This window comes from Mesorhizobium sp. ANAO-SY3R2, assembly GCF_042466635.1.
In the GTDB taxonomy this organism is placed as follows: domain Bacteria; phylum Pseudomonadota; class Alphaproteobacteria; order Rhizobiales; family Rhizobiaceae; genus Aminobacter.
Genome location: NZ_CP159955.1, coordinates 3,328,287 through 3,384,487, shown reverse-complemented (window position 1 = coordinate 3,384,487; position 56,201 = coordinate 3,328,287). Strand labels below are relative to the sequence as shown.

The window sequence follows — 56,201 nt, the reverse complement described above, 5'->3', positions numbered from 1 at the left end:
TCGCGCCTGTCGTCGTGGGGCTTATCCTCGGGCCGATGGCTGAACAGCAACTGCGCCGTGCGCTGGCCATCAGTCAGGGCGATCCAATGATCCTCGTTCACTCGCCGATTGCGATCGTCCTGCTGTTGCTTGCAGCGACGGCCGTGCTGCTGCCGCTTTATCTGCGGGCTCGCGGCAGGGGCAAGGTGCTGGCCCAGTTGGCCGCTGCCGAGGACTGAGGTCTTCGGTCAGGAAACGAAAAAGCCGAAGCCCGGGAACCCGCGCTTCGGCTTTTTCTTTTGCCCCGCCTGTAACCAGGAAATCCAGGAGACAGAGCGGCGAATCCGCTGGGGGTCACCGCTCCGGAGCGCATCCCTGCTGCGCCGCATCTCCGCAAGGAGACGCAGTGGACGCCGCAGCATGTTGGATCTGCAGCCCTTGTCCTTGAGGACGCGGGCCTGATCCCGTGGGCGCTCTCTGCCCCTGACGTCGAAAACTCAGTAGCGGCGGATCCGGTCGAAGTGCCGGGGGTCGATGCCCAGCATGACCAGATCCTGATTGTCTGGACGATGACCGCGCTCGACCGCCGCTGCTGCAGCCACGGCGCTGCCGAAGGTACGGACCAGTTCGCCGATGCGTGCGAGGGGCTTGCGGGCGTTCATCTTCATCATCCTTGTTGCGTCGCATCATTTGTTTGTGCGATGCAGCAAATATAGGTGTCTCCGACAAATCCGGTAGGGGTGCTCACGCATGTTTGCCATGCATCTGCTGCAAAGGTCTGTAAAATGTCGACCGGTGGACGCGGACGGCGCCGACACTTGAAAGCCACGCCGTCTTCGGCTATATGAGCGTCAAATTCTTGGTCGGTATGACGAAGAGTGGGTCCACCCGGTCCCGCTCTTTTTTGTTACCTACCGGCGGTTTGGAGAACCAATGACCGAAAACGCAGCCGAACAGACAGGCGACGACCGCATCATCCGCGAGACCGGCATCGACGCCCGAGTCGCCTTGATCGTGGAGCCGGTCATTCGCGCGATCGGCTTCCGTCTCGTCCGCGTCAGGCTTTCGGGTCAGAATGGCCTGACGCTGCAGATCATGGCTGAGCGCGAAGACGGCACCATGACCGTCGAGGATTGCGAAGAGGTGAGCCGCGCGGTTTCGCCCGCCCTCGATGTCGAGGATCCGATCGAAAAGGCGTATCATCTGGAAGTGTCGTCGCCCGGCATCGATCGGCCGCTGGTCCGCAAGTCGGATTTCGCCAACTGGATCGGCCATCTGGTGAAGATGGAAACCTCGGTCATGGTTGCCGACCGCAAGCGCTTCCGTGGCAAGATTGCCGAAGCGGACGACGAAGGCATCCTGATCCAGCGCGACCAGGCTGCCTATGGTGAAGAGCCGACGGTGCGCGTACCCTTCGAGACGATCTCCGACGCCCGGCTGATCCTGACCGACGACCTGATCCGCGATGCCTTGAGCAAGGACAACAGGGCCCGCAAGGACGCCAAGAAGCATCGCGGCGAGACCGACGATGCGAGCGAAGACGAAGAAACCGAAACGGAAGACTGACAGAGCCGTGTGGCTGGACCCGGTCCGGCTCGAAGCTCGGGGAGAAAGACAATGGTTGTAAGCGCCAATAGGCTCGAACTGCTGCAGATCGCCGACGCGGTCGCCCGCGAGAAGTCGATCGACAAGCAGATCGTGATCGCCGCCATGGCCGACGCGATCCAGAAGGCGGCGCGCTCGCGCTATGGCCAGGAAACCAACATCCGCGCCGACATCAACCCCAACACGGGCGAGATGAAGCTGCAGCGCCTGATGGAAGTGGTCGACAAGGTCGAGGACTATGCCACGCAGATTGCGCTGACCTCGGCGCGCGAGCGCAATCCCGACGCCCAGCTCGGTGATTACATCGCCGAACAGCTGCCGCCGATGGATTTCGGCCGCATTGCCGCGCAGTCGGCCAAGCAGGTCATCGTCCAGAAGGTGCGCGAGGCTGAGCGCGATCGCCAGTTCGACGAATACAAGGATCGCATCGGCGAGATCGTCAACGGCACCGTTAAGCGCGTCGAATACGGCAACGTGATCGTCGATCTCGGCCGTGGCGAGGCGATCATCCGCCGTGACGAGCTGATCCCCCGCGAAAACTACAAGTATGGCGACCGCGTCCGCGCCTATGTCTACGACGTGCGCCGCGAGCAGCGCGGCCCGCAGATCTTCCTGTCGCGCACCCATCCGCAGTTCATGGCGAAGCTGTTCACCATGGAAGTGCCCGAGATTTACGACGGCATCATCGAGATCAAGTCGGTGGCCCGCGATCCGGGTTCGCGCGCCAAGATCGCCGTCATCTCGCGTGACAGCTCGATCGATCCGGTCGGCGCCTGCGTCGGTATGCGCGGTTCGCGCGTCCAGGCCGTCGTCGCCGAGCTTCAGGGCGAAAAGATCGACATCATTCCGTGGTCGCCTTCGGCCGCCTCCTTCATCGTCAATGCGCTGCAGCCTGCCGAGGTTGCCAAGGTCGTGCTCGACGAGGACGCAGAGCGTATCGAAGTCGTGGTGCCGGACGACCAGCTGTCGCTGGCCATCGGCCGCCGCGGCCAGAACGTTCGCCTGGCCTCGCAGTTGACCGGCTGGGACATCGACATCCTGACCGAGGCTGAAGAATCCGAGCGCCGTCAGAAGGAATTCGTCGAGCGTTCGACGCTGTTCATGGAAGCGCTCGACGTCGACGAGATGGTCGGCCAGGTGCTGGCTTCCGAAGGCTTCACCAGCGTCGAGGAAGTCGCTTACGTCGATTCCGACGAGATTTCCTCGATCGATGGCTTCGACGAAGACACCGCCTCGGAAATCCAGGCCCGTGCCCGCGAATATCTCGACAAGATCGAGGCCGAGCACGACGACAAGCGCAAGGCGCTCGGCGTCCAGGACGAACTTCGCGAAATCCCCGGCATCACCACCGCGATGCTGGTGGCGCTCGGCGAGGATGGCGTCAAGACGGTCGAGGACTTCGCCGGCTACGCTGCCGACGACCTCGTCGGCTGGAAAGAGCGCAAGGACGGCGAGACGAAGTTCTTCCCCGGCGTGCTTGCTGATTACGGCGTGTCGCGCGCCGACGCCGAACAGATGGTTGTTGCTGCCCGCCGCATGGCCGGCTGGATCTCCGAGGACGAAGTGTCCGAGGAAGAGCCTGCCGACGTCGCCGGTGAGTGACGTGAGGCGGGCCGGAGATAACTTTGGACGAAATGAACGATCGCACCTGCATCGTCACGCGCCAGAGCGGCGAAACGGATAATCTGATCCGTTTCGTCGTCGGCCCGGATTCGACTGTTTTTCCGGACCTCAAGAGAAAACTGCCCGGCCGCGGTTGTTGGGTGACCGCCGACCGCCTACATGTCGACAAGGCTGCGGCCAAGGGCATGTTTGCGCGGGCGTTCAAGGCCCAGGTCGTCGTGCCGCCCGATTTGGGTGCTATGGTCGACACCTTGCTCGCCAAATCGGCGCTCGGTTCGCTCGGACTGGCCCGCAAGGCCGGTCTGGTTGCGCTCGGTGCCGCCAAGGTCGACTCCTCGGTGCGCGCCGGAAAGGCGCTACTTGTGCTTCATGCCTATGAGGGCGCCGAGGACGGCGTCCGCAAGATCACGCAGGCCCGCAAGGCGACCGTCCATCTGGGCGGGCCTGCAACGCCCGCCTATAAACTTTTTTCCGAAGCGGAATTGGGTTTGGCATTAGGGGCAACAAATGTGATACATGCTGCCGTTCTCGCGGGAGACGCGGGCAAGGCGGTCGTAAAGCGCATGGTTGCGCTTGACCGATATCGGGGCGGATCCCCGGATGATCTGGCAATGATTGCGGCGATTGCCGACGACGATGATGCCGCAGAGGATATGGAATGAGCGACACCAAATCGGGCGATGACAAGACGTTGAGCGTCACTCCGAAGAAGACCTTGACGCTGAAGCGCCCGGGCGCGGAGCAGGGTACCGTGCGCCAGAACTTCTCGCACGGCCGCACAAAGGCGGTCGTCGTCGAGACGAAGAAGCGCAAGTTCCACATGCCCGGTGATAAGCATGAGCCAGTTCATACCCCGGCTCCCGCTGCCGCTCCGGCGCCTGCAGCTCCGGCAGCGGTTGCTCCGGCGCCTGTAGCTCCGGCAGCGGTTGCTCCGGCGCCTGCGCCTGCTCCGGTCCAGGCCGCAACCCCCGTGGTCGCGCCCAAGCCGCAGCCCGCAGCACCAGTGGTGTCCAGGCCTGTCGCGGCAGCTCCCGCTCCTGTCGTTCGCGACACGCCGCGGCCCGCGCCTCAGCCGAGCCGCTCCGGCATGGTGCTGAACACGCTGTCGCGTGGTGAGATGGATGCGCGCCGCCGCGCGCTCGAAGGTTCCGTCGCGCGTGAACAGGAAGATCGCGCACGCGCCGCCGAAGACGCCCGCCGCCGCGCCGAGGAAGATGAGCGCCGCCGCAAGGAGCGCGAAGAATCGGCACGCCGCCAGGCCGAGGAAGAAGCCAGGCTGAAGACCGAGGCCGAATCCCGCCGCCGCGCCGAGGAAGAGGCACGCCGTCGCGCGCCTTCCGCCGCCGAAGCCAATGCGCCTGACGATGAAGTCGAAGCGAAGCCGAAAAGCCGCAGCGCCGGCGCCCCAGCTGCTACGCCGGTGCGCCGCATTGCGACCCCGGAAATCGCTCGTCCGGCCAAGACCAAGACCGAAGACGATCGCCGTCGTGGCAAGCTGACGCTCAACACGGCCCTGTCCTCCGTGGATGGCGACGCGCGCTCGCGTTCGCTGTCGGCGATGCGTCGCCGCCAGGAGAAGTTCAAGCGTGCGATGCACCAGGAGACGCGCGAAAAGATCATTCGCGAGGTCGTCCTGCCCGAGACCATCACCATCCAGGAACTCGCTCAGCGTATGTCCGAGCGCGCCGTGGATGTCGTGAAGTTCTTCATGAAACAGGGCCAGATGATGAAGCCCGGCGACGTCATCGACGCCGATACGGCTGAACTGGTCGCCGGCGAATTCGGCCACACGGTCCGCCGCGTTGCCGAGTCCGACATCGAGGAAGGCCTGTTCGACATCGCCGACCGCAGCGAGGACCTGGTGTCCCGCCCGCCGGTCGTGACCATCATGGGCCACGTCGACCACGGCAAGACCTCGCTGCTCGACGCCATCCGCAGCGCCAACGTCGTGTCGGGCGAGGCCGGTGGCATCACCCAGCACATCGGCGCCTACCAGGTCGAGAAGAACGGTCAGAAGATCACCTTCATCGACACGCCTGGCCACGCCGCCTTCACGGCAATGCGTGCTCGTGGCGCCCAGGCGACCGATATCGCCATCCTGGTGGTTGCGGCCGACGACAGCGTCATGCCGCAGACGATCGAGTCGATCAGCCATGCGAAGGCGGCCGGCGTGCCGATCATCGTGGCGATCAACAAGATCGACAAGCCGACGGCTGACCCGCAGAAGGTCCGCACCGAACTGCTGCGCCACGAAGTCTTCGTGGAATCCATGGGCGGTGAAGTGCTCGACGTCGAAGTTTCGGCCAAGAATGGCACGAACCTCGACAAGCTGCTCGAAGCCATCCTGCTGCAGGCCGAAGTGCTCGACCTCAAGTCCAACCCTGACCGTACCGCCGAAGGCGTGGTCATCGAGGCCAAGCTCGACAAGGGCCGCGGTCCGGTTGCCACCGTTCTGGTGCAGACCGGTACGCTGATGCCGGGCGACATTTTCGTCGCAGGCAGCCAGTGGGGCCGCGTCCGTGCGCTGGTCAATGATCGTGGCGAGCACCTCGAAGAGGCACCGCCGTCGATGCCGGTGGAAATCCTCGGCCTTCAGGGCACCCCTCAGGCTGGCGACCGTTTCGCGGTCGTCAACAACGAGGCCCGTGCCCGCGAGATCACCGAGTACCGCCAGCGTCTGGCGCGCGACAAGGCCGTCGCAAGGCACGCCACGCAGCGCGGCTCGCTCGAGCAGATGATGTCGCAGCTGCAGTCGTCGGGTCTCAAGGAGTTCCCGCTGATCATCAAGGGCGACGTGCAGGGTTCGGTCGAAGCGATCGTTACCGCGCTCGACAAGCTCGGCACCGACGAGGTGCGTGCGCGCATCGTTCATGCCGGCGCTGGCGCCATCACGGAAAGCGACGTCACGCTCGCCGAAACCTCGGGTGCGGCGATCATCGGCTTCAACGTCCGTGCCAACGCGCAGGCACGTCACGCAGCCGAGCAGTCCGGGATCGAAATCCGCTACTACAACATCATCTACAGCCTCGTGGATGACGTTAAGGATGCGATGTCGGGCCTGCTGTCGCCGGAACGCCGCGAGACCTTCATCGGCAACGCCGAGATCCTCGAGGTGTTCAACATCACCAAGACCGGCAAGGTCGCGGGTTGCCGCGTCACCGAAGGCAAGGTCGAGCGTGGTGCGGGCGTCCGCCTCATCCGCGACAACGTCGTCATCCACGAAGGTACGCTCAAGACGCTCAAGCGCTTCAAGGACGAAGTCTCCGAAGTGCCGGTCGGCCAGGAGTGCGGTATGGCCTTCCAGAACTACGAAGACATCCGCCAGGGCGACATCATCGAGTGCTTCCGCGTCGAGATGGTGACCCGGAGGCTGTAAGCTTCCTTCGCCGTCAAACCGTTTGGACGGTGGCCGTTCGGCCGCCGTCCGTTATCGTGCGGCAGGACGTGCGGTTCCATTCCGCCCCCTGCGACATATGGATTTCAGGACCATGTCCCGTTTTACGAGTTCAGGCCCCTCCCAGCGCCAGTTGCGCGTCGGCGAGCAGGTGCGTCATGCGCTGTCCGAAATGCTCCAGCGCGGCGAGATTCTCGATCCGCTGATCGAGACGACCGTGATCTCGATCTCCGAGGTGCGCATGTCGCCGGATCTCAAGATTGCGACGGCTTTTGTTTCGCCACTTGGCGCGCCGGATGCCGCCGCGGTGGCTGCCGCCCTCAACAAGCACGCCAAGTTCATCCGTGGCCGCGTTTCCTTTGCCTTGCGGCAGATGAAATACATGCCGGAATTCCGTTTCCGGCTGGACACCAGTTACGACAATTTCGCCAAGATCAACGATCTGCTGCGCTCGCCCGAAGTGGCGCGCGACCTGGGCGGCGAAGAAGACAAGGAAGACTGACATGTCGCGTCGCGGCAAGAAGAAAGGCCGGCCCGTCTCCGGCTGGCTGGTGCTGGACAAACCAGTGGGCATGGGCTCGACCGAGGCCGTGTCCAAGGTGAAGTGGCTGTTCAACGCCGAGAAGGCCGGCCATGCCGGCACCCTCGATCCGCTCGCCTCCGGCATGCTGCCGATCGCGCTCGGCGAAGCCACCAAGACTGTGCCCTATGTCATGGACGGCGCCAAGGTCTATCGTTTCACCGTCGCCTGGGGCGAGGAGCGCTCGACCGACGACCTCGAGGGCCCGGTAACACAGACCTCCGACAAGCGCCCCTCGGAAGACGAGATCCGCGCCATCATGCCGAAATACACTGGCGTGATCATGCAGACGCCGCCGCAGTTCTCGGCAATCAAGATCGCCGGCGAGCGCGCCTATGACCTTGCCCGCGGGGGCGAGACGGTCGACATTCCGGCGCGCGAGGTCGAGATCGGCAGCCTCGAGATCATCGAGAACAGCGCCGACCGGACCGTCTTCGAGATCGAATGCGGCAAGGGCACCTATGTCCGCTCGCTGGCTCGCGACATGGGCCGCGATCTCGGCTGCTACGGCCACATCGCCGAGCTTCGCCGCACCGAGGTGGAGCCCTTTACCGCCGAAGATTTCGTCACCATCGCCGAGCTTGAAGCGGCGCGCGCCGCCGGACAGCCAGATGGCGAAGAGGGCAGGTGGGATTTCACCGGGATCGACGAGTTCGTGGTCGACACCTCCGCCGCGCTAGACTGCATGCCGCACGTCATCGTCACCGACGAGGCCGCCACCAAGATCAGGCTCGGCAATCCGGTCATCGTGCGTGGCCGCGACGCGCCGGTGGAGGCCGAAGAGGCCTGCGCCACCGTGCGCGGCAAACTGGTCGCCATCGGTGCCATCGAGCAGGGCATGTTCAAGCCAAAGCGCGTCTTTACCGCTTGAGGCATGATCCCGAAAAGCGGCGCCGCTTTTCGGGAAAGACCATGCCTCGACGAAAAGTTGAGGCCCCGTTCCGACGCAATCGGAATGGGGCTCCAAGGCTTGTCTGCCGTCGCCGTTTCCGGTTGGATCGGGGCAACTGATTCCGCGAGCGAGACGCCATGGCTTCCCACAAGAGCGAAAAGCGCGCACGTCGACATGCCAGGCGCACACCGGTGGGTGCTTCGCCTGGAACATTGATTGCCGATCCGGCCGCGAAGCGGTCGGCGCTCAACCTGACGCTCATCTCGCCCGACGCCTGCGAGTTCGTCGACAATCCCAGCCTCGAAGACGTCGCCGCCGCCTGTAAGCGCTGGCCGTTGATCTGGCTCGACTGCGTCGGGCTCGCCAATATCGAGCTGATCGCGGAGATCGGCAGGATCTTCGGGCTGCATACGCTGGCCTTGGAGGACGTGGTCAACACCGGCCAGCGGCCGAAGGCCGAGTTTTTCGATGAGCATGCCTTCTTCGTGCTGAGCATGATCGATGACGCCAGGACAGGCCGCTACGAGCAGATTTCCTTCTTCTTTGGCAAGAATTTCGTCGTCACCTTTCAAGAACGTGAGGGCGACCCATTCGAGCCGGTGCGCCAGCGCATCCGCACCTCCAATCCCAGCCGCCTGCGCACCAGCAATGCCGACTATCTCGCCTATGCGCTGATCGATGCGGTGGTAGACAGCTATTTTCCGATCGTCGATGCGACCGGCGACAAGGTCGACGCTATCGAGGACGAGTTGCTGGCCGCGCCGCAGAAGCACCATGTCAGCCAGCTTCACGCCCTTCGTCGGGCAACCAACCTGCTCAAGCGCACCATCTGGCCGCTGCGCGATGCGCTGTCTACGCTCATCCGCTCGGACGCCGATTTCATCTCCGCCGACACCAAGGTCTATCTCAACGATACGCTCGACCACGCGATCCGGCTGACCGAGAATGTCGAGGCGCAGCGCGAAACGATGATCGGCCTGATCGAGATGCACCTGTCGCTGACGCAGGCGCGCACCAACGAGATCATCGGCGTGCTGACCATCATCTCGGCGATCTTCATCCCGCTGACCTTCCTGGCCGGCATCTGGGGCATGAATTTCGAAAACATGCCCGAACTGAAGTCCGCCTATGGCTACCCCCTCGCGCTGGGTTTCATGGCTTTCGTGGCGATCGGGCTAGTGGCTGTCTTCCGCCGGCGCGGCTGGCTCTGAAGCCGGTTCGGCGCTAGCGTGCGAAATAGCTGGCATTTGCCGCCAAATTCCACTATATGCGCCGCAACATTGCGCCTTTTGACGCCTTGTTCACTGGCCCCAGCTGGACGACATCCCGGCCGAGGGCGTCCCGTTTCCTCCAGATCGAAAGGAAAAACACGATGTCGATCACTGCCGAGCGCAAGGCGGAACTGATGACCCAGTTCGCAACCGTCAAGGGCGACACCGGTTCGCCCGAAGTCCAGGTTGCCATCCTTTCCGAGCGCATCAAGAACCTGACCGAGCACTTCAAGGACCACAAGAAGGACAACCACTCCCGTCGTGGCCTTCTGGCGCTCGTTTCCCAGCGTCGTAGCCTGCTTGACTATCTCAAGCGCAAGGACGACGCACGTTATCAGACGCTGATCGACAAGCTCGGTCTGCGCCGCTGATGAATTGACCGGCGGGTTCTCCTCGAGGGGAACCCGCCGGTTGCTTATTCGGGCCGCGATTTCTGGCGGTCCATCGGCCCGATCCCGCCACAGGGGCGCGGTCTTGCCGAAAAAGGTTCCGGAGCGCCACAGCGACGCGCCCGAACCGCCCATGGACGGTCATGGGGCAGGATTGCAGGACGTTCGGTAGGCCGCCTTCGCGGCCCTTATGCTCACCGAGCTTCTTGTTGTCTTGCCCGTGGCTGGCCAAACCGAAGCCAGGCGCATGATCCCTACGGAAGACCAAGTGGTTTTCCGGGACCGCGCGCCAAACAAGCCAGGGAATTGGCCCGCCGCAGACCGGCGTTGCGAATTCCCGCCACGAAGGACAGAACATGTTCAATCACCACAAAGTTGAAATCGAATGGGGCGGCCGTCCGCTCATCCTCGAGACCGGCAAGATCGCGCGTCAGGCTGACGCTGCCGTCCTCGCCACCTATGGCGAGACCGTCGTTCTCGCCACGGTCGTCTCGGCCAAGGAACCGAAGCCGGGCTTCGATTTCTTCCCGCTGACCGTCAACTACCAGGAAAAGACCTACGCGGCCGGCAAGATCCCCGGCGGCTACTTCAAGCGTGAAGGCCGTCCGAGCGAGAAGGAGACGCTGGTCTCGCGCCTGATCGACCGTCCGATCCGTCCGCTCTTCGCCGACGGCTACAAGAACGACACCCAGATCGTCGTCACCGTCGTCCAGCACGACCTCGAGAACGATCCTGATATCCTGTCGATCGTCGCCACCTCGGCTGCGCTGACGCTTTCGGGCGTGCCGTTCATGGGCCCGATCGGCGGCGCCCGCGTCGGCTACATCAACGGCGAATTCGTGCTCAACCCGCACATCGACGAGATGCCGGAATCCAAGCTCGACCTCGTCGTCGCCGGCACCGATGCCGCCGTTCTGATGGTCGAGTCGGAAGCTCAGGAACTGCCCGAGGACGTCATGCTCGGCGCCGTCATGTTCGGCCACAAGGGCTTCCAGCCGGTCATCGACGCGATCATCAAGCTCGCCGAAGTGGCTGCCAAGGACCCGCGCGACTTCACCGCGCCTGACAATTCCGATCTCGAAGCCGAGATGCTGAAGATCGTCGAAGGCGAGCTGCGCGACGCCTACAAGATCACCGACAAGCAGGCCCGTTACGCTGCGGTCGATGCGGTCAAGGCCAAGGTCAAGGCTGCCTTCGCTGCCGAGGGCGAGGAAGCTCCGAAGTGGTCGGCCGACAAGGTCGCCACCGTGTTCAAGGAACTCCAGGCCAAGATCGTGCGCTGGAACATCCTCGACACCGGTTCGCGCATCGACGGTCGCGACCTCTCGACGGTTCGCCAGATCGTTTCCGAAGTAGGCGTCCTGCCGCGCACCCACGGTTCGTCGCTGTTCACCCGCGGCGAGACCCAGGCGCTGGTCGTTGCCACCCTCGGCACCGGCGAAGACGAGCAGTATGTCGACGCGCTGACCGGCATGTACAAGGAGAAGTTCCTCCTTCACTACAACTTCCCGCCCTACTCGGTCGGCGAGACCGGCCGCATGGGTTCGCCCGGCCGTCGTGAAATCGGCCACGGCAAGCTTGCCTGGCGCGCCGTTCGCCCGATGCTGCCGGCCGCCGAGCAGTTCCCCTACACGCTGCGCGTCGTCTCGGAGATCACCGAGTCCAACGGCTCGTCGTCGATGGCCACCGTCTGCGGCACCTCGCTGGCGCTGATGGATGCGGGCGTTCCGCTGCAGAAGCCGGTCGCCGGCATCGCCATGGGCCTGATCAAGGAAGGCGAGCGCTTTGCCGTTCTCTCCGACATCCTGGGCGACGAGGATCACCTCGGCGACATGGACTTCAAGGTGGCCGGCACGACCAATGGCATCACCGCGCTGCAGATGGACATCAAGATCGACGGCATCACCGAAGAGATCATGAACATCGCGCTCGGCCAGGCCAAGGACGGCCGCCTGCACATCCTCGGCGAGATGGCCAAGGCTCTGTCCGAGGGTCGCAAGGAGCTCGGCGAGTTCGCGCCGCGCATCGAGGTCATGCAGATCCCGACCGACAAGATCCGCGAAGTCATCGGCTCCGGCGGCAAGGTCATCCGCGAGATCGTCGAGAAGACCGGCGCCAAGATCAACATCGAGGACGACGGCACGGTCAAGATCGCTTCGTCGAACGCCAAGGAAATCGAGGCGGCCAAGAAGTGGATCCACACCATCGTGGCCGAGCCGGAAGTCGGCGAGATCTACGAAGGCACGGTCGTCAAGACTGCTGACTTCGGCGCTTTCGTCAACTTCTTCGGCCCGCGCGACGGCCTCGTCCACATCTCGCAGCTTGCCAACGATCGCGTTGCCAAGACCTCTGATGTGGTCAAGGAAGGCGACAAGGTCTGGGTCAAGCTGATGGGCTTCGACGAGCGCGGCAAGGTCCGCCTGTCGATGAAGGTCGTCGACCAGGAGACCGGCAAGGAAATCGTCAAGGAAAAGAAGTCCGAAGGCGAAGAAACCGTCGCCTGATAGCCCTTCCTTGGGAATTGAAGCGGGCGCGCCGAAAGGTCGCGCCCGTTTTCTTTTTCGCTTCCGGAGATGCGCTACAAGTTGAGGCGAATCTCTCCGGACGGCAGCTCGATCCTGCGTGAAATGTCGAGCGCGGCCAAAAAAGCCTCGTCGTGGCTGACGACGATCAGTGCTCCGTCATAGGCGCGCAGGCCCGCCTCGATTGCTTCGATCGCTTCCAGATCCAGGTGATTGGTCGGCTCGTCGAGAACCAGCAGGGGTGGCGGCGTGCTGCCGCCGAGCGCGCAGGCGATCCCGGCGCGCAGCAATTCCCCACCGCTCAGTTCCGCGGTCAGCTGTAGAGCCGCATCGGCCCTGAACTTGAAGCGGGCCAGCGCCGCGCGGCATGCGTTCTCGTCGTCCAGCGGGTTGATCCGCCGAAAATTGTCCCGGATCGATGCCGTTGCATCGAGCAGGCTCACGCGCTGATCGAGGAGCGCAAATCCGGTCGAGACTTGCACGAATCCGGAGGACGGGTGCAGGCGGCCGGCGAGAAGCTCGATCAGCGTCGTCTTGCCCGAGCCGTTCGGCCCAGTGACTGCGATGCGTTCCGGGCCGGTTACGCTGAACGACAGGCGGGTGAACACGGGATGGTCCGGCCCATAGCCGGCGCTGACGCCATCCAGCTTTAGTACCGACTTGCTGGAGGATAGTCCCGTCGAGGGCACTGTCACTGACATGGGTTGCAGCACCTCGATGCGCTCGTGCGCGGCGGCAACCGCTTCAAGCGCTTTCGAGTGCCGGTCGCTGGCCAGACGGGTCTGCGCGCCGCCACTGTTTTCGCTTCGCGATTTCAGTCCGCCAAGGACGATGCGCGGGGCGCCGCCCTTCAGGGCTTGTCGGCGGCTGTTGCCGTCCTTGCGTGCCTTGCGCTCCTGCGCGACTTGCGTCGCACGGGCCACTTCGGACGCCTGCTTCTGCGCGTAGTCGAGATCATGCTGAACTGAGGCCAGCTCTAATGCCTTGCGCTCGCGATAGGCGCTCCAGTTGCCGCCGTAGCGGGTGGCGCCAAGAGAGGTGAGTTCGACGATGTTGTCCATGCGTTCGAGAAGCTCGCGGTCATGGCTGACGACAAGAGCGCCCCCACGCCAGTTCGCCAACATTTCGTCGAGAGCAAGGCGCCCGTCCCGGTCGAGATTGTTCGTCGGCTCGTCCATCAGGAGAAAGTCGGCTTGTGAAAAATGCAGGGCCGCGAGGCCGACACGCGTGCGCTGGCCGCCGGATAGCTTGTGCAAGGGCGTTTGGGGCTCGAAATCCAGTCCCATCTTCGCGAGCGCCGCTTCCATGCGGGTTTCGAGCTGCCAGTCGATATCCGAAAGCTCTTCCAGCGTCGCGTTGCCTTCATGGGCTCGCTGCAACAGGTCGAGCGCATCGCGGGTGGCGAAAATATCCGCAACCGTCTCGTCCGGCCCCACCTGAACCGACTGCTTGAAGATGCCGATCCTTCCGCTGACGGAGATGGAGCCCGATGTGGGCACCAGCGTCCCGGCGATCATGGCCAGCAGCGTGCTCTTGCCGACGCCATTGCGGCCGATGAGCCCCGTTCGTGCGGGGCCGAAAGAGAGGTCTATGCCGGAGAGGAGGGGGCGGCCGTCAGGCGTGGAAAGGCCGAGATTGTATAGGGTTATTGAAGCAGGCATGCGTGATGATATTCCTGATGACAAAGCGGGTTCGCGTTGCGGTCAGGTTGAAATCACATTCGATGCGTTGCTCCTGTTGGTGGTGTCGGCAGGCACAACTAAGCGTTCCCGCCAGGCTATGCAAGGGTGTGCCCTTTACAGTCGCGCCGAAGACGCAGGAAGGGGCTGCGCGTTCTCCCGGAATTGGTTTATCAGCAACATATGACCCGCGACTCACTGAAAACCCTGTTCTACCCCTTCGAGGCCGAAGCGTTGTCCATGCCGGGGCAGGGCACGCGGGCGCTGTTCCTTGGCGCCGAGCCGGGCTTTCGGTTGCCCGAGGGCTTTGCCGCCACGCTGACCCTCGTGCAGGGCTTTCGCCCTTACGTGCTGTCCCTGCAGGCGTCGGGCCACAAACTGGTGCAGCGCGCCGAGGACGAAGGCTTCGACCTCGCTCTGGTGCTCGCTGGCCGCCATCGTGGCCTCAACGAACTGCGCATCGCCGAAGCGGTCGAGCGTGTGTCCCAGGGGGGGCTGGTGATCGTAGCGGGCGGCAAGGAGGACGGCATCTCCAGCCTGCGCAAGCGCCTTGGCGGCATGGTCGAGATCGAGGACCATCTGCCGAAATATCACGGAACGGCCTTCTGGTTCCGCCGCGATGAGAAGGCGGATGCGGCAGCCGTCGCATTGCGCGCGGACAATCCCGAAGTTTTGGTCGAAGGTCGGTTCCATACCGCGCCCGGCATGTTCTCGTTCGATCGCATCGATGCTGGCTCCAGGCTTCTGGTCGAGCATCTTCCTCAGGATATCAAGGGCGCTGTCGCCGACTTCTGCGCCGGCTGGGGCTATGTCACGGCCGAGATCGCAACCCGCGCAACCTCGCTCAAGGCGCTTGACCTGTTCGAGGCGGACTTTGACGCGCTGGAAGCCGCAAGACGCAACGTGACGGGCACGGACGTGGCGCCCGGCTTCTACTGGTGCGATCTCGCCAAGGAGCCGGTGGAGCGGCGCTACGACATGGTGGTGATGAACCCGCCCTTCCACCAGGGGCGCGACGCCGATCCGGAGATCGGCCAGCGTATGATCCGGGCGGCGTCGGCCGCGCTCAAGCCGGGTGGCCGCCTATTCATGGTGGCGAACCGCCATCTACCCTACCAACCGGTGCTGGCAGCGACGTTCTCATCGGTCCAGGAAATCGCGATCGACAGCGCTTTCAGGGTCTGGTCGGCGAAGCGCTAGTGCATGACCCCGAAAATCGGTAACGATTTTCGGAAAGGATCATGCACGGATTCAATATCTTACAGCGTCCTTTACGCGTCCAATCGGACGTGCGGCGCTGTAAGCTCAGTGCATGTTCGCCGCGCGGTCGGCAGGAACGACGAGCCCCGCATCGCCAAGCACGAGCGGAGCCGGGCGTCCGAACAGATAGCCTTGCACGACCTGGCAGCCGGCCGCGCGCAGCAGCGTGGCCTGGTTCTCCGTCTCGACGCCCTCGGCGATGGTGCGCACGCCAAGCGCGCGCGACAGCCCGACGATGGTCGAGATCACGGCGCCGGAACTGGTGTCCGTTTCCATGCGGCTGACGAAGGAGCGGTCGATCTTGAGCTTCTGGAACGAGAAGTCGATCAGATAGGCGAGGTTGGAATAGCCGGTGCCGAAATCGTCGACGGCTACCGAAATGCCCATCCCAGTCAACTGCTTCAGGATCTCGGCGGCGCGGTCGCGGTCCTGCATCATCGCCGACTCGGTTAGCTCCAGCTCGAGACGCTTAGGATCGATGCCGGTTTCCTCGACGATCTTGGCGACGATGCCGACGAAATCGCGGGTCATGAATTGTACCGGCGAGATGTTGACGGCGACGAAGCACTCTTCCGGCAGCAGCCGCGCATCGGTGCAGGCCTTGCGCAGCACCCACTCGCCGATCGGGGCGATCATGCCGGTTTCCTCGGCCACCGAGATGAACTCGACCGGCGGGATCATGCCGCGCTCAGGGTGCCGCCAGCGGATCAGCGCCTCATAGCCGACGACATTGCCGGAAAGCATGTCGTGCTGCGGCTGGTAATGCAGTGCGAAGTCGCCGCGCTCGAAGGCGACATGCAGTTCGGATTCGACCCATTGACGGTGCTCGGCAACCTTGCCCATGTCGGGATGGAACGCCGCCCAACTGCCGATGCCGCTGGCGCGCGCGTTCTGCAGCGCCAGATTGGAGCGGCGCAGCAGGGCAACCGGGTCGTAGCCATCCTTTGGCATTGCCGCGACGCCGACCGAGACGTTGACCGACTGGACGTGTGACGGCAGCGGGTAGGGCTGCATCAACTCGTTGACCAGCCGGTCGATCAAGGCTTCGAGATGTCCATCGACCTGATGGTCGGGATAGAGAATGGCAAATTCGCCCGCGCCGATGCGGCCGACGACGACATCGTTCGGCAACGCCGCCTTGAGCCTCGCGGTGAAGGCGCGGATCAGCGCGTCGCCATTGCAATAGCCGATGGCGTCGTTGATCTGCTTGAAGCGGTCGATGTCGACGTCGATGAGGAACACCGGCTTGCCGGTCCGCGCCGTGGCCGATGCTGCCTCGGCGATCTTGCCGACCATTGCCGGCCGCGCCATCAGGCCGGTCAGCTTGTCGAAATGGGTTTCGTTGAAGACATAGTCGGAAGACTCGTCGACACCGGCAAAAAACGACATCGCCGCCAGGGACGCGGCCAGCGCGCAGAGCGCTGCAATCACCGCCCCGATGGTTTCGCTGGGCATGCCGGCGATCTGGTTGCCGAGCAGGAACTTCAGGCCCCACAGGCCCAATATGAAGCTGCCAAGGCCAGAGCTGGCTATGGTGATGAGCCGAAACAGCGGGCTTCGACTGGGATTCCGGGCGGCAGGCATGCGTAAAGTTCCTAACTTGCGCGGTTTTTCTACCAATCCGCCCGTTAAGATCGCCTGCCGCGAAAATCTACAATTTTAGCGATGAGAGGATTTCTCAGTCGCGTCCGCTGTCCATCTGCTTGAGTTCGTCCAGCGTCGGCATCGAGACGATGTGGTAGCCGGAATCGACGTAGTGGATCTCGCCGGTGACGCCCGACGACAGGTCGGACAGAAGGTAGAGCGCCGAGCCGCCGACCTCTTCCAGGCTCACCGAACGCCGGAGCGGCGAATTGCGCTGCTGGTAGGTGAACATGTGGCGCGCATCCGAAATGCCCGCGCCCGCAAGCGTGCGCACCGGCCCGGCCGAGATGCCGTTGATGCGGATGCCGCGCGGGCCGTAGTCGTTGGCAAGATAGCGCACGCTGGCCTCGAGACCGGCCTTGGCCACGCCCATGACATTGTAGTTTGGCATGACCCGCACCGAGCCGGCATAGGTCAGGGTGATCATCGAGCCGCCGTCGTTCATCAGGGCGGCCGCATGCTTGGCCACCTCGGTGAAGGAGAAGCAGGAGATCACCATGGTGCGAACGAAATTCTCCCGCGTGGTGTCGGCGTAGAGGCCCTTGAGCTCGTTCTTGTCGGAGAAGCCGATGGCGTGCACCAGGAAGTCGATGCCGCCCCACTTTTCCTTCAGAGTCTCGAACGTCGCTGCAACCGAGGCACTGTCTTCGACATCGCAGGGCACGAGGATCGAGGCGCCTAGCCTTTCGGCCAGCGGCTTGACGCGGCGGCCGAAGGCCTCGCCCTGATAGGTGAAGGCGAGTTCGGCGCCATGCTCGGCCAGCTTCTGGGCAATGCCCCAGGCAATGGAATGGTCGTTCGCGACGCCCATGATGAGCCCGCGCTTGCCCTTCATCAATCCGTCCATGTCGGTGTCCCTATGCGGTATGGCGCTGGAAAACGAGCGTGGCGTTGGTGCCGCCGAAGCCGAAGGAGTTGGACAGCACGGTATCGATCTTGGCGTTGTCGATGCGCTTGCGCACGATCGGCATGCCCTCGAATTCCGGATCGAGTTCCTCAATGTGAGCGCTCTCGCCGATGAAGCCGCCCTGCATCATCAGGATCGAATAGATCGATTCCTGCACGCCGGCAGCGCCCAGCGAATGGCCGGTCAGCGACTTGGTCGAGGTGATGTTGGGCATCTTGTCGCCGAACACTTCGCGGATCGCGCCCATTTCCTTGCTGTCGCCAACAGGGGTCGAGGTGCCGTGGGTGTTGATGTAGTCGACCTCACCCTTCACCGTCGATAGCGCCTGGCGCATGCAACGGATTGCGCCTTCGCCCGAGGGGGCTACCATGTCGTAACCGTCGGAGGTGGCGCCATAGCCGACCAATTCGCAATAGATCTTGGCGCCGCGCGCCTTGGCGTGTTCGAGCTCCTCGAGCACCAGCACGCCAGCGCCGCCGGCAATCACGAATCCGTCGCGGTTGACGTCATAGGCGCGCGAGGCGACCGCGGCGCGGTCGTTGTACTTGGACGACATAGCGCCCATCGCGTCGAACAGGTCGGACATCGTCCAGTCGAGGTCTTCATGACCGCCGGCGAACATGACGTCCTGCTTGCCCCACTGGATCATCTCCGCCGCATTGCCGATGCAATGCGCCGAGGTCGAGCAGGCCGACGAGATCGAGTAGTTCACGCCGTGGATCTTGAACCAGGTGGCCAGCGTCGCCGAAGCGGTCGACGACATCGCCTTCGGCACCGCGAACGGTCCGATGCGCTTGGGGCTGCCGTTCTTCAGCGTGATCTCGGCTGCCTCGACGATGGTCTTGGTCGAAGGGCCGCCGGAACCCATGATGATGCCGGTGCGCTCGTTGGTGATGTCGCCCTGCTCCAGGCCGGAGTCGGCGATCGCCTGATCCATGGCGACATGGTTCCACGCGCCGCCGCGCGACAGGAAGCGCATGGCGCGGCGGTCGACCAGTTCGGTCGGGTCGAGCGTCGGAGCGCCCCACACCTGCGAGCGGAACCCGTGTTCCGCAAACGAGTCAGAAAAGCTGATGCCCGACTTCGCATCACGCAGCGAGGCCTGGACCTCGGATGCGTTGTTGCCAATGGACGACACGATGCCAAGGCCCGTTACGACGACCCGTCTCATTCAAAATTCCTTTCAGAACAGCCGGCCCTAGGCCGAGGCTTCCTGCTTCGAGAGCCCGACTTTCAGGTCGGTGGCCTTGTATATGGTTTCGCCGTCGGCCTTCAGCCAGCCATCGGCGATGCCCAGAACCAGGCGGCCGCGCATGACGCGCTTGAAGTCGATGCCATATTCGACCTTCTTGACCGAAGGCGTAACCATGCCCTTGAACTTCACTTCGCCGGTGGAGAGCGCCATGCCCTTGCCCGGCTCGCCGAGCCAGCCGAGGAAGAAGCCGGTCAACTGCCACATGGCGTCGAGGCCGAGGCAGCCCGGCATTATGGGATTGCCGATGAAATGGCAGGGGAAGAACCACAGGTCAGGCTTGATGTCGAATTCGGCGCGGATGAAGCCCTTGTCGAATTCACCACCGGTTTCGCTGATCTCGGTGATGCGATCGAACATCAGCATCGGCGGAGCCGGCAGCTGGGCGTTGCCCGGTCCAAACAGTTCGCCGCGGGCACATGCCAGCAGTTCTTCGTAGCCGTAGCTGGATTTCTGGTCGGCCATGAACACCTTTCCCCGTCAAAGATTCGGGCGGTGCCTCGCCCTCGTTGTGTGCTCTTCACTAGCACAGACTGCTTGCTAGCACAGACTGTTTCCAGCCGGAAACCGGCGTTTGCGCTTAGCGCGCTCACCGTTCCCGGTCAATGCGCGCTATTGATCGTATACTGACTACGCAATATATGACATTTTAAGGTTGTAGCCTGCAGAATCCGGTTGTTTGATGAAACAATGCGGTAAGCGGGCTAAACATTTTGAGAGGCGAACGATTGGACTCGCGCAAACACATTGTTGAAGTCGAGGGCCGCGTCCGGGAAGCCGGCCTGCGGCCGACGCGACAGAGGGTCGCGCTCGCCGAGCTTCTCTTCGCCAAGGGCGACCGCCATCTCTCCGCCGAAGAGCTGCATGAGGAGGCGCTGGGCGCCGGTGTGCCCGTGTCGCTGGCCACCGTCTACAACGCGCTGCACCAGTTCACTGATGCCGGTCTTCTGCGCATTTTGGCTGTCGAGGGATCGAAGACCTATTTCGACACCAACACCTCTGACCATCATCACTTCTATGTCGAAGGCGAGAACCGGGTTTTCGACATCGAGTCGAGTGCCGTCACCGTTGCCAATCTCCCCGAGCCTCCTGAGGGCATGGAGATTGCCAATGTCGACATCGTCGTGAGGTTGCGCCTCAAGCGCGACGCCTGAGCACGCGACTGCCGGCGAGCTTCGCCGGCTCCACTGTCAGTCTTCGATGCTTTCGCCGGGATAGGCGCCCCACAGCTGCGATTGGTTGAGCCAGCCCTTCGTGCCGGAAAAACTCATCTCGCACCACTGGCCGTTGCATTGCTTGATCGAGCCGATGACGCCGGGATCGATGATGGCGACGGTACGCGCGCCTTCCTCGGGCTTGGCCAGAAGGTTGATCTGGGCCGGCTTGCCGCGCTGCCAGGGCGCGGTGATGGCGGTGCGCGCGCCCGACAGCAACGACTGGTTGATCCAGCCTTCCGCACCATCGGCATCGCGCACGCGGCGCCAGTTGTCGTATTCTTGGATGATTTCCATCGGCAGGCCGGGCTTCAGATACAGCCAGTCGACCGGATAATTGACGCCGGGGCCGATGCGCGAATTGACCTTGCCCGACTTGAGGCTGACGAATCGCGGCAGCGGCAGGCCGCTCGGCCCGATGGTGCCGCTCGGCGCGGCAGCGGCAGGGCCGACAAAACCGGTGCTCGGCACAGCCAGGGCCAGACCCATCAGGATTGCGCTGACTGCCGGGCGAAGCGACGCGAAACCAGACACTTCCGTAACCTCTGTTTGCATGTGGCGTCCGAAAGCGTCAGGCTTGGGGGCGCCCCTTTTTCTTTGTCTTCGGCGGCACTGCTTGTTACACAGATTCCCGCTCAGTGATCGGTTTGCAGTTTCGCCGGTCTTGGTTAAAGAGGTCTCAACGGGATCTTCGTCGAGGTAAGCATGACCGGCCGCAAAAAGCCTCTCGTCGTCATCACGCGCAAGCTGCCGGACCCGGTGGAAACGCGCATGCGCGAGCTGTTCGACGCGCGGCTGAACGTCGAGGACCGGCCGATGACCCAGCCGGAGCTGGTGGCGGCGGTCAAGGAAGCCGACGTTCTGGTGCCGACGGTGACCGATACCATCGACGCAGCCCTGATCGAGCAGGCAGGTCCCAATCTCAAGCTGATCGCCAATTTCGGCAACGGCGTCGACAAGATCGACGTGACCGCCGCCGCCAAGCGCGGAATCACCGTCACCAACACGCCCAACGTGCTGACCGAAGACACGGCCGACATGACCATGGCGCTGATGCTCGCCGTGCCGCGTCGCCTGACCGAGGGCGCCAATGTTCTGACCAGCGACAAGAAGTGGGCCGGCTGGTCGCCGACCTGGATGCTCGGTCGCCGCATCTGGGGCAAGCGCCTCGGCATCGTCGGCATGGGCCGCATCGGCACCGCGGTTGCCCGCCGCGCCAAGGCCTTCGGCCTGTCGATCCACTACCACAACCGCCACCGCGTGCTGCAGTCGGTTGAAGACGAGCTGGAGGCGACCTACTGGGAGAGCCTCGACCAGATGCTCGCCCGCATGGACATCATCTCGATCAACTGCCCCTCGACGCCGGCGACCTTCCATCTGCTGTCCGCCCGGCGGCTGGCTCTGATGCAGCCGCATGCCTACCTCGTCAACATCGCCCGCGGCGACATCATCGACGAGGATGCGCTGGTCAAGATGCTGCAGGACGGCAAGTTGGCGGGTGCTGCCCTCGACGTTTTCGAGCATGAGCCGGCGGTCAATCCGAAGCTGCTCAAGCTCGCGGCCAAGGGCAAGGTGGTGCTGATGCCGCATATGGGCTCGGCCACCATCGAGGGCCGCATCGACATGGGTGAGAAGGTCATCATCAACATCCGCGCCCATGTCGACGGACACCGCCCGCCGGATCGCGTTTTGCCGATCAGGACGTGATCGGCTTGCGAGCCTTGCGCTGATTTCGCTGCGTCCTTCGAGGCTCGCCCATCGATCTCGAGTGTTGCTGCCCGCGTCGTGCGGGCTCGCGCCTCAGGAGGAGGACCGTGGGGGCCTTCATGCCGGGTCCTGGCAGGGCCTGAGCATTTGGGCGACAAGCGCAAACGGTCCCCATTCTAACTAAGGTGAGCGCAACCGTCCTCATCCTGAGGTGCGAGCGAAGCGAGCCTCGAAGGACGCAGTGATGATTTCCGGTTGCCGGGCCGCCGTGGGTCCGTGGCTCAGGCGATCACCTTCCTGAACGTGATCGAGGTCGGCCGGTCGAAGCCATCATGGGCGGTGCGCGCCACTTCGATGAACCCCATCCGTGCAAAGGTCGTATGGTTGCCGACAAGCTCGATCCGCGTCTGCAGTTCGAGCACCGGCTTGCCATACTCCAGCGCATGACGCTCTGCCGCCTGCATCAGCGCCCGGCCGATGCCGTGGCCGCGCATGCGCTCGTCCACGGCGAGCTTGCCGACATAGAGGGTTTCAGGCCGTTCGGCGACGAAGATGCAGCCGATGAGGCGACCTTCGGCTGAAGCGACGAAGCAGGTCTCCACGCCAGCCTTGTCGCGCAACAGCGCGGGCGTCAGGCGATGCGCCGAGAACGGCGGTTCGATGACGCCGTCCATATAGGCGAAGCACCGCGTGATGAGTTCGAGAAGCTCGTCCCAGCGAGAAAAGTCATCCGGCAGGCGCGAGACGACGACGGTCATCTCTCAGGGGCCTTGTAGCGCACCGTGTCGAAGCGCGCGCCGAGCGCGTCGTAGAGCATCAGGCGACCGACCAGTGGCTCGCCGATACCGGTGATGAGCTTGATCGCCTCCATCGCCTGCAGCGTGCCGATGACGCCCGTGAGCGCGCCGAGCACGCCGGCCACCGCGCAGGAGGGCACCAGCCCAGGCGGCGGCGGTTCCGGGAAAAGGTCGCGATAGCTAGGGTTGCGGCGGCCGTCAGATCCTGTCTCGAAGGGCTTGAGCACGGTGATCGACCCGTCGAATCGGCCAACAGCAGCATGGACCAGCGGCCGTTCACGCGTGGCACAGGCATCGGCCACAGCATAGCGCGTCTCGAAATTGTCGGAGCCGTCGACCACCAGATCATAGGCGGCAACCAGGTCACCGGCATTCTCCTCGGTGAGTCGCAACTGGTGCAACTCGACCCGAACATGCGGGTTGAGCCGGGTGATTGTCGCCGCGGCACTTTCGCCCTTGGACTGTCCGATCGACTGGGTGTCGTGGATCACCTGCCGCTGCAGGTTGGACAGCGACACGTGGTCGTCGTCGACGATGCCGAGCGTGCCGACGCCGGCCGCCGCGAGATATTCCAGCACCGGCGCGCCAAGCCCGCCGGCGCCGATCACCAGCACGCGGGCGCGCTTCAGCTTCTGCTGGCCCGGGCCGCCGATCTCCGGCAGCACGATATGGCGCGCATAGCGTTCGAGTTCGTCCGGGGAGAGGGGCGCGGTCTGGTTCATGGCGCGAGCATATCGCCCCAAACCTGGCTTGTCAGGCGTCTTGCGCCCGCACGCTGCCGTGGTCGACGGTCAGGAACTGCGCGCGACCTTCGAGGCTCGAAAACAGGCTCGCTTCGGTGCCGGTCATGAAGGCCTGGCAGTTGAGTTCTTCCAGAATCGCAAAAAGTGCCGCCCGCCGCCCGGCGTCGAGATGGGCAGCGATTTCGTCGAGCAAAAGGATGGGGGCGGCTCCCGCCATCTCGCCGGTCAGTCTGGCATGCGAAATGACGATGCCGATCAGAAGCGCCTTCTGCTCGCCGGTCGAGCACAGGTCGGCCGGCATCGATTTCGGCTTGTGCCGGACGAGCAGATCCGACCGGTGCGGGCCTTCCAGCGTGCGCCCGGCGGCGCGGTCGCGGTCGCGTCCCTCGGCGAGTGCCTGGCGGAAGCGCTCTTCGAGCTCCACCGCCGGCATGTCGCCGATGCTCTGTTCGAGTGTGCCGGCGAGCGAGAGCTCGGCCTGCGGGAAGGGGCCCGTTTCAGGCAGTCTGGCAATCATCGCAGTCAGCAGCCGCACCATTTCGACGCGGGCCGCGGCAATCGCCGCACCGGTCTCTGCCATCTGGGTCTCGATTGCCTCGAACCAGCCACGGTCGCGGCGATCCTCTGAAAGCAGCCGGTTGCGGCCGCGCATTGCCTTCTCATAGTCCAGCGCGCGCTGGCCGTGTGCGGGGTCGATGGCGAGGACCAACCGATCGAGGAAGCGCCTGCGGTCGCCGGCCGGGCCGGTGAACAGCGCATCCATCGATGGCGTCAGCCACACCACGCGTAGCCAGTCGAGCATCTCGTCGGCGGATTTGGCATTGGCCCCGTTGATGCGCACGCGCCGGCCGGCCTCGCCTGCTGCCTCGGGTGCGGTACCGGTGCCGATCTCGACCTCGCCGAACGGTCCTTCGATGCTGGCGTGCACGGCAAAGCCGCCCGAGCTGCCTTCGCGCGCGACATCGGGGTAGGGCGCGCGGCGCAGGCCGCGCCCCGGCGTCAGGAACGAGATGGCTTCAAGCAGATTGGTCTTGCCCGCACCGTTTTCGCCGGTCAGCACGACGGCGCCGGGCTTCAGGTCGAGCGACAGCGAGGCGTAATTGCGGAAGTCCGTCAGCGTCAGCTTGCGTATGTGCGTCGAGGGGATGCGTTTCCGCATCTCCCCCGTGTCTTGCTCTTGCATCGCCTTGCGCGCGCTACACGCGCATCGGCATCAGCACGTAGAGCGCGTTCTCGTCGGCTGTGTCCTGGATGAGCGTGGGCGATCCGGCATCCGCCAGCATGAAGCGCGCCTCGCCGCCCTTGAGCTGGGCGGCGACGTCGAGCAGATACTTGGCGTTGAAGCCGATTTCGATCGGGTCCGACGAATAGTCGGCGGCGAGCTCTTCGGTGGCGCTGCCCGAATCAGGGTTGTTGACGGCGAGCGTCACCTGCCCGTCGGCGATCGACAGCTTCACCGCACGGCCGCGCTCGGACGAGATGGTGGAGACGCGGTCGACGGCGGCGGCAAAGCTCTGGCGGTCGATCGTCAGCGTCTTGTCGTTACCGCTGGGGATGACGCGCTGGTAGTCGGGGAAGGTGCCGTCGATCAGCTTCGAGGTCAGGATGACGCTGCCGATGGTCAGGCGGATTTTGGTGTCCGACAGTTCGGTGGTCACGGCCACGTCAGGAGCGTCGATCAGCTTCTGGATCTCCGAGACGGTCTTGCGCGGAATGATGATGCCCGGCATGCCTTCCGAGCCGGCCGGGGCCTCGACCTCGGCGCGGGCGAGGCGGTGGCCGTCGGTGGCGACCGCGCGCAGCATCAGCTTGCCGGCGCTTTCGATCGTGTGCAGGAAAATGCCGTTGAGATAGTAGCGCGTCTCCTCTGTCGAGATCGCGAACTGGGTCTTTTCGATCAGGCCCTTCAGCGCCTGGGCCTCGAGCCGGAAGATGTGCGAGAACGAACCAGCCGAAAGCTCGGGGAAGTCCGACTGCGGCAGGCACTGGAGCCGGAAGCTCGAGCGGCCGGAAACCACCGACATGGCGTTGCCGTCCTCGTCGGTCTTGAGCATCACTTCCGCGCCGTCAGGCAGCTTGCGCACGATGTCGTAGAGCAGGTGGGCCGGAACGGTGGTGGCGCCGGCGCGCTCGACATTGGCCGGAGTTGCTTCCGACACCTCGAGGTCGAGGTCGGTGGCCTTCATCTCCAGGCTCGCGCCATTGGCCTGCAACAGCACGTTGGACAGGATCGGGATCGTGTTCCGCCGTTCGACCACGCGATGGACGTGGTTCAGCGACTTCAAAAGGTTTGAGCGTTCCAGGATAACACGCATGACGACACAGGCTCGCTAATTTGAAGGTGCGGGCTCGCGGGCTCGAATGCGCCCGGGGAAGCCCGCAACACGATCGGAATGGGCCCGAGTCTGACAGCAAAAAGGCCCGAAAGGCAAGCCCGCGCAGCCGTTTGAGGCAGTTGCGCGGGCGTTCTGGGGATAAGTGGCGGGCTCAGGTCCCATGCCGTTGCCGCCAAACCGTCAGGCCTGATCGTTGATCAGCCTGCGCAACAGCTCCAGCTCCTGCGCCAGCGTGTTGTCGCCGCCCGACAGGTCCTCGATCTTTCGCACGGCATGGAGCACGGTGGTGTGGTCGCGGCCGCCGAAGCGCCGGCCGATCTCCGGCAGCGAGCGCGGCGTCATCACCTTCGACAGATACATGGCGATCTGGCGCGGCTTGACGATGGTGCGGGTGCGCCGGTTCGACAGAAGCTCCGTCTTCGACACGTTGTAGTGGCGGGCGACGATGCGCTGGATGTCTTCGATGCGCACGCGCTTGGGCTCGCCCGAGCGGTAGATGTGGCCGAGGATCTCATCGATGCGCTCGATTGAAAGCTGCGGCTCGAAGGACTGGCGGAAGACGAGCTGGTTGAAGGCGCCTTCCAGCTCGCGGCCGCTGCCGGTCACGGTGCGGGCGACATGGGCGAGCACTTCCTCGTCCATGGTCAGGTTCGGATCTTCACCCTTGGCGCCGGAGAAGCGCATCTTGAGCATGCCCAGACGCATGCTGAAGTCGGGCGCCGACATTTCCAGCGCTACGCCGCCGTTGAGGCGCGAGCGCACGCGCGGTTCGAGCGATTCCAGCTCCGCTGGCGGACGGTCGGCGGCGACGACGACCTGCTTGGCCGAGTCGAGCAGCATGTTGATGAGGTGGCAGAACTCGTGCTGGATCGACTTGCCCTGCAGGAACTGCATGTCGTCGATGATCAGAAGGTCGATGTCGCGCAGCTGCTCCTTGAGGGTGAGCGCATTGTTGTCGCGGATCGCGGTGGCGAAGCGCCACATGAAGTATTCGGCGGTCAAATAGACCACGCGCGCCTTCGGGTTCTGGCGCAGCGACTCGGCTGCGATGGCCTGCAGCAGGTGCGTCTTGCCGAGGCCGACGGAAGCGTGGAGGAACAGCGGGTTGAAGCGCGAGTTCTGTTCAGCCACTGCACGGGCGGCAGCCAGAGCCACGCGGTTCGACGGACCTTCTACGAAGGACTGGAACGTGTAGCGCGGGTCGAGCGGAGAGCCGAGCACGTTCTGCTTGAACTCGGCGTCGGCGGTGCCGCTGCGGGCAGGGGCGGGGCGCTCGGCGCGGCCGGCGGCCACAGTGCTCGTTGCAAGCGTCGTCTGCGCCTGGCGCACCGGCTTGCGCAGGGCAGGAGCCTCGGTCTCGACGCCGGGGCGTGCCGCGCGGGTTGCCGTGCGGATGATGATCTCGAGCTTCAGCAGCTCGGGCTGCTCCTGGCGCCACAACTCGGAAATCAAGTCGAGATAGTGGCTGTTGATCCAGGAGCGCAGGAAGGCGGTCGGCACGGAAAGGCGCACCACGCCCTTCGATGCTTCCGCAAGCTTCATGCGGCCGAACCAGCTCGAAAATACCTCGCTGCCCAGGCGAACCTGGAGCTGCGTCTTTACCCGGTCAAAATTCTTCTCCGCGGCGCTGGTTGCGGCCGCGTTGGTCCCTTCGATCAGTTCACCGGTAAAAAGCAAGCCTGCCTTTGCTTCGCTTTCAATGCCGCTTTGCATTTTCGCAATCCCTAACCTTCGGTACTCGTTGTCCGTGCGGGGATGCGCCGCTCGCATCTCCGCCGGAATAATCATTTTTGGGATGCAGGCCGTTTCCGGCGAGCCCCCGATCGCCTTCCCCTTGCGCCTTGCGGCGCGGCCGGGAAGAGAGCCGGGAGCTTTTTGGCAAATGCTTCGCCGGCCGGCGGAATCGCCAGCTCGCAAAGAAGTCATATTGCCGTGTATCCCCACACGCCCCAAATATATGTCGAAGTGGACACGCCTCCCCCGATCGCGGATTCCATCCACGCCGAGAACGCCGCCGATTTTTAAGGCTTGGCAGAGGGCTCTGTGCCCGTCTCTTCGATAAAAAGACCTTACAAAAAACGCTGTGGACAGGGCAAGGCCGAGTCTAAACCGTTTTTTATGAATCTGCTTAGCTCCGGCCCGGATTCAAAGCCCGTTCGAGCCCCTCGCAGCGCCAAAGCCTTTGTGATTCAAACTCTTTTTTGGAAAGCGAAAAAATCCGCGCGCGCCGGGAAAAGAATCTAAAAGAATCCGCTTGACACCAACTTGTCCCCCGAGTCCCGCGGGCGACTTGAACAAGCTGTGGATGACCGTGCGCAACCCCATGAATCTAAAGGGGAATTTCTGCCACGGTGAGTCCGCCGGGAAGGCTGCTTGTTGCGGGTGTACTTGGGGCAATAACCCCATATGCCGGCAAAGGGTAAGTTACCCCAAGGACATGTTTGAGCGGCACTTGGAGCTGCTTTTCCAAAGCTTTGCAGGCAAAAGAAAAACCCGGCTGGTTAGGCCGGGTTCATCAGAAATCCAGATGTATGCAGGGCTTAGGCGGAGAGCGCCTTGAGCCGCTGTGCCAGACGCGAAACCTTGCGCGAGGCGGTGTTCTTGTGCAGCACGCCCTTGGTGGCGGCGCGCATCAACTCCGGCTGGGCGGCGTTGAAGGCGGCTTCGGCCTTCGCCTTGTCGCCCGAGGCCAGTGCCTCTTCGACCTGGCGGACATAGGTGCGGACGCGCGACCGGCGGTTCTTGTTGATTGCCGCGCGGCGGGCGATCTTACGCGTTGCCTTCTTGGCCGAGGAGGTGTTGGCCATGGTGCCTCTCTTATCTCTGGTGCGCGGGCGGCTTATCCCGCGGAGCGCAAAAATTGCTCGGGCGTCCCAGGAGGCCGCCTCGGTTGGTGCGGCTTATAGGCCAGCTTGCCGGGCCCGTCAACGCGATTCAGATCAGCGGTTGCGGAAATCCGCAGGCCTTTTCTCGGCAAAGGCCGCCATGCCTTCCTTTTGGTCTTCGAGCGCGAACATCGAATGGAATACGCGGCGTTCGAAGCGCAGGCCTTCGGCCAGCGTCAGTTCGTAGGAGCGGTTGACGGCCTCCTTGCACATCATCACCGCGGGAAGCGAGAAGTCGGCGATCTTGCCGGCGGCCTTCATCGCCTCTTCCATCAGTTCGGCGGCGGGAACGACGCGCGAGACGAGTCCGGACCGCTCGGCTTCGGCTGCGTCCATCATCCGGCCGGTCAGGCACATGTCCATCGCCTTCGACTTGCCGACGAAGCGGGTGAGTCGCTGCGAGCCGCCCATGCCGGGCATGACGCCGAGCGTGATCTCGGGCTGGCCGAATTTGGCTGTGTCGGCGGCGATGATGAAGTCACACATCATGGCGAGCTCGCAGCCGCCGCCCAGCGCGTAGCCGGCGACGGCCGCAATCATCGGCTTGCGGTTGCGCGTGAACGCTTCCCAGCCGGAGAAGAAATCCTCGAGATAGGCTTCGACATAGGTCTTGGCCTGCATCTCCTTGATGTCGGCGCCGGCGGCGAAGGCCTTTTCCGATCCGGTGATGACGATGGCGCCGATAGCGTTGTCGGCTTCAAATTCAGCCGTCGCGGCAAGCATTTCGGCCAGCACCTGCGAATTGAGCGCATTCAGCGCCTTCGGGCGGTTGAGCGTGATCAGCCCGACCTTGCCGCGCGTTTCCACGATGATCGTTTCATAGGCCATCTTGCTGCTCTCCCTGTTTCGCAGTGCAATCAGAATGCGATGAGGCTCTAGCGCATCGGCCCGAAAATCGGAATCGATTTTCGGTAAGCACGATGCGCAGACTAAAGGTGTAGAGCATCCTTTGCGCGTCCGAATGGAGGCGCGGCGCTCTACTACCGCTGGCACTGGCGGCAATAGAAGGTTGAGCGACCGCTCTGCACGATGCGCTCGACATGGCCGGCACAGCCGCTGTGCGCGCAAGGGGCACCCTCGCGATCGTAGACGGAAAACGAATGCTGGAAGTAGCCGAGCGAGCCGTCGGTGTGGACATAGTCGCGCAATGACGAGCCGCCGGCGGCAATGGCGTCGGCGATCACCTCGCGGATCGAGGTGGCGAGCAGTGCTGCCCGCTCGCGTGCGACCTTGCCGACGACGGCGACGGTGCCGGCGGCGCGCGTCGGCGACAGCCCCGCCCGCCACAGCGCCTCGCAGACGTAGATGTTGCCGAGCCCGGCGATCAGCCGCTGGTCGAGCAGGGCCGCCTTGAGCGGGGTTTTCTTGTCGCGGAACAGGCCGGCAAGCAACTCGCCGTCGAGCGCATTGCCCGTCGGCTCGACGCCGAGGCCTGACAGCATCGGATGCTCAGCGCCGTTGCGCTCGGCAAACAGCATGAAGCCGAAGCGCCGGGGATCGTTGAACACCACCCGCGCCGGCTCGCCTTTCGCCGTGGCGACGTGGAAGACGACGTGGTCGTGCTTCTCCGACTTCGAGCGCTCGTGGTGGAAGGCGCCGGGCGTGGTTCCATCCTCATCCGTCTCGATGCGGAAGGAACCCGACATGCCGAGATGGCAGATCAAAAGCGGCGCGTCTTCGACGTCGGCGATCAGATATTTGGCGCGGCGGCCGAGCGAGGTGATCCGGTGGCCGGCAAGCCGTTCGCCAAAGCGTTCGGGGAAGGGGTAGCGTAAATTGGGCCTGCGGGTCTCGACCCGCTCGATCCGAGCGCCTTCGAGAACCGGCTGCAATCCGCGCCGGACGGTTTCAACTTCGGGCAGCTCAGGCATCGGCGGCGATCGTTGCGAGGAAGGAGGTGCCGTGGCGACCGGGGGCAAGGCTCAGATGTTCGGCCACCGTTTCGCCGATGTCTGCAAAGGTGGGCCTGAGGCCGATCGCGCCACCGGCCAGGCCAGGAGCCATGCCGATCACCGGAATGCGTTCGCGCGTATGGTCGGTGCCGCGCCAGGTCGGGTCGTTGCCGTGGTCGGCTGTGAAGATGATCAGATCGCCAGGCTGGAGCTTTGCCAGCGCTTCCGGAACACGCTGGTCGAATGCCTCCAGCGCCGCCGCATAACCCGGTACGTCGCGGCGATGGCCGAACTCGCTATCGAAATCGACGAAATTGGCGAACACCAGGTCGCCGTCGCCGGCATCCTCCATGGCACCGAGCGCCTTGTCGAACATCGCCATGTTGCCGACGCCCTTGCGTACTTCCGAGACACCGCGATGGGCAAAGATGTCGCCGATCTTCCCGATTCCGATAACCTTGCTGCCGCGCGCAGCCAACCTGTCGAGCAGGGTTGGCTCGGGCGGCGGGGTGGCATAGTCGCGGCGGTTGGGCGTGCGTTCGAAAGTCTGCTTGCTCTCGCCGACGAAGGGCCGAGCGATCACGCGGCCGATGTTGAGCGGGTCGACGAGCCGGCGCACGACCTCGCAGAGCCTGTAGAGCCGCTCCAGCCCGAAATGCGTCTCGTGGGCGGCGATCTGGAGCACCGAGTCCGTCGAGGTGTAGCAGATCGGCTTGCCGCTCCGCACATGCTTCTCGCCGAGCCGCTCGATGATCTCGGTGCCGGAGGCGTGGCAGTCGCCCAAAATCCCGGGCACCTCGCCCTCGCGAATGACGGCCTCGGTCAGCGTGGCCGGAAACGCCGGCACCGTCAGCGGAAAATAGCCCCAGTCGAAGGTGACCGGAACGGCGGCGATTTCCCAGTGACCCGAGGGCGTGTCCTTGCCGCTCGATATTTCCTGCGCGGCACCAAAAAAGGCGTGGGCCATCAACTCCGCCATGTCGCCGAATTCCACACCTGATGCCAGCTTCGCTGCGCGGCCGAGTCCGAGAGCCGTCATGTTCGGCAGTTGCAAGGGACCGTTGCGCAGGCCCTCGCGGTCGCCGCGGCCTTCGGCGCAGGCGGCAGCGATGTGCCCGAACGTATCGGATCCGACATCGCCGAAACGCGCGGCGTCTGCCGCGCCGCCGATGCCGAAGGAATCAAGGACGAACAGGAATGCACGCGCCATCTATGTTGGGCTCTCCGCTGGCGGATTTCGCCACAGACATAAGATCAGTGCGCGATCTTGGCAATTATCCGCGTGCCAAGCCCGGAGGTCGGGCCCGCCAGTCGGGGCGAATCCGCTTCAGCAACCGGTGCAGGGGATCGTCGGGCTCATGCGCGGGCGCAGATGGTAGGTTTCGGACATCGAGATGCCGTCGAAGGCCGCGGCGAGGCCGAGCACCGGCTTGTCCTTGGCGACCCAGGTGATGACGGGCTTGTAGGCGAGATCGCTTTCGACCCGGATCAGATAGGTGCCCTTGATCTTGAGCGCTTCGGGCACGCTGGTCGCCGTGTCTTTGGGCAAACCGTTGACGGCGGTGCCGTTGACCAGTTTGCGCGACCACGCCACCTGCACCTTTGGCGTCTGGTCGTTCGTGATCTCGATTGCGGTGACGATGATCGTGCCGACGCTGCGGTTGTAGGGCTGCAGGGTAGACTCGCCGATCTTCATGATCGCGTCCACTTCCGTGGCGTTGATTGTCTGTTGCTGGGTGATGAGGTCGCCGACCATCGAGCCGACGCGGTGGACCTTCTTGTTGGTCTCGATCGCCTGCGAGACCTCCATGGTGACGAAATAGAGCGCAAAAAGCAGCGGGGCCATGAACGCGAATTCCACGGCCGCGACGCCGCGCCGATCGGAAATCAGGGCGCGCGCGTGGGCCTGCCATCGCTTCAGAACCAACAATGCTCCGGGCAAAGCCGACATCGCAAGTTTTCCCATCAGGGCCGGCGCTGATCGGGCCGGCGGTTTCGATCAATCGTTGAACGGCTCGTTCTGCCAGGTCACGGTGGCGAACTGCAGCGTGCGGTTGTCTTTGAGATTCGACATCGAGGCCCGCATGAAGTCGGTCATGACAGGCCAGGGGTAGAAGACGCGTAGCATGTTCTTGGACATCGACTGGCCCGGCGCAACGGCGAAGCCTGTGGTGTCGATTTCCTTGTCGGTGGTCAGCTTGATCCTCAGCTTGGCTGCTTCGGCGAAGGTCGGAAAGCTGCGCAGGTCAACTATGAGCCCGGGGCAGTCCTTGGCCACCAGCAACTCCAGCTTGTCGCAGATCTTCTTCCTGACCTTTATTTCGGTGACGTCGGCGGCCTTGAGTTGGCCGGTGCGGATTTCGCGGGCGATATCGTCGGCGGCATTGGCCAGCAACTGCTGGCCGGCGAATGCGATGCAGCTCTCCAGGATCGCAAAGACCAGCAACGAGAAGGGTATCGCCAGCATGACGAACTCGATCGCCGTGCTGCCGCTTCGGTCGTGCCGGAACCGGGCAAGAAGCCCTCGTCCGTCGCGGTTGGGTTGTTTATGCACTGCAGTCGCTATGTCACTCATGGGTCGACCGCCTTTCATATTGGGGCGGACAATAGCGCAAAGCTGTTGAAGTCCGGTTTGAATGAACGGCCAAACTGCGCGGATTATCTTAACCGGGCGCTAACCTTGGCGGACGCGACGGAATGATCGCGTTCTACTGGCTCCGGTTCAATTCGCTCTCGGACATCCGCTCGGCATCGCTCTTGTAGGAGCTCTCGCAATAGGGCGTGCACGACAGGGTCTGGACTTCCGAGCGCCGGTAGATCCGCACCGACGAGGCGTCGTGGCGGATGACCGTCACCTGCTCGTCGACGATGGGCGCGCCATCCGCATCGAGCACGACGAGATTGGTCACGCCGAATCCCTTGCCCGTGAGCACGATCGTGGAAGCGTCCTGCACCGAGGCGTCGGCGATGGCCGAATTGCCGACCACGATGGTATCGGCCGGGCGCGCCAGCCGCACGATCTTGGCCTGGTTCATCGTCACTTCTATGCCCGCGCCCGCGTGGGCGGAAGCCGCGGTCATCGTCAACGCTGCGACTGCGCACGCGCCCCAAAGGAATGTTCTCGGCCTTGCCATGGCTATGCCCCTCGACGGCTGTCGGTAACGACTGATCAATGGAAGATGAACGACTTTGGTGAACCAACGGTTAAGCACCGGCGGGGCCAGGGAGCCGAAGGATGAGGGGGGTAGGGGCTTCGTTTGTCTGCGCGGCCGAAACCTTTGCATTCTGGCATGTTGGCGGGCCGATTTGCTTCGATCAAATTGGCTTGTTGTTTTAGCTGGCGGTTAACCACGTAATCGTGATGAGGACTGAAACGATTCGGTAAGGCTGTTTCTTAAGTCGTTTGAAAGAGCTCCCCGCTAGGTTGCAGTCATCCGATCGACGACAAAGAAATGTTGACGGAAGTGCTGTAACAAACGGAGTAAGGAGCTCTCCAATGTCCAATCTCATTGCACGCTTTGTGAAGGACGAGTCCGGCGCGACCGCCATCGAATACGGTCTGATCGCCGCCCTCATCGCAGTCGCCATCATCGTCGGCGCCGGCCAGCTTGGCGGCGCACTCGACCAGAAGTTCAAGGATGTCGCTAAGACGGTCACCGATTCCGGCAAGGCCGGCGGCACCCCCCCCGTCACCCCCGCCCAGTAATAGCCGGCCGACGCCCTAACTGGGCAAGACGATCGAAAAGGCTGCCTTTGGGCAGCCTTTTCTTGTTTCGGATGATGTCATGAGGCTGTTGTGCCTCTTCATCTAAGATTAACGTCATCGGACTAGGCTATTGTGGTGTTCTGAGTGACGGATATTTCGCGATGCTTGAAGCGCTGATCTTTGTCGTATTTCCCTTCTGCATGGTCTTTGCTGCGGTCTCCGATGCATTGTCGATGACCATCGCCAATCGGGTCTCATTGCTACTTCTGGGTGTATTTATGGTCGTCGCCCCGCTCACCGGCATGGCCTGGGCCGACATCGGCATGCATCTCGCCGCCGGCGCCTTGTTGCTTTGCGTCACCTTCGCCCTCTTCGCTTTTGGCGGCATGGGCGGCGGCGACGCCAAGCTGATCGCCGCAACCGGTGTGTGGATGGGCTTCGGCATTCCCTTGATGCAATATCTTCTCACTTCAGCGGCCTTTGGCGGGTTCCTGACGCTCGCTATCCTGTCCTACCGTTCCTCCGCGCTGTCTCACGTGACCAGTCAGCGCATGTTCTTCCGCAATCTTTCCAAGGACGCGGGCGGCGTTCCCTATGGCATCGCGCTCGGCATCGGCGGTCTCGTCACCTATCCGAGTTCACCCCTGATGGTCTGGGCGCTCGAGCGTCTTGCGGCGCAATGATACCGCTGTGGCAGATGCGTAAGAGATAATTAATCACGATCGTAAGGACTGCATTAACCATAAGTTGACGATTGCTTCTGCAAAGTCCGCCTCGGCTTGATGGATTTTCCAGGGCGAGGTTCGGACAATGGCAACATCGCGACTGATGATACTCGGCGTGGCGGTCGCCGCCGCGGGTGGCGCTGGCTATGTCGCCAAGAACATGTCTGCTCCGCCCCCGGCGGAGGTCATTGTCGAATCCGGACCGCAGCAGCCGCAGCTCGCCACGACCGAGGTCCTGGCGCTGACCGGCGACGTGCCGATGGGTGCCGTGGTCGAAAACAATATCGGCTGGCAGGCTTGGCCGAGCGATGCGGTCAACGCGAATTTCATCACCCGCAGCGCCGAGCCCGAGGCGCTTGAGAAATTCAAGAGCTCGGTTGCGCGCCTTGCCATGTACAGCGGCGAGCCGCTGCGCAAGTCGAAGCTGGTCGGCGAGGGTCAGAGCTTCATGTCCTCGGTGCTGGCTTCCGGCAAGCGCGCTGTGGCAACCGCCATTTCCGCCGACACCTCGGCCGGCGGCTTCATCCTGCCCAACGACTATGTCGACGTGATCATGACCCGCCGCTCCGATGCCGCGAAATCGGGCAGCGGCTTCACCACCGAAACCATCCTCAAGAACATCCGGGTGCTGGCCATCGACCAGACGATCCAGGAGGACGAGGAAGGCAAGAAGGTCAAGGTCGGCAACACCGCGACGCTGGAACTGACCTCGCAGCAGGCCGAGATCATCACGGTCGCTCAGCAGATGGCGGATCGGCTGACGCTGGCTTTGCGTTCGGTCGCCGACGCTCAGGAGAGCAATCTCGCCGAAGCCGACTATCTCGTTTCGGGCAGCGGCAAGCGCGGCACGGTGCGCCTCATCAAGTCTGGCGAGATTTCCGAATCGGGAGCAAGGAAATGAGGCCAAGCATCAGCCTTTTGACCACTGCCGCAATCGCTCTGGGCATGCTGGTGATCGAACCAGTGCTGGCGGGCCAGTCTCCTGCCGAAGCCGCATCGGCGCGGGTCGGCAACAATTCCAGCAGCCAGCGCGTCAAGCTCGGGCTCAACAAGTCGGTGGTCGTCGACCTGCCGGCCGATGCCTACGATATCTTGGTCGCCAATCCCGCCGTCGCCGATGCGGTCACCCGCACGTCGCGCCGCATCTATCTGTTCGGCAAGTCGGTCGGCCAGACCAACATCTTCGTCTTCGGGCCCAATGGCGAGCAGATCGTCAGCCTCGACCTTGCCGTGGAACGTGATGTTGCCGGCCTCGAGGACTACATCAAGCGCTTCATTCCCAATTCGCAGATCAAGGTCGAGCTGATCAACGACAACGTCGTGCTCACCGGCACGGTCGACACACCGCTCGACGCCAAGCGCGCGGTCGACCTGGCGACGATCTTCGTCACCGGCGGCGAGGCGACGACCGGCCAGTACTCGCAGACCGCGACGGGCGGCTCCGACAGCGGCGGTGTCGACATCAACAACCCCGACCAGGAGCGCCAGAAGAGCCGGATCGTCAACCTGCTGCAGATCGTCGGCGAGGATCAGGTCATGCTGAAGGTCACCGTGGCCGAAGTCAGCCGCACGGTGATGAAGCAGCTCGGCGTCAACATGATCGGCACCGGCGACTCCAACGGCATCAGCTGGGGCGCGATCAGCGACAGCATTCCCGGTCTGGGCAAGCCGCTCAGCGCCTCGCAGTTGTCGATCGGCACCTCGATGCTCGATGCCTATGTCAATGCCATGGAGCAGGCCGGTGTCATGAAGACGCTCGCCGAACCGACGCTCACCGCTGTCTCGGGCGAAAAGGCGACCTTCAAGGTTGGTGGCGAGTACAACCTGGTGACAAACCAGGACGGCAACAAATATGACATTCAGGTGATCGAATACGGCATCGGCCTGGAGTTCCAGCCGGTCGTGCTTTCGCCCGGGCGCATCAGCCTCAAGATCAGGACCGCGGTCTCCGAGCCGACCATGGAAGGGTCGGTTAGCCTTTCGGGCGGGTTCCAACGCGGTCGCCGCTTCAACAATCCGGGCATGAACGCGCTGTCGATCCGCAAGCGCCTGGCCGACACGACCGTCGAACTGCCTTCGGGTGGCTCGATGATGATCGCCGGCCTTGTCCGCGACGACATTCGCCAGGCCATCGACGGGCTGCCCGGCCTGTCCAAGATTCCGGTTCTCGGCACGCTGTTTCGCAGCCGCGACTTCGTCCGCAACGAGTCCGAGCTGGTCATCATCGTCACGCCCTACCTGGCCCGCCCGGTGGCGCGCAACGACCTGGCCCGGCCGGACGACAACTTCAACGCCGCCAGCGACGGCGCCGGCATGTTCCTTGGCCGCGTCAACCGCGTCTACGGCACCATGCAAACCGACAGGCCCGTCGGACGCTACCATGGCGTCGTCGGCTTCATCTACAAGTGAGCGGGGATAGGGGCATGTCTCAGGCAGTTTTCAGCGCCACACCGATCGCCGGTACCGCCAGACGGGGAAAGTCGCGCATCTTCACTTTGCTTCTGGCGGTCGCCGGGGTTGCGCTGCTTGCCGGTTGCGCCACCAACCGCGACAGCATCACCGTGGGTGCCATTCCCGACGACTACCGCACCAATCACCCGATAGTCATCGCCGAGCAGAACCAGGTCATCGATCTTCCGGTCGGTAACAACGCCCGCGGCATTTCCAAGGGTGAAAAGGACACGTTTGCCGGGTTTCTCAGCGAATATGACCGCCAGACGACTCCGGTCCTGACCATTCTCGTACCTGCCGGCGCCTCCAACGATGTCGCCGCCAGCGAAGCCGCGAGGGAACTGATGCGCGTCGCGGTCAAGAACGGGGTGCCGTCGGGCCGCATTTCCATTGCCCGCTATCAGGCGGCATATCCCGACGCGCCGTCGCCCATTCGTGCCGTCTACACCGCCATGCGTGCGCAGACCGATCGCTGCGGCCGCTGGCCGGAAGACATGCTCAACACCGCCGAAAACAAGCACTACGCCAATTTCGGTTGCTCTTATCAGAACAATCTTGCCGCACAGCTGGCCAATCCTGCCGATCTCCTGGGGCCGCGCAAGCAGACGACCATCGATGCTGAGCGGCGCTCGGTCATCATCGACGGCTATCGAAATGTTCCATTCTTTTCGCCGACCCCGCGAACGGAAGTCAACTACTGATCGACTGTACTGTGGAGCACGTGGACATGAACAACCTGGCCTACGATTCCCAGCCTGATAACGGCGAGCTTTCGCCGCAGGACATGGCTGTGATGCAGGCGCTGAGGCCAGTGCCGCGCATCTCGATTCAGGCCTTTTGCGAGACCGACAGCGTCGCCGGTCCGATCGGCCACGCGGGCGAAGACCGCCGCATGGCCAAGGCGCACCTCCAACTCCATATGGGCGGCGTCGAGACGGCGATCGAGGTCTATCGCGGTGCGCCGACGCCCAATCTGATCATCCTGGAATCGCGCCGCGAGCCCAAGGGCCTGCTGGAAGCGCTGCACGAGCTGTCGGAATTCTGCGATCCGACCTCCAAGGTCGTGGTCATTGGCCACTACAACGATGTCGCGCTCTATCGCGAACTCATCCGTTCCGGCATTTCGGAATATGTCGTGGCACCGGTCTCGGCCGCCGACATTGTCAGCGTCATCTCCTCGATCTTCATCGATCCCGAAGCCGAGCCGATCGGCCGTTCGATTGCATTTGTCGGAGCCAAGGGCGGCGTCGGGTCATCGACCATCGCGCACAATGTCGCCTGGAGCATGTCGCAGCTGTTCAAGTCCGAGGTCGTAGTCGCCGACATGGACCTGGCCTTCGGTACGGCAAACATCAACTTTGACCAGGATCCGGCCCAGGGCATCGCCGAGGCGGTGTTCGCGCCGGAACGTGTCGACGAGGTCTACCTCGATCGCCTGCTCGCCCAGTGCGCCGAACATCTGTCCTTGCTGGCCGCCCCTTCGACACTGGAACGCGTCTACGATTTCGATCCCGAAGCCTTCGCCCAGATCATCGACACAGCCCAGCGCACCACGCCGTTGCTGGTGCTCGACGTGCCTCACATCTGGAGCGGCTGGAGCAAGAACACGTTGACCCGGGCCGACGAAGTGGTCATCACCGCGACGCCGGAACTCGCCAATCTGCGCAACACCAAGAACCTGGTCGACATGCTCAAGCGGCTCAGGCCCAACGATCCGCCGCCGAGGCTGATCCTCAACCAGGCCGGCGTGCCCAAGCGTCCCGAGATCGCGGCCGCCGATTTCGCCGAGCCCCTCGGGATCACGCCGATATCGGTCATTCCGTTCGATCCACTGCTGTTCGGCAATGCCGCCAACAACGGACGCATGCTCGGCGAGATGGACGCGAAGAATCCGGTCGTCCAGACGATCAACGATGTTGCCCATATCCTCACCGGAAGGTCTGAAGCCAAGGCCAAGAAGCAGTCTGGGCTGGGCGGAGTTCTCGCCCGGCTGAAGGCCCGCAAGAAGTGATGCCCAAGCGGCGGAGGTGTTAGTCGATCATGTTTGGCAAGAGAGGCAGTGACGACGGCAACCGTTCGGTGCCCGGCTTCCGTCCGCTTGCGACACAGGCGCCCGCAACACCGTCCGCTGATACGCTGGTTGCACAGCGTCCCTCGGCGACGTCGCCGGCTGCGCCCGCTGCTGCGCCACGTCGCGCCGCCGAGGCGCAATCCTTTGCGCCCGAACCACGCAAGGCGCAGCGCGAGCGTAGCGAAAGCTACTACGACACCAAGAGCCAGGTATTTTCGGCGCTGATCGACACCATCGACCTGTCGCAGCTCGCCAAGCTCGATCCCGACAGTGCGCGCGAGGAAATCCGCGATATCGTCAACGATATCATCGCGATCAAGAATTTCGCGATGTCCATTGCCGAGCAGGAGGAACTGCTCGAGGACATCTGCAACGACGTGCTTGGCTATGGTCCGCTGGAGCCCTTGCTCGCCCGCGACGATATCGCCGACATCATGGTCAACGGCGCCAAGAACGTCTACATCGAGGTCAACGGCAAAGTCGAGCAGACCGGCATCCGCTTTCGCGACAACCAGCAGTTGCTCAACATCTGCCAGCGCATCGTCAGCCAGGTCGGCCGTCGCGTCGATGAATCCTCGCCGATCTGCGACGCGCGCCTGCCCGACGGCTCCCGCGTCAACGTGATTGCGCCGCCGCTGTCGATCGATGGCACCGCGCTCACCATCCGCAAGTTCAAGAAGGACAAGCTGACGCTCGACCAGCTCGTCAAGTTCGGCGCCATTTCCCCGCACGGCGCCGAAGTGCTCAAGATCATCGGTCGCGTCCGCTGCAATGTCGTCATCTCCGGCGGCACGGGCTCGGGCAAGACGACATTGCTCAACTGCCTGACCAACTACATCGACCGCGACGAACGCATCATCACCTGCGAGGACTCGGCCGAGCTGCAGCTGCAGCAGCCGCATGTCGTTCGGCTGGAAACGCGCCCTGCCAATCTCGAAGGCGAGGGCGAGGTAACGATGCGCGACCTCGTCAAGAACTGCCTGCGCATGCGCCCCGAACGCATCATCGTCGGCGAGGTGCGCGGACCGGAAGTGTTCGACCTGTTGCAGGCGATGAACACCGGCCACGACGGTTCGATGGGCACCATCCACTCCAACAGCCCGCGCGAATGCCTCAACCGCATGGAGGCGATGATCGCCATGGGCGGCTTTTCGCTGCCGCAGAAGACCGTGCGCGATATCATCGTCGGTTCGGTCGACGTCATTGTCCAGGCCGCGCGCCTGCGCGACGGTTCGCGCCGCATCACCCACATCACTGAGGTGATTGGCATGGAAGGCGACGTCATCATCACCCAGGACCTGGTACTCTACAACATCAAGGGCGAAGACCAGAATGGCCGCCTGATCGGCCACCATGTCTCGACCGGCATCGGCCGGCCGCATTTCTGGGATCGCGCCCGCTACTATGGCGAAGAGGCGCGGCTCGCGACCGCGCTCGAGGCCATGGAGAAGAGCGCCGACTGAGATGCAAGAGGCACCTATCCTAGAAGCGGGGATCTAGCGCGCCATGTTCGGGCTCGACGCCACAATGCTGCTCTTCGTCATTCTCGCCGGCCTCAGCGCCGGCTTGGTGGCCTATGCCTTCCTGTTCAAGCGGATGGAAAGCGAGAGCAATACCGAGCGACGTCTGTCGACCATCCGGCAGACCGAAACGGATCGCGCGCTCCTCAAGGCTTCGCGGGATCGAGTGGCTGAAGTCACCAAGCGCCGCAAGTCGGTGCAGGATTCGCTCAAGGAACTCGACGAGAAGCAGAAGTCCAAGGACCGCAACATCAAGAAGCCTCCGCTGCGCGTCCAGATCCGCCAGGCTGGGCTGCAGGTCAGCATCGAGCGTTTCTATGTCTATTCGGTGATCTGCGGCTTGGCCACGACGCTGTTGATCTTCATGGTCGGCGCACCGCTGATCCTGCTGCCCGGTGCGCTTCTTGCGGGCACCGTCGGCCTGCCGCGCTGGTTCGTCGGCTTCCGCCGCGGCCGTCGCGTCAAGCAATTCCTCAACGAATTTCCCAATGCACTCGACATCATCGTGCGCGCGGTCAAGTCCGGATTGCCGCTGAATGACGGCATCCGGCTGATCGCTTCGGAATCGCCCGAGCCGGTGCGTAGCGAGTTCCGCCGCATGGTCGAGGCCCAGCAGCTTGGAATTTCCATTCCCGATGCCGCCCTGCGCATGACCGAGACGATGCCGTGTCCGGAGGCGGGTTTCTTTGGCATCGTCATCCAGATCCAGAGCCAGGCCGGCGGCAACCTTTCCGAGGCGCTCGGCAACCTGTCGCGCGTGCTGCGCGACCGCAAGAAGATGAAGGCCAAGGTCCAGGCGCTATCGATGGAAGCCAAGGCGTCGGCCGCCATCATCGGTGCGCTGCCGATCATCGTTGCCTTTCTGGTCTACATATCGAGCCCCACCTACATCATGCCGCTGTTCACCACGAGCACCGGCAACCTGATCCTCGGCATTTCGGGAGTCTGGATGTCGATCGGCATCTTCGTGATGCGCAAGATGATGAATTTCGAGGTCTAGTGACATGTCCGATCAAGTCGTCAAGGCACTGACCGACCCGTCCTTCCTGATTGCGCTTCTGGTCGGCATCGCCGTCTTCGCCACGGTCTTCACCGCTATGCCGTCGCTGATCGGCAATCCTCTCAAGTCGCGGATGAAGTCGGTGGCGCTCGAACGCGATGAACTGCGTGCCAAGCAGCGCATGCGCCTGGCAGCGGAAAGCGACAGGCGCCAGCGCGGGCTGCGCGAGCAGCAATCAGTCGGCATGCGCAACATTGTCGAGCGGCTTGACCTGCGCCGGGCGCTCGTCGACGAGGGCACGCTCAACAAGCTGAAGGTTGCCGGATTTCGCGGCCAGAACCCGCTGACGCGTTTCCTGTTCTTCCGTCTCGTGCTGCCCTTGGTCGGCCTGGTGCTGGCTGCAGTCTACGTGTTCGTGCTGGGCGGCCTTGCGGAGCAACCGTTCTTCATGAAGGTCTTCGCCTGCATCATCGGCGCCTATGTGGGCTTCTACCTGCCGGTGCTCTACGTTTCCAACCGCGCCACCAAGCGCAAGCAATCGATCCAGACGGCTTGGCCGGATGCGCTCGACCTGATGCTGATCTGCGTCGAGTCCGGCATGTCGGTAGAGGCCGCGCTTCGCAAGGTCGCCGACGAAATCGGCTCGCAATCCGTCGACCTCGCCGAAGAGTTCGTGCTGACCAATGCCGAGCTTTCCTATCTCACCGAACGCCGCCAGGCCTATGAGAACCTTGCCGCGCGTACCGGCCTCGAATCGGTCAAGTCGGTTACCCAGGCGCTGATCCAGGCCGAGCGTTACGGTACGCCCGTCGCCCAAGCGTTGCGCGTGCTGGCCAGCGAAAGCCGCGACATGCGCATGAACGCGGCCGAGAAGAAGGCCGCGGCCCTGCCGCCCAAGCTCACCGTGCCAATGATTCTGTTCTTCCTGCCGGTGCTGTTTGCGATCATCCTCGGCCCGGCCGGGATCCAGATCAGCTCGAACGGGCTGTTCGGCGACAAGCAACAGTCGAGCAGCGAATAGCGCAGTCCGATTGCTCGGCCCTGGAACGAAAGAAAGCCGCGTCAACTGACGCGGCTTTGCTGTATCTGCTGTCGGTTGGCGTCAGTTTTTGGCCGACTTGCCCTCGGCCTTGATCTGGTTCCAGGCGTTTTGCTGGGACAGCATGCCTCTGAGATAAGCGACATTGGCCTGCGCCTGTTCGGGCGAAAGCTCTTGGCGGGCGATCTGCTCGGCTTCGTCGAAGCGCCCCTGCAGGCCGACGGCGAGCGCCAGGTTCTGCCGCACGCGGCTGTCGGCGCCCGGCTGCGAAGCGGCCGAGCGGAGATAGGTCTCGGCCGATTTCAGGTCGCCTTCGAGCACATAGGACATGCCGAGATTGGACAGCACCGTAGGCTCGTTCGGCTTGAGATCGAGCGCCTTGCGGTAGAGGCCGCGCGCGTCCTGAGTCTGGCCGAGCTGGTCGAGTATGGCCGCTTCGGCGGAGACCAGCCGCCAGTCGGGATATTCCGGCGTCTGGGCTCGCCGCACGGCATCCAGCGCCGGCTTCAACTCACCGGAGGCGGCAAGCGCCTTGCCATAGGCGGCAAGCACGTCGCGATCCTTGGGATAGCCGATGGCGAGCTTGCGCATGACAGCCAGCGACTGGTCGTTCTGGCCCTTCATCTGCAGGGCCGAAGCGTATTGCAGGGCCACGGGCTTGTTGTTCGGGTCGCTGGCATATTTGCGGCCGAGCGCATCCGTGCTGCCCTGCAAATCGCTCGCCGACATCGCCTCGCTCGCCTGTCCGGCGCGCGAGATGGAGCCGGTGGTCTCCTTGCTGGTGTTGCAGCCGGCAACGCCGGCCATCAGCAGCGTCACGAAAGCCGCTCTCGCAAGGCGTTTTCCCGTTGCGTTCATCGAGCGATTGGTCAACATCGGAGGAAGGTCTCCATTCGTCGTGGCCGTTTGCTGGCCATCTTCCCGCTTTGGAGAAATATTCTGTTAACCCTAACGGATGGTTAAGAGCGCCCGCACAAGACGCCCCGTCCGAGACTGAAGGAAGTCGAAATGCCGGTCGAACTGCTCGACAACAAACCAGCCGGAGCCAAGCCGATCCATCTCGTCGCCAAGGATGGGCTGGAAAGCGCAGGTCTTGCGCCCGCCATCCTCGCCTGGGCCAGTGCCAACGGCTTTGCCGGCGAGGCGGGCAAGGTTCTGGCTGTCCCCGGTGCGGACGGGCAGGTCGCCGGCGCCCTGTTCGGCACCGGCCAGAACGAAAACGGTCTCGGCTTCGGCGCACTCGCCCGCAACCTGCCGGAAGGGACCTGGCATTTCTCCGGCCAGCCGGCGCATCCTGAGCTTGCCGCACTCGGCGTAGCATTGGGCGGCTATGCCTTCACCCGCTACGGCAAGAAGCCGGGCCGTGATCTCGGATTTGTTCTGCCCGACGGGGTCGACGCAGCCCGCGTCAAGCGTATCGTCGAGGCGGTCTTCCTGGTTCGCGATCTCGTCAACACGCCGACCAACGACATGGGTCCGTCCGCGCTCGAGGCGGCGGTCAGGCAACTCGCCGGCCGGCATGGCGCGGAGGTCCGCGTGACCGTTGGCGACGACCTGCTCGCCCACAATTTCCCGATGATCCATGCCGTCGGCCGCGCTTCCGCCGACGCGCCGCGTCTGATCGACATGCAGTGGGGGCCACTCGACGCGCCCAAGATCACGCTGGTCGGCAAGGGCGTGTGCTTCGACACCGGCGGCCTCGACATCAAGCCGCCGAGTTCCATGCTGCTGATGAAGAAGGACATGGGCGGCGCGGCAAACGTGCTTGGCCTCGCCTCGATGATCATGGCAGCGAAGCTCAAGGTCCGCCTGCGCGTACTCATCCCGGCGGTCGAGAACTCGATTTCGGCCAACGCGTTTCGGCCGGGCGACGTGCTGACGAGCCGCAAGGGCATCACCGTCGAGATCGGCAACACCGACGCCGAGGGTCGCTTGGTGCTGGCTGACGCGCTGGCCCTGGCCGACGAGGAACGTCCGGCGATGCTCGTCGACATGGCGACGCTGACGGGGGCCGCGCGCGTGGCGCTCGGGCCGGACCTGCCGCCCTTCTACACCGACGACGAGGCGCTTGCGGCCGAACTCACCACGGCATCCGGTGCCGTCGAGGATCCGATCTGGCGCATGCCGCTTTGGGCGCCATACGATGCCAAGCTGTCGTCGAAGGTCGCTGACATGAACAACGTCACCACCGACGGCTTTGCCGGTTCGATCACCGCAGCGCTGTTCCTCAAGCGTTTCGTCGAGAACACCGCGACCTGGGCGCATTTCGACATCTTCGCCTGGAACCCGGTCGACCGCGCCCATGGCCCGGCCGGCGGCGAGGCGCAGGCGATCCGGACCCTGGAGAAGGTGATTTCGGCGCGTTTCGGCTGATCGGCTTTCGACGGCGCCTCTGGGGCTTGCCACTGCCACGACGGACTTGCGGCCCGCCAGTGAAATGACCTGGCGGGCGGCTCTGCGGCACCGATATCCCGGGGCAAATCCAATTCTGCACCGGTTCTGATGTCCTTTGCGTTCCGGCATGGATTCCCGACACTCTCCGCTCGTTTCACTCGCTCATGAGGTCGGGAATGACGGACGCACAAGCAGTTTCCTTTACGCTCCAGCGTCCGGAATTGGCGGAGACGGCAAAGTGTAGCTCGTCATTCCCGACCTCGTGAGCGACCGGAGGGAGCGGAGAGTGTCGGGAATCCATGCCGCAACAGCGAGGATGCCAGAAGCAGCGCATAGCAAGCGCCGATTGAATAGGAGACGACTGGAATGGCGGCAGGTCGAGCCACAACGGCGTGGGCTACCCAGGCAACGCTGGCCACTCCGCCTTGCCATCGCCGCAAATTCCCGCTTGAATGAAACGGAACCGAAACAATTACCATGGATACTGGCGCCATGCCGATCGCATTGCGTCCGAGCCAGTCGCTGAGGCTGCTGCAGCAGTTTGCCCTGTCCGAGGTGCGTGACGACGCGCCCGACCTGACGCTGCGCCAGATGGCGATCCTGCTCACTATCTATCTCGACCCGCCGCCGCATACCGTCCGTGGGCTCGCCGCTCGGCTCGGCGTCAGCAAGCCGGTCATCACCCGCGCCCTTGACACCATGGGTGCGCTCAAGCTGGTGTCTCGACACCGCGACGAGCTCGACAAGCGCAACGTCCTGATCCGGCGCACGGTGGAAGGCGCGCTCTATGTCGAGCGATTGGGCGATGCTATCATCGCCAAAGCCATGGAGCTTCCGATTTGACCGCCCGCGACAGCCGCCTTCACGCTTTCCGCCCCGATCTTGCCGACGCCCGCCTGCAGGGCGAAGTCGCCGCCGAGCGCTTCGTCGCCGGCCGACCGGCGCGCATTTCAGTGCCGGTCGCCGACGTTCGCAAGGCGCCGCGGCCGGACGGCGGGCTCAACACGCAACTGCTTTGCGGCGACAACGTCCTGGTCTTCGAGGAGATCGAGGGTTTTGCCTGGCTTCAGGCCGAGCGCGACGGTTATGTCGGTTATGTCTCATCTGGCGATCTTGCGCCACGGCACGATGAGACGACGCACGTCGTCACAGCCCTCCGCACTTTCATCTATCCCGGCCCGGACATGAAATTTCCGCGCACTGGCGCACTTTCCATCGGCGCGCGCGTGGCGATCACAGGCTATGCCGAGACGCGCGGCACGCACTATGCGCTGCTGGCCTCGGGCGAGGCGCTGGTCTCCCAGCATCTCGCGCCCATAGGCACCACGGCCGACGACTATGTCGCGGTGGCCGAGCGGCTCATCGATACGCCCTATCTCTGGGGCGGCTCCAGCGCCTTCGGCATCGACTGCTCCGGGCTCGTCCAGCTTTCCATGCGCATGGCCGGCCGCGACGTGCTGCGTGATTCCGACATGCAGGAGGCCGCACTTGGCGCCAAGGTCGATGCGGGCGCCGACTTTTCGCAGCTGCGGCGCGGCGACCTCGTGTTCTGGAAGGGCCACGTCGCGATCATGACCGACGGCGAAAACATGATCCATGCCAACGGACACACCATGACGGTTGCCCGCGAGGGCCTGCGCGAGGCCATCGATCGTATCGGCTACCTCTATGGCGGTCCGACCATTTTCAGGCGGCCGTAGGTCCCTTCATGCGTGGAAAGAGTTTCCACGCATGTCTGACATTTGCCGCCGAAGCAAAATTGAAACTTCACGGCATGGATCCCCGGGATCTCCGACGCTCGTTTCGCTCGCGCTCCGACCCGAGGATGACGGAGGCATGGGCTGTGGCGGCCAATCTCCGACGTAGGCGGTGGCGTGACGTGGGGCTGCGCAACCTTCGTGATTGGCGATGACCGGAAATGAAGCTCGTCATCCTCGGGCGGAGCAGGCGCGTGAGCGCCGTCGCGCAGTCCCGGGGATCCATGCCGTGACGGTGAAGATGCAACATGGGTTCAGAACTGATCCTGTCAGCATTTGTCACCATCCTACGTGGAAAAACCGCGCTGTTTTTTTCACGCCCCCAAAACCTTTCGTATCATGATCGGGCGATCTTCCACGGGACCCCGGCTGCGCACCGGGCATCGGGGGGAAGCGCCGGTGCCGGGCTGGTGGGAGGTCGGTTCTTCCACTGGGTGTTTCACCCCCAAGCCCGGGCCTTGCGGCGGCCGGCGGCGGAAATGCCGAGGCGACTGAGCGGGGCAAGCAACCGGGCGGGGCGCGAACGTCGCGCCACTAGCAAAATTATCGGAAGGCACGGCCTCGCGCCCCGCTTCCCGAGTTCTTTGACAATAGCCAGGCGCGAAAGCGAGCGTGGCAGTGAATAGTCTTGGCTCATCCCTCATCCTGAGCCTGTCGTAGGATGATCCCGTCAATGGATAACATAGGCCAGACCGTGGGGCGGGCGTGGCGTTGCCTGCGGAGGGGGACGAAGCGGTTCAATATCCCGCTTCGCGGTCGACGAGGTTCTGCAGCCGCTCGCCGCGCTCGAAGGCATCCATCTGCCTGAGCATCGGCCCAACCAGATGCGCGGGATCGGAGGTGGCTGCGGCATGCGGGGTGACGAACACCTTCGGATGCGACCAGACCGGACTGGTCTTGGGCAGCGGCTCGACCTCGAACACGTCGAGGCTCGCCTCCTTCAGCGTGCCGTCGTCGAGCGCGCGCAGGATGTCGGCGTCGCGCTGCAACCTTCCACGCCCGGCATTGATCAGCACCGCGCCGCCCAGCCCGTTGCGGCGGCGCAACTCCTTGAGCAGGCCGTAATTGATGATGCCTGTAGTGGCCTCCGTCAGCGGCAAAAGCACGACCAGTATGTCGGTCGCGTTGAGGAAGGGCACCAGCCCGGCGTCGCCGTCGTAGGTCGAAACGCCAACAACTTCCTGCGGCCTCCGGCTCCAGCCGTTGACGCGGAAGCCGATAGTCATCAGCGCTTTGGCGGCCGCGCGGCCGAGATTGCCGAGCCCCATGATGCCGACCGAGATGTCCTCGGCCGCCCGCTGCGGCGGCTCGTGCCAGACTTTCTTGGTCTGCTGCGCCCGGTAGAGCTGCCCCTGACGGTGATGGTCGAGGACCCGCCACAGCACATATTCGACCATGTGCTGGGTCAGGTTGTCGGCCACCACGCGCACGATCGGCAAATCGGGCAGGGTTGGGTCGGCGAACACGTGGTCGACGCCCGCACCGATCGAGAAGATGGCCTTGAGATTGGGCAGCTTGGCGAGCAGGCCGGGCTTTTGCTTCCAGACGACGGCATATTCGATCGAGGGATCGGCCGGGCCATCGGGTTCGAGCACCACTTCGCGCTCCTCCGACAGCATCTCGTACCAGCGCTGCGGGCTGAACCCGTTGATCGAGAGGAGGATTTTTCCCTTGGTCGACATGCTCTGCCCTTGATGCACTATTCGCTGACCACGCCGGTCGGCGCAGTCTCGATCCTGAATGCCGCCGAGATCAGCGCCCGAGTGTAGTCCGTTTGCGGACGCTCGAAAATCTGCTCGGAAGGCCCGGTTTCAACCACCTTGCCATTGCGCATGACGATGACCTCGTTGGCCAGCGCCCGCACCACCTTGAGGTCGTGGCTGATGAACAGATAGGCGAGGTCATGCTTCGCCTGAAGGTTGCGCAACAGGTCGACCACCTGCGCCTGCACGCTCATGTCGAGCGCCGAGGTCGGCTCGTCGAGCATGACGAAGCGCGGCTTGAGCACCATGGCGCGGGCGATCGCGATGCGCTGGCGCTGGCCGCCGGAAAACTCATGCGGGTAGCGGAAGCGGGTGTCCGGATCGAGCCCGACCTCCTGCAGCACGTCGACCACGCTGCGGTCGCGCTGGGTAGCGTTGAGGCCCGGCTCGTGGATCTTGAGGCCCTCTTCGATGATGTCGGCGATCGACATGCGCGGGCTGAGCGAGCCGAACGGGTCCTGGAAGACGATCTGCAACTCGCGCCGGAGCGGCCGCATGGCGTTGAAGGACAGCTTGTCGATCTCGCGGCCGTTGAAGTCGATTCGGCCCTTTGACGAGATCATGCGGGCGAGCGCCAGCCCGAGCGTCGTCTTGCCCGAGCCCGATTCGCCGACGACGCCCACCGTCTGGCCGGCGCGCACGGCGATATCGATGCCGTCGACCGCCTTCACATGGTCCACCGTCTTGCGGAAGAAGCCCTGCTTGATCGGGAACCAGACCTTGACGTCCGACCCCGACATCACGGTCTGCGCAGCCGTGTTCGCGGCGGGCGGCCTGCCCTTCGGTTCGGCGGCGAGCAGGTGGCGCGTATAGCTGTGTTGCGGGTGGGCGAAGATCTCCTTCGTTGGCCCGGTCTCGACGATCTTGCCTCTTGTCATCACGCAGACCCGGTCGGCAATGCGTCTGACGATGCCGAGATCATGGGTGATGAACAGCATCGACATGCCCTTGCGGGACTTCAGATTGGCGAGCAGTTCGAGAATCTGCGCCTGCACCGTCACGTCGAGCGCCGTCGTAGGCTCGTCGGCGATCAGCAGTTCGGGCTCGTTGGCCAAGGCCATGGCGATCATCACGCGCTGGCGCTGGCCGCCGGAAAGCTGATGCGGATAGGCGTCGAGCCGCTTCTTGGGCTCGCGGATGCCGACCTCTTCCAGCAGTTCGAGCGTGCGGGCGCGCGCCGCCTTGTCGCCCATGCCCTGGTGAAGCGACAGCACCTCGACGATCTGCCGCTCGATGGTGTGCAGCGGGTTGAGCGAGGTCATCGGCTCCTGGAAGATCATGGTGATCTTGTTGCCGCGCACCTTGCGCAGCGCATTCTCGTCCAGCGCCAGCAGATCCTGGCCGCCGAACATGATGCGGCCCGTGGGGTGGCTCGCCGGCGGGTAGGGCAGGAGCTTGAGCACCGACAGCGCCGAGACCGATTTGCCGGAACCGGATTCGCCGACGAGTGCCACCGTCTCGCCCTTGGCGATGTCGAAGGAAATCCGGTCGACGGCCGTCGTCGTCGTTCCGCCCTGGGCGAAGGCAACGGAGAGGTCCTGGACGGAGAGGAGAGGGGAGGTCAAATCGCGGCCTCGATGTCGGTCATGCGGAAATCATCGCCCTTGAAGAGTAACGGCTCGCGCCGCGCCTTGGCCAGCGCATAGGCGAAGCAGTCGCCGAGATTGAGCTTGGCCGGATGGTTGCCCTTGCCGAAGTTCTTGTAGGCGTCGCGGGCGAGACGGGCCTGTTCGGGGGTGACGTCTGCAAGCTGGATATTCATACTGGAAATAATGTGGTCAAGCTTGGCGGAAACCACGTCCATGTCACCGCGATCGACCCGGAGCGCGACTTCGAGGTAGTTGACTGGAGACAGCGAGACGGTGTCCGGCTGGTCGGTCAGCACATCGGCGAAGCGATATTCTTCCGGTTCCTTGAGCAGGATCGCGAGGATCGCCGAAGCGTCAACGATCATTTCGGCAGCCCGAATTCATCGTATAAGTCGGAGTGATCACTCGTCACGCCGGGCGGTGCCGGCGGTAGTGAATCCAGGATCTCGCGCACACGCCGCTTGCGCTCTGCAACGTCACGCTGTTGACGCAGGCGCTCAAGCCGCTCTTCCAGGGCTGCCTGGATTGCAGACGTCATTGTCTCGCCGGTCTGCGCCGCAAGCTCCTTGGCCAGCCGTTCGACGGTCGCATTCTTGATGTTCATGCCCATGTCTCGCTCCATGGTAGAAAACCCAAGAAATTATACCACCGATCCCAGCTCATTTGAACGTCTTCCGTGGGTCGAAGGCGTCGCGCACTGCCTCGCCGACGAAGATCAGCAGCGACAGCATCAGCGAGATGACAAAGAAGCCTGATAGCCCGAGCCAGGGCGCGTTGAGGTTGCGCTGGCCCTGCTTGAGCAGTTCGCCGAGCGAGGCCGAGCCGGGCGGCAGGCCGAAGCCGAGGAAGTCGAGCGAGGTCAGCGTCGAGATCGAGCCGTTGAGGATGAAGGGCAGGAAGGTCAGCGTCGCCACCATGGCGTTGGGCAGCAGATGCCGGAAGATGATGGTGCGGTTGGGCACGCCAAGTGCGCGCGCGGCGTTGACATATTCGAAGTTGCGCGCGCGCAGGAACTCGGCCCGCACGACGCCCACCAGCGCCACCCAGGAGAAGACCAGCATCAGCCCGAGCAGGATGAAGAAGCCCGGCGGCAGGATGGCGGAGACGATCAGCAGCAGGTAGAGCACGGGGATCGCCGACCAGATTTCGATGAAGCGCTGGAACAGAAGGTCCGTCCAGCCGCCGAAATAGCCCTGCACGGCACCGGCCGAAACGCCGATCACGGCCGAGCTCAGGGTGAGGATGAGGCCGAACAGGACCGAGATGCGGAACCCGTAGATGACGCGCGCCAGCACGTCGCGGGCCTGATCGTCGGTGCCGAGCCAGTTCCAGTTGCCGATGGTGCAGTTGGGATCGTTGACGCCCTGGGGGTAGCGCTGGCAGCGCACCTCCTTGGTGTAGAGCCAGGACGGCTTCGACGGTGCGGCTTCAGGAATCTCGTTGTTGGTCGTCCGGTAGGAATAGCGGATCGGCGGCCAGATCATCCAGCCATTGGCTGATATCGCCTCCTGAACGACCGCCATGCGGTAGTCGGTGATTGGCAGGAAGCCTTCGTCGCCGAGGAAGGTCTCCTCCGGATAGTCACGGACGATCGGCGAGTAGAACTCGCCCTTGAAACGGATCAGCAGCGGCCTGTCGTTGGCGACGAGTTCTGCGCACAGCGTCACCACGAACAGGACCAGGAAGATCCACAAGGACCAGTAGCCCCGCTTGTGCGCCTTGAAGTTCTGCCAGCGCCGCTTGTTGAGCGGCGACAGCCATGGCCGCTTGACCGGAGCGGAAGTCGTGTCGAGCACTGACATCACACGTCCCTCCGCTCGAAGTCGATGCGCGGATCGATCCATGTGTAGGTGAGGTCCGAGATCAGGCCGACAAACAGGCCCATCAGCGAGAAGATGTAGAGGTTGGCGAAGACCACCGGGTAGTCGCGTTCGAGCACCGACTTGTAGCCGAGCAGGCCTAGCCCATCGAGCGAGAAGATGTTCTCGATCAGCAGCGAACCGGTGAAGAATGCCGAGATGAAGGCGCCGGGGAAGCCGGCGATGACGATCAGCATGGCGTTGCGGAAGACGTGGCCGTAGAGCACCTGGCGCTGCGACAGCCCCTTGGCCCGGGCCGTGACGACATATTGCTTGCGGATCTCGTCGAGGAACGAGTTCTTGGTCAGCAGGGTCGTCGTCGCGAAGGCCGAAAGCACCAGTGCGGCCAGTGGCAAGGTCATGTGCCAGAGATAGTCGAGCACCTTGCCGCCGAGCGACAGTTCGCTGAAGTTCTCCGAGGTCAGGCCGCGCAACGGGAACCAGTCAAAGAACGAGCCGCCGGCAAACATCACCATCAAGAGGATGGCAAACAGGAAAGCGGGAATCGCGTAGCCGACGATGACCACGCCGCTGGTCCAGATGTCGAAAGTGGAGCCGTCCTTGACTGCCTTGCGGATGCCGAGCGGAATGGAGATCAGGTAGGAAAGCAGCGTGATCCAGATGCCGAGCGAGATCGACACCGGCATTTTCTCCAGGATCAGGTCGATCACCGAGATGTCACGGAAATAGCTGTCGCCGAAATCGAAGCGGGCATAGTTCCACAGCATCATGAAAAAGCGTTCGAGCGGCGGTTTGTCGAAGCCGAACTGCTTTTCCAGCTTGGCGATGAATTCCGGGTCGAGGCCCTGCGCGCCGCGGTATTTGGATGAGACGTCGCCGCCCGCCGTATCGAAATGGGGAGTGCCGCCTACGTCACCGCCGCCGCCCGAAAGGCGGTCGGTGGCGTCGCCACCCTGGCCGGTGAGCTTGGCGATGACCTGCTCGACGGGGCCGCCAGGGGCGAATTGCACCACGGCAAACGAGATCGCCATGATGCCGAACAGCGTCGGGATCATCAGCAGTATGCGGCGAAGGATATAGGCGCCCATCAGGCAAGGCCCTTCAGTCGATGCAGAGCTTCCAGCGTCAAAATCTCAGGTCTTGCCAATACGTGCAGCCTTGTCCTTGTCGAACCACCACAGAGCTTCGACGGGAAATCCGAAATCCGGTTTCGGCTCCTTATAGCCGAATATGTCCCAGAATGCGGCGCGGTGATTCGCCGAAAACCAATTTGGAATCCAGTCTAGCCGGGCGCGCAAGACCCGGTCGAGCGCGCGCATGGCAACCGTCAGCGCTTCGCGGTCCTTCGCCGCACCCACGGCGTCGATCAGCGCGTCGACGGCGGGGTCGGCGGTGCCGGGCAGGTTGGTGGAACCGGGAAGAGCGGCAGAGCGCGAATGGAACAGCCCGTCGAGTTCATCGCGGGTGGGGGTGGCCGAAAACGATGAGGCCATCGAAATGGCGTCGAAGTCGAAACTCGTCTGCCGCGCCTGATACTGGGCGGAATCGACCATGCGCACCGTAGCGTCGATGCCGATCGCCCGCATGTTCTCGATCCATGGCGAATAGACGCGCACGAGGCTGTCGTCGTCGACCAGCACCTCGATGGCGAGCGCTTCGCCCTTTGCGTCGCGCAGGACGCCGTCCTTGCGCGCCCAGCCGGCCTCGGTGAGCAGGCGGGAAGCTTGGCCAAGCAGCTTGCGGTCACGTCCCGAGCCGTCGGATGGCGGCTGCAGCACGGCCTCGCCGAACGCCTCGTCGGGAATTTTGCCGTGGAACGGCTCGAGCAAGGCGAGTTCGGCAGGTGAGGGCAGGCCTTCGGCGCGAAAATCCGACTTCTCGAAGGTCGATTGCGACCGCTCATAGGCGCCGTAGAACAGGTTGCGGTTGGTCCACTCGAAGTCGAAGCAGAGCGCGATCGCCCGGCGCACGCGCGGGTCGCGAAAGCGCTCGCGTCGCTGGTTCAGCGCGGTGGCCTGCATGGTCGGGCGCTTCTCGCCGGGAAACTCTCGTTTGACCACCTTGCCGGCGGTGAAGGCGGGAAAGTCATAGCCGTTTGCCCAGATGCGCGAGGTGAACTCCTGACGGAACAAGATCTCGCCCTTCTTGAAGGCTTCGAAGCCGGCCTGCCTGTCCTGATAGAACTCGATGCGGATACGGTCGAAATTGTAGAGGCCGCGATTGACCGGCAGGTCGCGACCCCAATAGTCGACCACCCGCTCATATTCGATCGCCTGGCCGGGGAAGACGCGGCCGACCTTGTAGGGGCCGGATCCAAGCGGTGCCTTGAGCTGGGACGCATCGAAGGGGTTGGCTTCGAAGAAGGCCTTGGCGGGAATGGGATAGGTGGCGATGTCGAGGATCGTGCGCGCCGATTGCTTGCCGTCGAAGCTGAGCCTGACGGTATGGGCGTCGAGCGGCTTGGCATCGAGCAGATGGCTGAGCGGCAAAAGCAGGCTGGGATGGCCGTCCTTCTTGAACAGTTCCAGCGCAAAAGCGACGTCCTCGGCGGTGACCGGGGTGCCGTCGTTGAAGCGTGCCTCAGGCCTGAGCGCGAAATCGAAGCTGTTGCGGTCGTCGGAGATCGTCACCGACTGCGCCAAAAGGCTGTAGATGGCATCCGGCTCGTCCAGCGCCCGCACCATCAGCGAATCGAAGCAAATCTCCATGCGCGGGGGCGCGTCGCCCCTGCTGACGAAGCTGTTGAGCGTGTTGAAGGTGAGCGGGCTCTGGTTGAACACCCAGTTGGGCGGCGAGAAGTTGAACGTGCCGCCCTTGGGCGCATCCAGGTTCACATAGTCGAAGCTCGTGAATCCGGGGCCGTATCTGAGGTCGCCGAAGGCCGACAGGCCGTGCAGCCCGGTGCCGGTCGGGCTGGCGGCGAAGGCGCGGCCCGGGATGAGTGGCGCGACGACAGCCGCAGCACCCAGTGCCAGGAAGTCGCGACGGGCGAGGCGCGTGCTCAATTCACTCCCCTCAATTCACCCCTTTGTACTTGGCGGCCAGCGCGGCCTCCTTGTCCTTGTCGATCCACCAGGAATCGATATCGACGCCGACATAGCTCGGCTGCTTCTCGGGGATGCCGAACTTGTTCCAGTAGCCGAGGCGGACCTTCCCGAGGTGCCATTGCGGAACCATGTAGTAGTTCCACAGCAGCACGCGGTCGAGCGCGTGGGTGGCGGCCAGAAGGTCGTCGCGGTCGGTCGCGAAAATGACCCTTTCGACCAGTGCGTCGACGACGGGGTCCTTGATGCCGGCAAAATTGCGCGATCCGGGCGTGTCCGCCGCCTTGGAGCTGAAGAAGTCGCGCTGCTCGTTGCCGGGCGACTGCGACTGGGCGAAACTCGAAAGTGCCAGCATGTCGAAATCGAAGGAGCGGGTGCGATTGATGTACTGGCCCTCGTCGATGATGCGCAGGGTCGCGTCGATGCCGAGCCGGCGCAGGCTGTCGATGAATGGCGTTGCCACGCGCTCGTCGATCGGGTCGTTGCCGAGGAACTCGATGCGGAACTGTTCGCCGGTCTTTTCGCTGACCAGCTTGCCGCCGCGGTTGACCCAGCCGGCCTCCTTGAACAGTTGCAGGGCCGTGCGCAGGTTCTCGCGCGCCGCTTGCGGCGTGTCGCTGACCGGCAGCTTGAATTCCTGGGTGAACAGTTCCGGCGGCAGCTTGTCGCGGTAGGCTTCGAGTATCTCGAGTTCCTTGCCTTGCGGAATGCCGCTGGACGCCAGTTCCCCGCCCTCGAAATAGCTGTCGGT

General features: G+C 63.6%; 53 protein-coding genes (2 of these 53 cut by a window edge). 25 read left to right on the top strand and 28 right to left on the bottom strand.

The genetic code is table 11. The features are described from left to right. Window positions 1-218: the 3' end of a tripartite tricarboxylate transporter permease gene (locus ABSY17_RS21215; protein ID WP_378945107.1), read on the top strand. The gene continues 1,297 nt to the left of window position 1, outside the view; only the last 218 of its 1,515 coding nucleotides appear in the window; its start codon lies beyond the left edge, outside the window; the stop codon is at window positions 216-218. Window positions 219-476: 258 nt separating this feature from the next. Here ABSY17_RS21215 and ABSY17_RS21210 read toward each other — a convergent pair whose 3' ends face one another. Beyond that, window positions 477-641: a hypothetical protein gene (locus tag ABSY17_RS21210; RefSeq protein ID WP_378945105.1), complete on the bottom strand. Its 165-nt coding sequence runs from the start codon at window positions 639-641 to the stop codon at window positions 477-479. A gap of 271 nt (window positions 642-912) precedes the next feature. On the opposite strand from ABSY17_RS21210, the gene rimP reads away from it, so the two are divergent. From rimP to pnp, 9 genes are all read left to right on the top strand, one after another. Beyond that, window positions 913-1,545, top strand: coding sequence for a ribosome maturation factor RimP (gene rimP / locus ABSY17_RS21205; protein WP_378945103.1), 633 nt, complete (start codon window positions 913-915; stop codon window positions 1,543-1,545). A 51-nt stretch (window positions 1,546-1,596) separates the two neighbouring features. Then, window positions 1,597-3,186 (top strand): transcription termination factor NusA, encoded by a 1,590-nt coding sequence (nusA, locus tag ABSY17_RS21200; RefSeq protein WP_378945100.1) that lies wholly within the window; start codon window positions 1,597-1,599, stop codon window positions 3,184-3,186. Between the two features lie 32 nt (window positions 3,187-3,218). Beyond that, the gene (locus tag ABSY17_RS21195; protein WP_378952938.1) at window positions 3,219-3,869 is read left to right on the top strand and encodes an RNA-binding protein; all 651 of its coding nucleotides are present in this window, start codon (window positions 3,219-3,221) and stop codon (window positions 3,867-3,869) included. Then, window positions 3,866-6,583: a translation initiation factor IF-2 gene (infB, locus tag ABSY17_RS21190; protein ID WP_378945098.1), complete on the top strand. Its 2,718-nt coding sequence runs from the start codon at window positions 3,866-3,868 to the stop codon at window positions 6,581-6,583. Before ABSY17_RS21195 ends, infB begins: the two co-directional genes overlap by 4 nt. Before the next feature lie 112 nt (window positions 6,584-6,695). Next, window positions 6,696-7,103 carry a 30S ribosome-binding factor RbfA gene (gene rbfA, locus ABSY17_RS21185; RefSeq protein ID WP_378945095.1) on the top strand — a complete coding sequence of 136 codons (408 nt, stop codon included), beginning with the start codon at window positions 6,696-6,698 and terminating at the stop codon, window positions 7,101-7,103. Between the two features lies 1 nt (window position 7,104). Beyond that, entirely contained in the window at window positions 7,105-8,052 is a 948-nt protein-coding gene (truB, locus tag ABSY17_RS21180) for a tRNA pseudouridine(55) synthase TruB (protein WP_378945092.1), read from the top strand. A 158-nt stretch (window positions 8,053-8,210) separates the two neighbouring features. Beyond that, window positions 8,211-9,284, top strand: a complete 1,074-nt coding sequence (gene corA / locus ABSY17_RS21175) for a magnesium/cobalt transporter CorA (protein WP_378945089.1) — start codon at window positions 8,211-8,213, stop codon at window positions 9,282-9,284. Window positions 9,285-9,340: 56 nt separating this feature from the next. Next, the gene (rpsO, locus tag ABSY17_RS21170) at window positions 9,341-9,715 is read left to right on the top strand and encodes a 30S ribosomal protein S15 (protein WP_378945086.1); all 375 of its coding nucleotides are present in this window, start codon (window positions 9,341-9,343) and stop codon (window positions 9,713-9,715) included. A gap of 374 nt (window positions 9,716-10,089) precedes the next feature. Continuing rightward, window positions 10,090-12,237, top strand: a complete 2,148-nt coding sequence (pnp, locus tag ABSY17_RS21165) for a polyribonucleotide nucleotidyltransferase (protein WP_378945083.1) — start codon at window positions 10,090-10,092, stop codon at window positions 12,235-12,237. A gap of 74 nt (window positions 12,238-12,311) precedes the next feature. Here pnp and ABSY17_RS21160 read toward each other — a convergent pair whose 3' ends face one another. After that, window positions 12,312-13,916, bottom strand: coding sequence for an ABC-F family ATP-binding cassette domain-containing protein (locus tag ABSY17_RS21160; protein ID WP_378945080.1), 1,605 nt, complete (start codon window positions 13,914-13,916; stop codon window positions 12,312-12,314). A gap of 201 nt (window positions 13,917-14,117) precedes the next feature. Between ABSY17_RS21160 and ABSY17_RS21155 the strand changes: the two genes are divergently transcribed. Beyond that, window positions 14,118-15,134 carry a class I SAM-dependent methyltransferase gene (locus tag ABSY17_RS21155; protein ID WP_378945078.1) on the top strand — a complete coding sequence of 339 codons (1,017 nt, stop codon included), beginning with the start codon at window positions 14,118-14,120 and terminating at the stop codon, window positions 15,132-15,134. Between the two features lie 105 nt (window positions 15,135-15,239). Here ABSY17_RS21155 and ABSY17_RS21150 read toward each other — a convergent pair whose 3' ends face one another. From ABSY17_RS21150 to fabA, 4 genes are all read right to left on the bottom strand, one after another. After that, the gene (locus tag ABSY17_RS21150) at window positions 15,240-16,778 is read right to left on the bottom strand and encodes a putative bifunctional diguanylate cyclase/phosphodiesterase (RefSeq protein ID WP_378945075.1); all 1,539 of its coding nucleotides are present in this window, start codon (window positions 16,776-16,778) and stop codon (window positions 15,240-15,242) included. A gap of 94 nt (window positions 16,779-16,872) precedes the next feature. Next, window positions 16,873-17,685 (bottom strand): enoyl-ACP reductase FabI, encoded by an 813-nt coding sequence (gene fabI / locus ABSY17_RS21145; protein ID WP_378945073.1) that lies wholly within the window; start codon window positions 17,683-17,685, stop codon window positions 16,873-16,875. Between the two features lie 10 nt (window positions 17,686-17,695). Beyond that, entirely contained in the window at window positions 17,696-18,916 is a 1,221-nt protein-coding gene (gene fabB, locus ABSY17_RS21140; RefSeq protein ID WP_378945070.1) for a beta-ketoacyl-ACP synthase I, read from the bottom strand. A gap of 27 nt (window positions 18,917-18,943) precedes the next feature. Next, window positions 18,944-19,462, bottom strand: a complete 519-nt coding sequence (gene fabA, locus ABSY17_RS21135) for a 3-hydroxyacyl-[acyl-carrier-protein] dehydratase FabA (RefSeq protein WP_378945067.1) — start codon at window positions 19,460-19,462, stop codon at window positions 18,944-18,946. A gap of 263 nt (window positions 19,463-19,725) precedes the next feature. Between fabA and irrA the strand changes: the two genes are divergently transcribed. Continuing rightward, window positions 19,726-20,151, top strand: a complete 426-nt coding sequence (gene irrA, locus ABSY17_RS21130; RefSeq protein WP_378945064.1) for an iron response transcriptional regulator IrrA — start codon at window positions 19,726-19,728, stop codon at window positions 20,149-20,151. Window positions 20,152-20,187: 36 nt separating this feature from the next. On the opposite strand, the gene ABSY17_RS21125 is transcribed toward irrA, so the two are convergent. Continuing rightward, the gene (locus ABSY17_RS21125; protein ID WP_378945062.1) at window positions 20,188-20,766 is read right to left on the bottom strand and encodes an SH3 domain-containing protein; all 579 of its coding nucleotides are present in this window, start codon (window positions 20,764-20,766) and stop codon (window positions 20,188-20,190) included. Window positions 20,767-20,916: 150 nt separating this feature from the next. Between ABSY17_RS21125 and ABSY17_RS21120 the strand changes: the two genes are divergently transcribed. Further along, the gene (locus ABSY17_RS21120; protein ID WP_378945059.1) at window positions 20,917-21,918 is read left to right on the top strand and encodes a 2-hydroxyacid dehydrogenase; all 1,002 of its coding nucleotides are present in this window, start codon (window positions 20,917-20,919) and stop codon (window positions 21,916-21,918) included. 281 nt (window positions 21,919-22,199) lie between these two features. On the opposite strand, the gene ABSY17_RS21115 is transcribed toward ABSY17_RS21120, so the two are convergent. The 12 genes from ABSY17_RS21115 to ABSY17_RS21060 all read right to left on the bottom strand — a co-directional run bounded on the left by ABSY17_RS21115 (window position 22,200) and on the right by ABSY17_RS21060 (window position 33,651). Then, the gene (locus tag ABSY17_RS21115) at window positions 22,200-22,676 is read right to left on the bottom strand and encodes a GNAT family N-acetyltransferase (protein ID WP_378945056.1); all 477 of its coding nucleotides are present in this window, start codon (window positions 22,674-22,676) and stop codon (window positions 22,200-22,202) included. Next, window positions 22,673-23,437: a molybdopterin-synthase adenylyltransferase MoeB gene (locus tag ABSY17_RS21110; protein WP_378945053.1), complete on the bottom strand. Its 765-nt coding sequence runs from the start codon at window positions 23,435-23,437 to the stop codon at window positions 22,673-22,675. Before ABSY17_RS21110 ends, ABSY17_RS21115 begins: the two co-directional genes overlap by 4 nt. Before the next feature lie 31 nt (window positions 23,438-23,468). Further along, the gene (gene recF / locus ABSY17_RS21105) at window positions 23,469-24,617 is read right to left on the bottom strand and encodes a DNA replication/repair protein RecF (RefSeq protein WP_378945051.1); all 1,149 of its coding nucleotides are present in this window, start codon (window positions 24,615-24,617) and stop codon (window positions 23,469-23,471) included. Between the two features lie 37 nt (window positions 24,618-24,654). Then, a complete protein-coding gene (dnaN, locus tag ABSY17_RS21100) occupies window positions 24,655-25,773 on the bottom strand; it encodes a DNA polymerase III subunit beta (protein WP_378945048.1) in 1,119 nt (372 codons plus the stop codon). Between the two features lie 201 nt (window positions 25,774-25,974). Further along, window positions 25,975-27,507: a chromosomal replication initiator protein DnaA gene (gene dnaA / locus ABSY17_RS21095; RefSeq protein WP_378945045.1), complete on the bottom strand. Its 1,533-nt coding sequence runs from the start codon at window positions 27,505-27,507 to the stop codon at window positions 25,975-25,977. Window positions 27,508-28,334: 827 nt separating this feature from the next. Continuing rightward, window positions 28,335-28,601: a 30S ribosomal protein S20 gene (rpsT, locus tag ABSY17_RS21090; RefSeq protein ID WP_378945043.1), complete on the bottom strand. Its 267-nt coding sequence runs from the start codon at window positions 28,599-28,601 to the stop codon at window positions 28,335-28,337. A 132-nt stretch (window positions 28,602-28,733) separates the two neighbouring features. Further along, on the bottom strand, window positions 28,734-29,507 hold the full coding sequence (locus ABSY17_RS21085) for an enoyl-CoA hydratase (RefSeq protein ID WP_378945041.1): 774 nt from the start codon (window positions 29,505-29,507) through the stop codon (window positions 28,734-28,736). 152 nt (window positions 29,508-29,659) lie between these two features. Continuing rightward, window positions 29,660-30,550, bottom strand: coding sequence for a bifunctional DNA-formamidopyrimidine glycosylase/DNA-(apurinic or apyrimidinic site) lyase (mutM, locus tag ABSY17_RS21080; RefSeq protein WP_378945038.1), 891 nt, complete (start codon window positions 30,548-30,550; stop codon window positions 29,660-29,662). Beyond that, window positions 30,543-31,781, bottom strand: a complete 1,239-nt coding sequence (locus ABSY17_RS21075; RefSeq protein WP_378945036.1) for a phosphopentomutase — start codon at window positions 31,779-31,781, stop codon at window positions 30,543-30,545. Before ABSY17_RS21075 ends, mutM begins: the two co-directional genes overlap by 8 nt. 117 nt (window positions 31,782-31,898) lie before the next feature. After that, window positions 31,899-32,417, bottom strand: a complete 519-nt coding sequence (locus tag ABSY17_RS21070; RefSeq protein WP_378945033.1) for a pilus assembly protein — start codon at window positions 32,415-32,417, stop codon at window positions 31,899-31,901. 153 nt (window positions 32,418-32,570) lie between these two features. Then, on the bottom strand, window positions 32,571-33,146 hold the full coding sequence (locus tag ABSY17_RS21065) for a TadE/TadG family type IV pilus assembly protein (protein WP_378945031.1): 576 nt from the start codon (window positions 33,144-33,146) through the stop codon (window positions 32,571-32,573). A gap of 133 nt (window positions 33,147-33,279) precedes the next feature. After that, window positions 33,280-33,651, bottom strand: coding sequence for a pilus assembly protein N-terminal domain-containing protein (locus ABSY17_RS21060; RefSeq protein WP_378945028.1), 372 nt, complete (start codon window positions 33,649-33,651; stop codon window positions 33,280-33,282). Window positions 33,652-34,067: 416 nt separating this feature from the next. Here ABSY17_RS21060 and ABSY17_RS21055 point away from each other — a divergent pair, with 416 nt between their 5' ends. The 9 genes from ABSY17_RS21055 (at window position 34,068) to ABSY17_RS21015 (ending at window position 43,065) form a co-directional block, all read left to right on the top strand. Next, window positions 34,068-34,277 (top strand): Flp family type IVb pilin, encoded by a 210-nt coding sequence (locus ABSY17_RS21055; protein WP_378945025.1) that lies wholly within the window; start codon window positions 34,068-34,070, stop codon window positions 34,275-34,277. A gap of 161 nt (window positions 34,278-34,438) precedes the next feature. Further along, window positions 34,439-34,960 (top strand): prepilin peptidase, encoded by a 522-nt coding sequence (locus ABSY17_RS21050; RefSeq protein ID WP_378945023.1) that lies wholly within the window; start codon window positions 34,439-34,441, stop codon window positions 34,958-34,960. 127 nt (window positions 34,961-35,087) lie between these two features. After that, window positions 35,088-35,903, top strand: coding sequence for a Flp pilus assembly protein CpaB (cpaB, locus tag ABSY17_RS21045; RefSeq protein WP_378945020.1), 816 nt, complete (start codon window positions 35,088-35,090; stop codon window positions 35,901-35,903). Then, window positions 35,900-37,411, top strand: a complete 1,512-nt coding sequence (locus ABSY17_RS21040; protein ID WP_378945017.1) for a type II and III secretion system protein family protein — start codon at window positions 35,900-35,902, stop codon at window positions 37,409-37,411. The genes cpaB and ABSY17_RS21040 overlap by 4 nt, the downstream gene beginning before the upstream one ends. A gap of 14 nt (window positions 37,412-37,425) precedes the next feature. After that, window positions 37,426-38,154, top strand: a complete 729-nt coding sequence (locus ABSY17_RS21035) for a CpaD family pilus assembly protein (RefSeq protein WP_378945014.1) — start codon at window positions 37,426-37,428, stop codon at window positions 38,152-38,154. Between the two features lie 26 nt (window positions 38,155-38,180). Beyond that, window positions 38,181-39,464, top strand: a complete 1,284-nt coding sequence (locus ABSY17_RS21030) for an AAA family ATPase (RefSeq protein WP_378945012.1) — start codon at window positions 38,181-38,183, stop codon at window positions 39,462-39,464. Between the two features lie 29 nt (window positions 39,465-39,493). Next, complete coding sequence (locus ABSY17_RS21025) at window positions 39,494-40,987, top strand: CpaF family protein (RefSeq protein ID WP_378945009.1); 1,494 nt, start codon at window positions 39,494-39,496, stop codon at window positions 40,985-40,987. 43 nt (window positions 40,988-41,030) lie between these two features. Next, window positions 41,031-42,044 carry a type II secretion system F family protein gene (locus tag ABSY17_RS21020; RefSeq protein WP_378945007.1) on the top strand — a complete coding sequence of 338 codons (1,014 nt, stop codon included), beginning with the start codon at window positions 41,031-41,033 and terminating at the stop codon, window positions 42,042-42,044. Between the two features lie 4 nt (window positions 42,045-42,048). Continuing rightward, window positions 42,049-43,065 (top strand): type II secretion system F family protein, encoded by a 1,017-nt coding sequence (locus ABSY17_RS21015; RefSeq protein WP_378945004.1) that lies wholly within the window; start codon window positions 42,049-42,051, stop codon window positions 43,063-43,065. 81 nt (window positions 43,066-43,146) lie between these two features. Here the strand turns inward: ABSY17_RS21015 and ABSY17_RS21010 are convergent, their stop codons facing one another. Beyond that, window positions 43,147-43,959: a tetratricopeptide repeat protein gene (locus ABSY17_RS21010; RefSeq protein WP_378945001.1), complete on the bottom strand. Its 813-nt coding sequence runs from the start codon at window positions 43,957-43,959 to the stop codon at window positions 43,147-43,149. Between the two features lie 132 nt (window positions 43,960-44,091). On the opposite strand from ABSY17_RS21010, the gene ABSY17_RS21005 reads away from it, so the two are divergent. The 3 genes from ABSY17_RS21005 to ABSY17_RS20995 all read left to right on the top strand — a co-directional run bounded on the left by ABSY17_RS21005 (window position 44,092) and on the right by ABSY17_RS20995 (window position 47,177). Then, window positions 44,092-45,456, top strand: a complete 1,365-nt coding sequence (locus ABSY17_RS21005) for a leucyl aminopeptidase family protein (RefSeq protein ID WP_378944999.1) — start codon at window positions 44,092-44,094, stop codon at window positions 45,454-45,456. Window positions 45,457-45,969: 513 nt separating this feature from the next. After that, window positions 45,970-46,320, top strand: coding sequence for a MarR family winged helix-turn-helix transcriptional regulator (locus ABSY17_RS21000; RefSeq protein WP_378944995.1), 351 nt, complete (start codon window positions 45,970-45,972; stop codon window positions 46,318-46,320). Further along, on the top strand, window positions 46,317-47,177 hold the full coding sequence (locus ABSY17_RS20995; protein WP_378944992.1) for an NlpC/P60 family protein: 861 nt from the start codon (window positions 46,317-46,319) through the stop codon (window positions 47,175-47,177). The genes ABSY17_RS21000 and ABSY17_RS20995 overlap by 4 nt, the downstream gene beginning before the upstream one ends. Window positions 47,178-47,971: 794 nt before the next feature. Here the strand turns inward: ABSY17_RS20995 and ABSY17_RS20990 are convergent. The 8 genes in view from ABSY17_RS20990 to ABSY17_RS20955 are tightly spaced (at most 49 nt apart) and all read right to left on the bottom strand, a layout consistent with a single transcriptional unit that may run on beyond the window. Further along, entirely contained in the window at window positions 47,972-48,916 is a 945-nt protein-coding gene (locus tag ABSY17_RS20990; RefSeq protein ID WP_378944990.1) for a 2-hydroxyacid dehydrogenase, read from the bottom strand. Between the two features lie 17 nt (window positions 48,917-48,933). Continuing rightward, complete coding sequence (locus ABSY17_RS20985; protein ID WP_378944987.1) at window positions 48,934-50,562, bottom strand: ABC transporter ATP-binding protein; 1,629 nt, start codon at window positions 50,560-50,562, stop codon at window positions 48,934-48,936. After that, window positions 50,559-50,951, bottom strand: coding sequence for a type II toxin-antitoxin system VapC family toxin (locus ABSY17_RS20980; protein ID WP_378944984.1), 393 nt, complete (start codon window positions 50,949-50,951; stop codon window positions 50,559-50,561). The genes ABSY17_RS20985 and ABSY17_RS20980 overlap by 4 nt, the downstream gene beginning before the upstream one ends. Further along, window positions 50,948-51,196 carry a type II toxin-antitoxin system VapB family antitoxin gene (locus ABSY17_RS20975; protein ID WP_378944981.1) on the bottom strand — a complete coding sequence of 83 codons (249 nt, stop codon included), beginning with the start codon at window positions 51,194-51,196 and terminating at the stop codon, window positions 50,948-50,950. Before ABSY17_RS20975 ends, ABSY17_RS20980 begins: the two co-directional genes overlap by 4 nt. A gap of 49 nt (window positions 51,197-51,245) precedes the next feature. Further along, a complete protein-coding gene (locus ABSY17_RS20970; protein ID WP_378944978.1) occupies window positions 51,246-52,388 on the bottom strand; it encodes an ABC transporter permease in 1,143 nt (380 codons plus the stop codon). Next, window positions 52,388-53,494 (bottom strand): microcin C ABC transporter permease YejB, encoded by a 1,107-nt coding sequence (locus ABSY17_RS20965; RefSeq protein WP_378944976.1) that lies wholly within the window; start codon window positions 53,492-53,494, stop codon window positions 52,388-52,390. The genes ABSY17_RS20970 and ABSY17_RS20965 overlap by 1 nt, the downstream gene beginning before the upstream one ends. A 45-nt stretch (window positions 53,495-53,539) precedes the next feature. Next, entirely contained in the window at window positions 53,540-55,411 is a 1,872-nt protein-coding gene (locus ABSY17_RS20960; RefSeq protein WP_378944973.1) for an extracellular solute-binding protein, read from the bottom strand. A gap of 10 nt (window positions 55,412-55,421) precedes the next feature. Next, window positions 55,422-56,201, bottom strand: the final stretch of a protein-coding gene (locus ABSY17_RS20955) for an extracellular solute-binding protein (RefSeq protein WP_378944970.1). 1,113 nt of this gene lie beyond the right edge of the window; the window shows 780 of its 1,893 coding nt (coding positions 1,114-1,893); its start codon lies off the right edge, out of view; its stop codon occupies window positions 55,422-55,424.

Coding starts and splice junctions, on each gene's coding strand:
- ABSY17_RS21210 (WP_378945105.1), bottom strand. CDS start 641: ATGAACGCCCGCAAGCCCCTCGCACGCATCGGCGAACTGGTCCGTACC.
- rimP (WP_378945103.1), top strand. CDS start 913: ATGACCGAAAACGCAGCCGAACAGACAGGCGACGACCGCATCATCCGC.
- nusA (WP_378945100.1), top strand. CDS start 1,597: ATGGTTGTAAGCGCCAATAGGCTCGAACTGCTGCAGATCGCCGACGCG.
- ABSY17_RS21195 (WP_378952938.1), top strand. CDS start 3,219: ATGAACGATCGCACCTGCATCGTCACGCGCCAGAGCGGCGAAACGGAT.
- infB (WP_378945098.1), top strand. CDS start 3,866: ATGAGCGACACCAAATCGGGCGATGACAAGACGTTGAGCGTCACTCCG.
- rbfA (WP_378945095.1), top strand. CDS start 6,696: ATGTCCCGTTTTACGAGTTCAGGCCCCTCCCAGCGCCAGTTGCGCGTC.
- truB (WP_378945092.1), top strand. CDS start 7,105: ATGTCGCGTCGCGGCAAGAAGAAAGGCCGGCCCGTCTCCGGCTGGCTG.
- corA (WP_378945089.1), top strand. CDS start 8,211: ATGGCTTCCCACAAGAGCGAAAAGCGCGCACGTCGACATGCCAGGCGC.
- rpsO (WP_378945086.1), top strand. CDS start 9,341: ATGCGCCGCAACATTGCGCCTTTTGACGCCTTGTTCACTGGCCCCAGC.
- pnp (WP_378945083.1), top strand. CDS start 10,090: ATGTTCAATCACCACAAAGTTGAAATCGAATGGGGCGGCCGTCCGCTC.
- ABSY17_RS21160 (WP_378945080.1), bottom strand. CDS start 13,916: ATGCCTGCTTCAATAACCCTATACAATCTCGGCCTTTCCACGCCTGAC.
- ABSY17_RS21155 (WP_378945078.1), top strand. CDS start 14,118: ATGACCCGCGACTCACTGAAAACCCTGTTCTACCCCTTCGAGGCCGAA.
- ABSY17_RS21150 (WP_378945075.1), bottom strand. CDS start 16,778: ATGCCTGCCGCCCGGAATCCCAGTCGAAGCCCGCTGTTTCGGCTCATC.
- fabI (WP_378945073.1), bottom strand. CDS start 17,685: ATGGACGGATTGATGAAGGGCAAGCGCGGGCTCATCATGGGCGTCGCG.
- fabB (WP_378945070.1), bottom strand. CDS start 18,916: ATGAGACGGGTCGTCGTAACGGGCCTTGGCATCGTGTCGTCCATTGGC.
- fabA (WP_378945067.1), bottom strand. CDS start 19,462: ATGGCCGACCAGAAATCCAGCTACGGCTACGAAGAACTGCTGGCATGT.
- ABSY17_RS21125 (WP_378945062.1), bottom strand. CDS start 20,766: ATGCAAACAGAGGTTACGGAAGTGTCTGGTTTCGCGTCGCTTCGCCCG.
- ABSY17_RS21120 (WP_378945059.1), top strand. CDS start 20,917: ATGACCGGCCGCAAAAAGCCTCTCGTCGTCATCACGCGCAAGCTGCCG.
- ABSY17_RS21115 (WP_378945056.1), bottom strand. CDS start 22,676: ATGACCGTCGTCGTCTCGCGCCTGCCGGATGACTTTTCTCGCTGGGAC.
- ABSY17_RS21110 (WP_378945053.1), bottom strand. CDS start 23,437: ATGAACCAGACCGCGCCCCTCTCCCCGGACGAACTCGAACGCTATGCG.
- recF (WP_378945051.1), bottom strand. CDS start 24,617: ATGCGGAAACGCATCCCCTCGACGCACATACGCAAGCTGACGCTGACG.
- dnaN (WP_378945048.1), bottom strand. CDS start 25,773: ATGCGTGTTATCCTGGAACGCTCAAACCTTTTGAAGTCGCTGAACCAC.
- dnaA (WP_378945045.1), bottom strand. CDS start 27,507: ATGCAAAGCGGCATTGAAAGCGAAGCAAAGGCAGGCTTGCTTTTTACC.
- rpsT (WP_378945043.1), bottom strand. CDS start 28,601: ATGGCCAACACCTCCTCGGCCAAGAAGGCAACGCGTAAGATCGCCCGC.
- ABSY17_RS21085 (WP_378945041.1), bottom strand. CDS start 29,507: ATGGCCTATGAAACGATCATCGTGGAAACGCGCGGCAAGGTCGGGCTG.
- mutM (WP_378945038.1), bottom strand. CDS start 30,550: ATGCCTGAGCTGCCCGAAGTTGAAACCGTCCGGCGCGGATTGCAGCCG.
- ABSY17_RS21075 (WP_378945036.1), bottom strand. CDS start 31,781: ATGGCGCGTGCATTCCTGTTCGTCCTTGATTCCTTCGGCATCGGCGGC.
- ABSY17_RS21070 (WP_378945033.1), bottom strand. CDS start 32,417: ATGGCCCCGCTGCTTTTTGCGCTCTATTTCGTCACCATGGAGGTCTCG.
- ABSY17_RS21065 (WP_378945031.1), bottom strand. CDS start 33,146: ATGAGTGACATAGCGACTGCAGTGCATAAACAACCCAACCGCGACGGA.
- ABSY17_RS21060 (WP_378945028.1), bottom strand. CDS start 33,651: ATGACCGCGGCTTCCGCCCACGCGGGCGCGGGCATAGAAGTGACGATG.
- ABSY17_RS21055 (WP_378945025.1), top strand. CDS start 34,068: ATGTCCAATCTCATTGCACGCTTTGTGAAGGACGAGTCCGGCGCGACC.
- ABSY17_RS21050 (WP_378945023.1), top strand. CDS start 34,439: ATGCTTGAAGCGCTGATCTTTGTCGTATTTCCCTTCTGCATGGTCTTT.
- cpaB (WP_378945020.1), top strand. CDS start 35,088: ATGGCAACATCGCGACTGATGATACTCGGCGTGGCGGTCGCCGCCGCG.
- ABSY17_RS21040 (WP_378945017.1), top strand. CDS start 35,900: ATGAGGCCAAGCATCAGCCTTTTGACCACTGCCGCAATCGCTCTGGGC.
- ABSY17_RS21035 (WP_378945014.1), top strand. CDS start 37,426: ATGTCTCAGGCAGTTTTCAGCGCCACACCGATCGCCGGTACCGCCAGA.
- ABSY17_RS21030 (WP_378945012.1), top strand. CDS start 38,181: ATGAACAACCTGGCCTACGATTCCCAGCCTGATAACGGCGAGCTTTCG.
- ABSY17_RS21025 (WP_378945009.1), top strand. CDS start 39,494: ATGTTTGGCAAGAGAGGCAGTGACGACGGCAACCGTTCGGTGCCCGGC.
- ABSY17_RS21020 (WP_378945007.1), top strand. CDS start 41,031: ATGTTCGGGCTCGACGCCACAATGCTGCTCTTCGTCATTCTCGCCGGC.
- ABSY17_RS21015 (WP_378945004.1), top strand. CDS start 42,049: ATGTCCGATCAAGTCGTCAAGGCACTGACCGACCCGTCCTTCCTGATT.
- ABSY17_RS21010 (WP_378945001.1), bottom strand. CDS start 43,959: ATGTTGACCAATCGCTCGATGAACGCAACGGGAAAACGCCTTGCGAGA.
- ABSY17_RS21005 (WP_378944999.1), top strand. CDS start 44,092: ATGCCGGTCGAACTGCTCGACAACAAACCAGCCGGAGCCAAGCCGATC.
- ABSY17_RS21000 (WP_378944995.1), top strand. CDS start 45,970: ATGCCGATCGCATTGCGTCCGAGCCAGTCGCTGAGGCTGCTGCAGCAG.
- ABSY17_RS20990 (WP_378944990.1), bottom strand. CDS start 48,916: ATGTCGACCAAGGGAAAAATCCTCCTCTCGATCAACGGGTTCAGCCCG.
- ABSY17_RS20980 (WP_378944984.1), bottom strand. CDS start 50,951: ATGATCGTTGACGCTTCGGCGATCCTCGCGATCCTGCTCAAGGAACCG.
- ABSY17_RS20975 (WP_378944981.1), bottom strand. CDS start 51,196: ATGGGCATGAACATCAAGAATGCGACCGTCGAACGGCTGGCCAAGGAG.
- ABSY17_RS20970 (WP_378944978.1), bottom strand. CDS start 52,388: ATGTCAGTGCTCGACACGACTTCCGCTCCGGTCAAGCGGCCATGGCTG.
- ABSY17_RS20965 (WP_378944976.1), bottom strand. CDS start 53,494: ATGGGCGCCTATATCCTTCGCCGCATACTGCTGATGATCCCGACGCTG.